General features: G+C 68.4%; 52 protein-coding genes, 3 pseudogenes and 2 other annotated features. Of the genes and pseudogenes, 45 read left to right on the forward strand and 10 right to left on the reverse strand.

The genetic code is table 11. The features are described 5' to 3' along the window. Positions 1-85: 85 nt before the first annotated feature. From JOD52_RS03445 to JOD52_RS03455, 3 genes are all read left to right on the forward strand, one after another. Complete coding sequence (locus JOD52_RS03445) at positions 86-319, forward strand: hypothetical protein (RefSeq protein WP_017822139.1); 234 nt, start codon at positions 86-88, stop codon at positions 317-319. Between the two features lie 312 nt (positions 320-631). Continuing rightward, entirely contained in the window at positions 632-7,324 is a 6,693-nt protein-coding gene (locus JOD52_RS03450) for a DNRLRE domain-containing protein (RefSeq protein ID WP_204408804.1), read from the forward strand. After that, positions 7,321-7,836, forward strand: coding sequence for a hypothetical protein (locus JOD52_RS03455; RefSeq protein ID WP_150108309.1), 516 nt, complete (start codon positions 7,321-7,323; stop codon positions 7,834-7,836). The genes JOD52_RS03450 and JOD52_RS03455 overlap by 4 nt, the downstream gene beginning before the upstream one ends. A 173-nt stretch (positions 7,837-8,009) precedes the next feature. Here the strand turns inward: JOD52_RS03455 and JOD52_RS03460 are convergent. The 5 genes and pseudogenes from JOD52_RS03460 to JOD52_RS03480 form a co-directional block, all read right to left on the reverse strand. Next, a pseudogene (locus JOD52_RS03460) lies at positions 8,010-8,318 on the reverse strand (transposase); the annotation flags it as partial. A 230-nt stretch (positions 8,319-8,548) separates the two neighbouring features. Continuing rightward, positions 8,549-9,097 (reverse strand): transposase, encoded by a 549-nt coding sequence (locus JOD52_RS03465; RefSeq protein WP_338124045.1) that lies wholly within the window; start codon positions 9,095-9,097, stop codon positions 8,549-8,551. Next, positions 9,094-9,840: an ATP-binding protein gene (locus JOD52_RS03470; RefSeq protein ID WP_338124028.1), complete on the reverse strand. Its 747-nt coding sequence runs from the start codon at positions 9,838-9,840 to the stop codon at positions 9,094-9,096. Before JOD52_RS03470 ends, JOD52_RS03465 begins: the two co-directional genes overlap by 4 nt. Next, positions 9,837-11,399 carry an IS21 family transposase gene (istA, locus tag JOD52_RS03475; RefSeq protein WP_204408388.1) on the reverse strand — a complete coding sequence of 521 codons (1,563 nt, stop codon included), beginning with the start codon at positions 11,397-11,399 and terminating at the stop codon, positions 9,837-9,839. The genes JOD52_RS03470 and istA (JOD52_RS03475) overlap by 4 nt, the downstream gene beginning before the upstream one ends. Before the next feature lie 163 nt (positions 11,400-11,562). Next, positions 11,563-12,525: pseudogene (locus tag JOD52_RS03480) on the reverse strand (IS1380 family transposase); the annotation flags it as partial. 605 nt (positions 12,526-13,130) lie between these two features. On the opposite strand from JOD52_RS03480, the gene JOD52_RS03485 reads away from it, so the two are divergent. Both JOD52_RS03485 and JOD52_RS03490 read left to right on the forward strand, forming a co-directional pair. Continuing rightward, complete coding sequence (locus tag JOD52_RS03485) at positions 13,131-13,364, forward strand: hypothetical protein (RefSeq protein WP_204408806.1); 234 nt, start codon at positions 13,131-13,133, stop codon at positions 13,362-13,364. A 170-nt stretch (positions 13,365-13,534) separates the two neighbouring features. Beyond that, positions 13,535-14,038 (forward strand): hypothetical protein, encoded by a 504-nt coding sequence (locus JOD52_RS03490; protein ID WP_204408807.1) that lies wholly within the window; start codon positions 13,535-13,537, stop codon positions 14,036-14,038. Positions 14,039-14,229: 191 nt separating this feature from the next. Here JOD52_RS03490 and JOD52_RS03495 read toward each other — a convergent pair whose 3' ends face one another. Then, positions 14,230-14,502: a 2Fe-2S iron-sulfur cluster-binding protein gene (locus JOD52_RS03495; RefSeq protein WP_193865429.1), complete on the reverse strand. Its 273-nt coding sequence runs from the start codon at positions 14,500-14,502 to the stop codon at positions 14,230-14,232. 133 nt (positions 14,503-14,635) lie between these two features. Between JOD52_RS03495 and JOD52_RS03500 the strand changes: the two genes are divergently transcribed. Further along, entirely contained in the window at positions 14,636-15,982 is a 1,347-nt protein-coding gene (locus tag JOD52_RS03500) for a hypothetical protein (RefSeq protein ID WP_204408808.1), read from the forward strand. Between the two features lie 299 nt (positions 15,983-16,281). Then, complete coding sequence (gene ileS / locus JOD52_RS03505; RefSeq protein ID WP_204408809.1) at positions 16,282-19,587, forward strand: isoleucine--tRNA ligase; 3,306 nt, start codon at positions 16,282-16,284, stop codon at positions 19,585-19,587. A gap of 129 nt (positions 19,588-19,716) precedes the next feature. On the opposite strand, the gene JOD52_RS03510 is transcribed toward ileS, so the two are convergent. Continuing rightward, positions 19,717-19,863 (reverse strand): ubiquitin family protein, encoded by a 147-nt coding sequence (locus JOD52_RS03510; RefSeq protein ID WP_190271808.1) that lies wholly within the window; start codon positions 19,861-19,863, stop codon positions 19,717-19,719. A 126-nt stretch (positions 19,864-19,989) separates the two neighbouring features. Between JOD52_RS03510 and JOD52_RS03515 the strand changes: the two genes are divergently transcribed. The 5 genes from JOD52_RS03515 (at position 19,990) to JOD52_RS03535 (ending at position 23,614) form a co-directional block, all read left to right on the forward strand. Further along, on the forward strand, positions 19,990-20,448 hold the full coding sequence (locus JOD52_RS03515; protein WP_150108307.1) for a hypothetical protein: 459 nt from the start codon (positions 19,990-19,992) through the stop codon (positions 20,446-20,448). 159 nt (positions 20,449-20,607) lie between these two features. Beyond that, on the forward strand, positions 20,608-22,170 hold the full coding sequence (gene istA, locus JOD52_RS03520) for an IS21 family transposase (RefSeq protein ID WP_204408388.1): 1,563 nt from the start codon (positions 20,608-20,610) through the stop codon (positions 22,168-22,170). Continuing rightward, positions 22,167-22,913 carry an ATP-binding protein gene (locus JOD52_RS03525; protein WP_338124028.1) on the forward strand — a complete coding sequence of 249 codons (747 nt, stop codon included), beginning with the start codon at positions 22,167-22,169 and terminating at the stop codon, positions 22,911-22,913. Before istA (JOD52_RS03520) ends, JOD52_RS03525 begins: the two co-directional genes overlap by 4 nt. 4 nt (positions 22,914-22,917) lie before the next feature. Continuing rightward, positions 22,918-23,067 carry a hypothetical protein gene (locus JOD52_RS03530; RefSeq protein WP_204408810.1) on the forward strand — a complete coding sequence of 50 codons (150 nt, stop codon included), beginning with the start codon at positions 22,918-22,920 and terminating at the stop codon, positions 23,065-23,067. 223 nt (positions 23,068-23,290) lie between these two features. Next, positions 23,291-23,614: a hypothetical protein gene (locus JOD52_RS03535; RefSeq protein WP_017822833.1), complete on the forward strand. Its 324-nt coding sequence runs from the start codon at positions 23,291-23,293 to the stop codon at positions 23,612-23,614. 49 nt (positions 23,615-23,663) lie between these two features. On the opposite strand, the gene JOD52_RS03540 is transcribed toward JOD52_RS03535, so the two are convergent. Together JOD52_RS03540 and JOD52_RS03545 are read right to left on the reverse strand one after the other, a co-directional pair. Then, positions 23,664-25,247: a WXG100 family type VII secretion target gene (locus tag JOD52_RS03540; RefSeq protein WP_204408811.1), complete on the reverse strand. Its 1,584-nt coding sequence runs from the start codon at positions 25,245-25,247 to the stop codon at positions 23,664-23,666. Next, positions 25,244-26,080 carry a hypothetical protein gene (locus tag JOD52_RS03545; protein WP_017822831.1) on the reverse strand — a complete coding sequence of 279 codons (837 nt, stop codon included), beginning with the start codon at positions 26,078-26,080 and terminating at the stop codon, positions 25,244-25,246. Before JOD52_RS03545 ends, JOD52_RS03540 begins: the two co-directional genes overlap by 4 nt. A gap of 260 nt (positions 26,081-26,340) precedes the next feature. On the opposite strand from JOD52_RS03545, the gene JOD52_RS03550 reads away from it, so the two are divergent. From JOD52_RS03550 to JOD52_RS03715, 33 genes and pseudogenes are all read left to right on the forward strand, one after another. After that, positions 26,341-27,690 carry a bifunctional folylpolyglutamate synthase/dihydrofolate synthase gene (locus tag JOD52_RS03550; protein WP_204411473.1) on the forward strand — a complete coding sequence of 450 codons (1,350 nt, stop codon included), beginning with the start codon at positions 26,341-26,343 and terminating at the stop codon, positions 27,688-27,690. 2 nt (positions 27,691-27,692) lie between these two features. Further along, on the forward strand, positions 27,693-28,109 hold the full coding sequence (locus JOD52_RS03555; protein WP_204408812.1) for a DUF4233 domain-containing protein: 417 nt from the start codon (positions 27,693-27,695) through the stop codon (positions 28,107-28,109). A 15-nt stretch (positions 28,110-28,124) separates the two neighbouring features. Continuing rightward, complete coding sequence (ndk, locus tag JOD52_RS03560; protein ID WP_017822828.1) at positions 28,125-28,550, forward strand: nucleoside-diphosphate kinase; 426 nt, start codon at positions 28,125-28,127, stop codon at positions 28,548-28,550. 140 nt (positions 28,551-28,690) lie between these two features. Then, positions 28,691-28,864: a hypothetical protein gene (locus JOD52_RS03565; RefSeq protein ID WP_017822827.1), complete on the forward strand. Its 174-nt coding sequence runs from the start codon at positions 28,691-28,693 to the stop codon at positions 28,862-28,864. A 137-nt stretch (positions 28,865-29,001) separates the two neighbouring features. Continuing rightward, complete coding sequence (ftsY, locus tag JOD52_RS03570) at positions 29,002-30,534, forward strand: signal recognition particle-docking protein FtsY (RefSeq protein ID WP_204408813.1); 1,533 nt, start codon at positions 29,002-29,004, stop codon at positions 30,532-30,534. Between the two features lie 164 nt (positions 30,535-30,698). Then, positions 30,699-32,024, forward strand: coding sequence for an ammonium transporter (locus tag JOD52_RS03575; RefSeq protein ID WP_204408814.1), 1,326 nt, complete (start codon positions 30,699-30,701; stop codon positions 32,022-32,024). After that, positions 32,021-32,359: a P-II family nitrogen regulator gene (locus JOD52_RS03580; RefSeq protein ID WP_017822824.1), complete on the forward strand. Its 339-nt coding sequence runs from the start codon at positions 32,021-32,023 to the stop codon at positions 32,357-32,359. Before JOD52_RS03575 ends, JOD52_RS03580 begins: the two co-directional genes overlap by 4 nt. Further along, the gene (locus JOD52_RS03585; protein WP_052326303.1) at positions 32,349-34,736 is read left to right on the forward strand and encodes a [protein-PII] uridylyltransferase; all 2,388 of its coding nucleotides are present in this window, start codon (positions 32,349-32,351) and stop codon (positions 34,734-34,736) included. The genes JOD52_RS03580 and JOD52_RS03585 overlap by 11 nt, the downstream gene beginning before the upstream one ends. Before the next feature lie 21 nt (positions 34,737-34,757). Then, positions 34,758-35,903, forward strand: coding sequence for an amidohydrolase family protein (locus JOD52_RS03590; protein WP_259850638.1), 1,146 nt, complete (start codon positions 34,758-34,760; stop codon positions 35,901-35,903). A gap of 99 nt (positions 35,904-36,002) precedes the next feature. After that, positions 36,003-37,616 (forward strand): signal recognition particle protein, encoded by a 1,614-nt coding sequence (gene ffh / locus JOD52_RS03595; protein ID WP_017822820.1) that lies wholly within the window; start codon positions 36,003-36,005, stop codon positions 37,614-37,616. Between the two features lie 305 nt (positions 37,617-37,921). After that, positions 37,922-38,098 (forward strand): hypothetical protein, encoded by a 177-nt coding sequence (locus tag JOD52_RS03600; protein WP_204408815.1) that lies wholly within the window; start codon positions 37,922-37,924, stop codon positions 38,096-38,098. A 133-nt stretch (positions 38,099-38,231) separates the two neighbouring features. After that, positions 38,232-39,794: an IS21 family transposase gene (gene istA / locus JOD52_RS03605; protein ID WP_204408388.1), complete on the forward strand. Its 1,563-nt coding sequence runs from the start codon at positions 38,232-38,234 to the stop codon at positions 39,792-39,794. Continuing rightward, a complete protein-coding gene (locus JOD52_RS03610) occupies positions 39,791-40,537 on the forward strand; it encodes an ATP-binding protein (protein ID WP_338124028.1) in 747 nt (248 codons plus the stop codon). Before istA (JOD52_RS03605) ends, JOD52_RS03610 begins: the two co-directional genes overlap by 4 nt. A gap of 4 nt (positions 40,538-40,541) precedes the next feature. Then, positions 40,542-40,853 (forward strand): transposase, encoded by a 312-nt coding sequence (locus tag JOD52_RS03615; protein WP_204408816.1) that lies wholly within the window; start codon positions 40,542-40,544, stop codon positions 40,851-40,853. Next, positions 40,814-40,945 (forward strand) — a sequence feature (AL1L pseudoknot). Its footprint overlaps the gene before it by 40 nt. Beyond that, entirely contained in the window at positions 40,850-41,776 is a 927-nt protein-coding gene (locus JOD52_RS03620; RefSeq protein WP_204408817.1) for an IS3 family transposase, read from the forward strand. It overlaps the preceding feature by 96 nt. The genes JOD52_RS03615 and JOD52_RS03620 overlap by 4 nt, the downstream gene beginning before the upstream one ends. Before the next feature lie 336 nt (positions 41,777-42,112). After that, complete coding sequence (locus JOD52_RS03625; protein WP_204408818.1) at positions 42,113-42,871, forward strand: DUF559 domain-containing protein; 759 nt, start codon at positions 42,113-42,115, stop codon at positions 42,869-42,871. 93 nt (positions 42,872-42,964) lie between these two features. Then, positions 42,965-44,119, forward strand: coding sequence for an amidohydrolase family protein (locus tag JOD52_RS03630; RefSeq protein WP_204408819.1), 1,155 nt, complete (start codon positions 42,965-42,967; stop codon positions 44,117-44,119). 32 nt (positions 44,120-44,151) lie between these two features. Then, entirely contained in the window at positions 44,152-44,772 is a 621-nt protein-coding gene (locus JOD52_RS03635) for a DivIVA domain-containing protein (RefSeq protein ID WP_204408820.1), read from the forward strand. 76 nt (positions 44,773-44,848) lie between these two features. Further along, positions 44,849-46,080: pseudogene (locus JOD52_RS03645) on the forward strand (IS3 family transposase). Further along, positions 45,118-45,249, forward strand: a sequence feature (AL1L pseudoknot). Its footprint overlaps the pseudogene before it by 132 nt. A gap of 230 nt (positions 46,081-46,310) precedes the next feature. Then, the gene (gene rpsP / locus JOD52_RS03650) at positions 46,311-46,838 is read left to right on the forward strand and encodes a 30S ribosomal protein S16 (RefSeq protein WP_017822816.1); all 528 of its coding nucleotides are present in this window, start codon (positions 46,311-46,313) and stop codon (positions 46,836-46,838) included. A 1-nt stretch (position 46,839) separates the two neighbouring features. Further along, positions 46,840-47,082: an RNA-binding protein gene (locus JOD52_RS03655; RefSeq protein WP_204408821.1), complete on the forward strand. Its 243-nt coding sequence runs from the start codon at positions 46,840-46,842 to the stop codon at positions 47,080-47,082. Positions 47,083-47,155: 73 nt separating this feature from the next. Next, positions 47,156-48,022, forward strand: a complete 867-nt coding sequence (locus JOD52_RS03660) for a hypothetical protein (RefSeq protein WP_259785429.1) — start codon at positions 47,156-47,158, stop codon at positions 48,020-48,022. Next, positions 48,019-48,609 (forward strand): ribosome maturation factor RimM, encoded by a 591-nt coding sequence (gene rimM, locus JOD52_RS03665; protein ID WP_204408822.1) that lies wholly within the window; start codon positions 48,019-48,021, stop codon positions 48,607-48,609. The genes JOD52_RS03660 and rimM overlap by 4 nt, the downstream gene beginning before the upstream one ends. Before the next feature lie 6 nt (positions 48,610-48,615). Beyond that, positions 48,616-49,338: a tRNA (guanosine(37)-N1)-methyltransferase TrmD gene (gene trmD, locus JOD52_RS03670; protein WP_204408823.1), complete on the forward strand. Its 723-nt coding sequence runs from the start codon at positions 48,616-48,618 to the stop codon at positions 49,336-49,338. A 310-nt stretch (positions 49,339-49,648) separates the two neighbouring features. After that, positions 49,649-49,999, forward strand: coding sequence for a 50S ribosomal protein L19 (gene rplS / locus JOD52_RS03675; RefSeq protein WP_204408824.1), 351 nt, complete (start codon positions 49,649-49,651; stop codon positions 49,997-49,999). Positions 50,000-50,062: 63 nt separating this feature from the next. Further along, a complete protein-coding gene (gene lepB, locus JOD52_RS03680; protein WP_017822810.1) occupies positions 50,063-50,602 on the forward strand; it encodes a signal peptidase I in 540 nt (179 codons plus the stop codon). Positions 50,603-50,629: 27 nt separating this feature from the next. Further along, on the forward strand, positions 50,630-51,496 hold the full coding sequence (gene lepB, locus JOD52_RS03685) for a signal peptidase I (protein ID WP_204408826.1): 867 nt from the start codon (positions 50,630-50,632) through the stop codon (positions 51,494-51,496). Beyond that, positions 51,493-52,233: a ribonuclease HII gene (locus JOD52_RS03690; protein WP_204408827.1), complete on the forward strand. Its 741-nt coding sequence runs from the start codon at positions 51,493-51,495 to the stop codon at positions 52,231-52,233. Before lepB (JOD52_RS03685) ends, JOD52_RS03690 begins: the two co-directional genes overlap by 4 nt. After that, positions 52,230-52,532 carry a DUF2469 domain-containing protein gene (locus JOD52_RS03695; protein WP_017822807.1) on the forward strand — a complete coding sequence of 101 codons (303 nt, stop codon included), beginning with the start codon at positions 52,230-52,232 and terminating at the stop codon, positions 52,530-52,532. The genes JOD52_RS03690 and JOD52_RS03695 overlap by 4 nt, the downstream gene beginning before the upstream one ends. Before the next feature lie 83 nt (positions 52,533-52,615). Beyond that, complete coding sequence (locus JOD52_RS03700; RefSeq protein WP_239551766.1) at positions 52,616-53,089, forward strand: YraN family protein; 474 nt, start codon at positions 52,616-52,618, stop codon at positions 53,087-53,089. After that, the gene (locus tag JOD52_RS03705) at positions 53,089-54,624 is read left to right on the forward strand and encodes a YifB family Mg chelatase-like AAA ATPase (protein WP_204408828.1); all 1,536 of its coding nucleotides are present in this window, start codon (positions 53,089-53,091) and stop codon (positions 54,622-54,624) included. The genes JOD52_RS03700 and JOD52_RS03705 overlap by 1 nt, the downstream gene beginning before the upstream one ends. Continuing rightward, positions 54,621-55,841, forward strand: a complete 1,221-nt coding sequence (gene dprA / locus JOD52_RS03710; RefSeq protein WP_204408829.1) for a DNA-processing protein DprA — start codon at positions 54,621-54,623, stop codon at positions 55,839-55,841. The genes JOD52_RS03705 and dprA overlap by 4 nt, the downstream gene beginning before the upstream one ends. Positions 55,842-55,929: 88 nt before the next feature. Further along, complete coding sequence (locus tag JOD52_RS03715) at positions 55,930-57,006, forward strand: tyrosine recombinase XerC (RefSeq protein ID WP_204408830.1); 1,077 nt, start codon at positions 55,930-55,932, stop codon at positions 57,004-57,006. Between the two features lie 40 nt (positions 57,007-57,046). Here JOD52_RS03715 and JOD52_RS03720 read toward each other — a convergent pair whose 3' ends face one another. Next, entirely contained in the window at positions 57,047-57,631 is a 585-nt protein-coding gene (locus tag JOD52_RS03720; protein ID WP_083871710.1) for a peptidoglycan DD-metalloendopeptidase family protein, read from the reverse strand. Positions 57,632-57,671 lie beyond the last annotated feature (40 nt).

Genomic DNA, 57,671 nt, shown 5'->3' on the forward strand with positions numbered 1-57,671 from the left:
GATGCAGTCACCTGGGATCCGCGACACGATGGAGTCATGCAGCGGCGATCCCTCGCCGCCCTGCACCATCGAGCAAGGAGCGGAGATGACGACGCTGACTCAGCATGATCAGGACTCTGCCCCCGCCCGCCGCATCTCCCGGAAGCCGGCCACGGGCCGCCCCGTGCTGTTCGCAGTGCTCCTGGGGCTCGCTGCACTGCTGCTGATGTGGGTGCTGATCGCCGGCCCGGCACTGCCGTTGCCGCTGATGATCATCGCCGCCGGCACCGCACTGGGCATCGTCGCCCTCAGCTGGACGGTGGCCGGGCCGCGGCTCTGAGCCCTGCTCACGCTTCCCCCTTGGCTTCTGCTGAACCCAGCGATCTGGGCCTGAGCAGATCGTGATCTGACTGTTATCTGGCGGGTGTCTGGGTGGTTGCTGGGTGGGCGCATACTGTGCTCAATCTCCGGCCTCGGAGGGGTGGAGCAGCGAGGGTGCTGCGAGTGGCTGGAGGTGCCCGATGGCGGGTGCTGTGTCTGTTGCGGGTGGTTGGTTCCGTCGGTACCTGGGGGGGTTGTCGCCTCGGGCCTGGTAGCGGCACTGGTGGTGACGGGGTTGCCTCCCCAGCGGGCGTGGGCGGAGGATCCGCCGGTGGATGATCCGGCCCCGGAGGTGTCGGTGCCGGTGGCGCCGTTGAGTGTGGATTTCCCGTCGGCGGTGGTGCAGGCGCGGGCTACGGGTGAGCGGGTGGAGGTGACGGGGGAGCGGACGGAGTCTTCGACGACGTGGGTGAATCCGGATGGGACGGTGACGACGACGCAGCATGCGGCGCCGGTGCGGTTCCAGGACGCCGAGGGGGCCTGGCAGGAGTTCGATACGACGCTCGAAGAGCGGGCGGATGGGTCGATCGCCCCGGTGGCGGTCCCGGATCCGGTGGTGCTGGCGGGTTCGGTGGAGGGGACCCCGGCGGTTCCTGCGCCGGTGGCGTCGATGGGCGCGGGCGAGGGTGCGCAGGTGGCGGTGGCGTGGGAGGGGGAGCTTTCGGAGCCGGTGCTTGCGGGGGATGCGGCGACGTATCGGGGGGCGTGGCCGGGGATTGATCTGGTGGTCCATGCGACGCGGGATGGGTTTGAGCAGTCGTTCGTGATTGCGGATCGGGAGGCCCTGCTGGGGTATACGGGTCAGGCCGCGCCGGGGGCGAGTGACGGGGGTGGGGATGCCAGCGACGGCGGTGGGGATGCTGGTGACGGCGGGGTTCCGGCGCCGGTGCCGGTGACGGGTGGGCGCGTGTCGTGGGATGTGCCGCTGGTGGTGTCGGAGGATCTGACGGCGAGGGAGGTGGCCGGGGAGCGCATCGAGTTCGTCAACGGCGCGGGTGAGGTGGTCTCGCGGTTCGAGGCGCCGCTTGCGTGGGATGCGCAGGTGGATGCGAAGTCTCGGGAGCATGTGAATCATGTTCCGGTCACGGTGGCGCTGGTGGGTCAGGACGCTGGGCGGGTGACGCTGCGGTTGAGTGTGGATGGTGGCTGGCTTTTGGATGAGGGCCGGGTGTTCCCGGTGACGGTGGATCCGGTGTATGCCTCGGCGACGGCGCGGCCGACGTTTGATGCGTTCGTGCAGTCGAACATCTCTACGGATCGTTCCAGTGAGCAGGAGTTGAAGGTCGGCACGTATGACGGGACGAACAAGGCTCGTTCGTTCCTGACGTTCTCGAACACGTCGTTCAAGAACGTGAAGATCATGTCGGCGACGTTGAACCTGTATGAGACGTGGTCGTACTCGTGTACGCCGCGGGCGGTGGAGGTGTGGAACTCGGGGAGCGTGTCCTCGGCGACCCGGTGGAGCAATCAGCCGGCGCTGGGGTCGCGGTTTGGGTCGGTGACGGTCGCGAAGGGCGCGAATTCGTCGTGTGCGGCGGGGTGGGTGAATATCCCGATCACCAGTTTGGCGCAGTCCTGGTCGGGCAACGCTGCGGCATCGGTGACGTTGGCGATCAAGGCTGCCTCGGAGACGGATGTGCTGGGGTGGAAGCGGTTCGGGTCGATGGAGTCGACCACGCCTCCGTCGATCACGTTCACCTATGACCGCAAGCCGAATCTGGCGACGGTGCCGGTGGTGGCCAGCACCGGCACTTACAACTCGCAGTCGTATGTGTGGAAGAAGCGGCCGGTGGTCTCGACCACGGCCACGGATCCCGATGGCAACCGGGTGAAGGCGAATATCGAGGTGCACACCTCGATGACCGCTACCGCGTCGACGTTGGTGACCGAGTGCGATACGCCGCTGGGGGCATCGGGGTCGACGCTGTCGTGCACGCTGCCGGCGGACCTTTCGGACAATCGGACCTTGTATGTGCGGGCCGCGGTCGCGGACGAGCTGGGTCTGTGGAACGGCGGCTGGTCGGGTTGGAAGAAGGTGCTGACGGCGCAGGTCGCGCCGGCGGCCCCTCAGGTCTCGTGCAATGTGGGCAACGGATCGTGGTCGCAGGTGAAGCCGGCGGCGTCGTTGTCGTGCCAGGTGGTGATCAGTCAGGCGTTGTCGAACAACTCACCGGTGACGGTGCGGTACATGGTTGATGGGGCCATGGTCGAGACGCTGATCCCGGTCGCGCCGGGGCCGCGCACCGTGTCCCTGCCTGCGATCTCGTTCACAGAGGGCACGCATCGAGTGCGGGTGCGGGTCTCGTCGGCCTCCACGATGGCGTCGGTACCGGTGGAGTTCACTGCGGGGTGGGGTGGCCCGTCGGTGACGCATCCGCTGCCGTTGGCGGCCAGCAATGGCACGTTCGCGGTCAAGGCTGGGGCACCGCCTGTCACCTCGTCCTCGCAGTCGGTGGTGGCGCAGCAGCAGTGGCGCCTGGCCGGCACCACTGACGCCTGGACGAACGCGGGGACAGCAGCGACCGTGAGCGGGACGGCGAGCAAACCCCTGGAGTACACGAGCACGTTCGATGCCGGTACGGCCCTGGCGGCGGCGGGGAACACCTCGCGGGGCCCGGTGCGGATGGAGTTCAGGGTGTGCTTCACGTACACGGGGATCACTCAGCCGTTGTGCACGGATGCGACCCGGCCGACGACGTTGGTGCGGGTGCCGCATGCGTTCGGCGGTGGGTATCCCACGGCGGATGTGGAGGCGGGGCAGGTCGCCCTGTACACGGGCGAGTTCCAGACCACAGCCACCGATGTGAGCGTCCCCGGTTACGGGTCCGATATCAGCATCTCCCGCTCCCACCTGTCCTACACCGGGACGGGGGATGTGAAGGCGTGGCCAGTGGATCCGGTCACGGGTGTGTTCGGGCCGGGGTTTGTCGCGAACCTCGAGGGTGATTCCGCGGTGGGCCTTGCGGGCCTGGACGTGATCGATCAGCGGATGAGTGATGGGTCGATCGCCCTGGTCGATGCGGAGGGCGAGCCGCTGGTGTTCGTCAACCCCACCGGCAAGACCGGCACACCCGTGCCCGCTGTCCTCCAGCCCGGTACGGAGGACACGGCGCTGTCTGGTGTGAGTGCGGAGCTCACCGGTACGGCGGCTGCGCCGACGCTGGTGGTGCGAGAGGACGACGGGACTGCGACCACGTTCGCCCCGGTCGCCGGGGGCAGTTCGAAGAACCTCCAGTGGCGGCCGTCCGCGATCGCCGAACCCGGTGAGGCAGGCCAGACGCGGTTCGGGCATGACCCGGCCACCGGTCTGGTCACCAGGATCGTTGCTCCTGCCCCGGACGGGCTGGATCAGGATGCGTGCGTACCCAGCGGTGCGTTGCCGGCGGGGTGCCGGGCGATCGACCTTGCCTACATCACTGTCACCGACCCGGACGGGAAGCAGGCCAAGCGACTGTCGAAGGTGAGCGCGGTCCTGTACAACGCGGCCACCAAGCAGATGGAGACGAGACCGGTCACCACCTACACCTACGACACCCTCTCCCGGCTCAGCACGGTCACGGATGCCCGGTCGAACCTCTCGACCACGTACACCTGGGATGGCACATCGACTCGGATCGCGTCGATCACCCCCTCGGGGCTTGCCCCGTACAAGGTCACCTACGCCGCGAACCCGGATACGAGCATCCCCACGATGGTGGTGAGGAACGTGAAGCGGGGTGGCCAGACCAGTGGCGCGGCGGATGTGCAGATCGCCTCGATCGTCTACGACGTGCCGGTCAGTGGAGCCGGGCTGCCGGACCTGTCGGACCAGGGCATCAGCTCGTGGGTGAAGGACGAGGCAGACACCCCTGAGTATGCCGCCCAGAAGCCCGTTGCCGGGTATGCGGTGTTCGACTCCGATCACCCCGTCCAGGTGCTGGTGGGCAGGGATCTGCCAGCAGCGGATCTGCAGTACGCGAGTGTGCAGTATGTGAACGCTGAGGCGTACACCATCAACACTGCCGCTTACGGCGCAGGGGACTGGCAGATCACCGCCACCCGCTACGACACGAAGGGCAATGTGGTCCGCGAGCTGGACGCCGGCGCCATCCAGACAGCGAAAACAGACCCCGCCCTGGGGGAAGGTCAGATCAATGATCTGTCCACCCAGACCTTCTACAACACCGAGCAGAAGAACGCGGACGGGGTCGTCATCCTGCCCGCAGGGTCGATCGTCACGGACACGTACGGGCCGGCCCGCACTGTGATGCTCGCCGACGGAGTGACCGAGCTGCGGGCCCGCCCCCATATGCAGACCCTGTATGACGAGGGTGCCCCCAACTCCGGCATCAACCCCGCAACTGGTGCCCCGTACTCGTTGGCGACCACCGTGGTCACCAGCGCTGTCGGTACAAACGCGGAGGGTACACAGGTGGTGGAGGAGATCGCCCGCACCACCAACGGTTACAACCCCATCGATCAGAAGCCTGCTACGGATCCGACCTCGGGCTGGGTTCTCGGTGTCCCCACGTCGGTGACGAACGCGGCCGGGCACACGGTGAAGCAGCGCTTCGATGCCCGGGGGAAGGTCATCGAGACCCGCCAACCATCCTCCAACGGGGCCGATGCGGGGACCACCCGGACGATCTACTACACCGCCACGGCGAACACCGAGGATGCCTCCTGCGGGGCCACCGACCAGGCCAAAGCGTGGGCCGGGGAGGTCTGCCGGGTCCTCCCTGCCGGGCAGCCGGCTGGGACACCGATGCCGTCAACGAAGGTCACCGGGTATGACTTCTGGCTCGCCCCCACCACCACCGTGGAGACCTCCGGTTCCGCGACCCGCACCAGCGAGGTGCGGTATGACCTCGCTGGCCGCGCGATCTGGACCAAGACCTCCACCGGCGGCGTCACCGGCTCAGTAGCGACCGACCCGATCTTCACGCAGTACAACCCGGTCACGGGCCTGGTGGATGCCGTCGGAGTCTCCAACCCGCTGAACACCGGGATCGGGACGGTGAAGGAGACGTTCACCTACGACTCCTGGGGCAAGCAGACCGCGTACACGAACCAGGCCGGGGAGAAGTCCACCACTACCTATGACACGGCGGCTCGGGTGGTCTCGGTGACCGATCCGAAGGGCACCACCGCCTTCACGTACAACGGCACCGACGCCAACGGCAAACCCGAACGCAGAGGCGTGGTCACCGGGCAGCAGGTCACCCGCACCGGCACCGAGCAACTCACCTATGCGGCGGCGTATGACGCCGACGGGGCGATGACCACGGAGAAACTGCCCGGCGGTATCACCACCACCCACTTCACCGACGAAGCGGGCGAAGAAATCGGCCTGGTGTACTCCGGGCAGATCACCGACCGCGATAGTGGGGCCGTGACGGCGGGTCCGTGGATCGCCTGGTCCCAGACCAATGATGTCCTTGGCCGGGTCCGCACCGACACCACCACGTTCGCGTCCGCGATCGCCACCACCGCCGGCCTCGAAGACCCCGGCACAGAAGAACCTATCGACGCAGCAGGAGGGAATCCGGTGGCGTTCGACCACCGGCACACCTACGACAAGGCCGGGCACCTGGCGAAGGTCGAAGACCTCACCGGCACCCCCCTCCCTGATAGCACCGTTTCCCCGTACACGACCCGGGAGTACACCTTCACCCCGAACGGGGCACGGAAGACCCTCATCGAGACGGTCCGCGCTGATGGCACCCCCACCGGTGCCACCATCGCCGGTACCAACCAGTCCCTCACCTACGATGCCGCGGACCGCCTCACCGGCGGGTACGTCTACGACCCGCTCGGGCGGCAGACCACGATCCCCGCCGCGCACGCCCCGAACCCCGACGGCGGGGCGATCACGCTGGGGTACTTCGACAACGACCTCCCCCAGAAAGTCACCCAAGCAGGCACCACCACGACCTTTACCCTGGATGTCGCGAAGCGTCGCCTGGCCCAGACCAGCGTCACGGGCGGGGATACGACCACGGTCACGAGGCACTACACGGACTCCTCCGACAACCCGTCGTGGATCGAGACCAAGCTCCCCGACGGGAGCGTGGAGACGCTGCGGTATACGGGCTCGATCAGCGGTGACCTCGGCGCGACCATCGCCACCGACGGCGGTGTCTCCCTCATGCTCCCCAACATCCACGGCGACATAACGACCACCATCCCCATCCCCGCCGGCACCCCCGCGGAAGCACCTGCCACGGGTATCACCGGATGGTCCAGCTACACCGAATACGGCACCCCCATCGACCCGGCCCAGACCACCACCGTTGCCACCAGTGCCGGCTACGGATGGCTCGGCGCCAAAGAACGCTCCACCACCCCTGAGACCGCGAACCTCACCCTCATGGGCGTACGGTTCTACAACCGAGCAATCGGAGCGTTCACCAGCATCGATCCCGAACCCGGTGGAAACGCCACCGCCTACAACTACCCCACCGACCCCATCAACTCCTCCGACATCGACGGAAGGAAAGGATGGTTGAAGAAAGCTGGGAAGTGGGCGTGGAAGAACAGATCAGCAATCGCGGGCGCCGCGGCGTTTGGGTTATGCGTCACCGCCGCCGCTTCTATCTGCCTCGCTGCGGCAGCCATTTCAGCGGGGATTAGCATTCACCGCAACTACGGAAGATATAAGCGGGGCGAACTATCGCGCAATCAGTTTGCTGTCGAATCTCTTATCGATGTGGCGTCCGTTGCCATACCGTCCCTCCGGGTGCCGCGCACGCACAGGGCGTTTAAGTTCGCTCGAATAAAGTTCAAAAAGTCAACCTTCTCCGGGCGGCGGGCTGGAGCGCGCCCGACGGGCATAAAAAGTAAAATTAGACTTTACGGTAGTAGGTACCAAAGATCATACAAGGAGAGGGGTAGAGCAAGAAATGCCAGCTACCTAGCACTAGGGGCCGCTGCGGCAGGCCGGTCAGTATCGGGAATTGATGTCTCAAGAAGATTTGCACGATGAATCTGAGTGATTTTGAGTTGATATTCCTTTGGTTACTGGCGTTTCTGGCTGTCGCCTACATTGCCTTGCTGTTCCTGCCGCGCTCAAACTATTTAAACCCCGTGGAGCAGGCTTTCCGTGCTTGGAGTGGACGCAAGGGGGAGCCTGCAAGTCGCGTCAGAAATGCTTTACTTATAGCCTTTGTAGAGGTTGTGCTGATGTACCAGGTTTTCCTGAGGATGTTTGACGAGGATGGGCGCTGGAGGCCTGCGGCTGGGTGGCGTTCTATAAAGAGTACTTTTAACGAGAAGGATTTACTCGTCTCGGTTCTCATCGTTTTAACCGTGTTGTGGTTGGCGTCCTTGCAGATCAGTAAGCCCGAAGAGGAGTCGATTGCTGTTAGGGAGCCATCTACGCAGCAGAAAAAGCGTTCGCGTAGGAGTGGAGTGTTTAACCCCCGAACGTTCGTCCTAGCGGGCCTCGCGATAATCCAGTACACGGTCCTAAGGGCAGGCTTGCTAGTTTGCATATAGCCTCGATGTTTCATGGGGGTTGTGAGCGGGGGCGGTGGGCGTCGTTGCCGGTGTTCAGCTGCTGATTCTGGCATCTGGGTGTGACGGATCGTCGCAGTGTCCATTGCGGGCGGCCCGGGTTCCACTCCCGAGGGGTGGTGCTGGGGGTTGTAGGGACGGGTGAAGCCGCGGGGTCATGTCTGCGCGACGGTGGTGCGGAGCCGGTTGACGCCGGTCAGGACGGTGAGCGCTTCCGGGGCGTGCTGGGCGAGGTGGAGGACCTTGTGCCGGGCGCGGCGGAGCAGGGTCGCAGGGATCTCGAATAGGCGTGCGCGGAGGCGTTTGGGCTCCCATTTCCTTGCATCAGTACTGGTCAGTGCGATGGTCTGCATCCAGGCGACGAGCTCGGAGGCGAGTTGGATGATCTGGCACCAGATCTGGTTCTGCGCGAAGCCCTGGAGGGGGAACGTCGCAAGACCCATGTCCTTGGCGGTGCGGATCCGGTGATGGCGCTCATCGATTTTCCCCAGAGTTGCTCGGTGAACTTCCCCAGGGTCGCGGGGCTAGCCTCGATCTTTCACGGTGCTGCTGAGCGGCAGCGTCGGGCGTCGAGGCCGATGTCCGTAGCTGATTCTGGCAAGAGGGTGTGACGGTCCGCCGCGTGTCGGTCGCGGTGGTCGGGCGTTCCGGTGCCAGGGTCCTTGGGGAGTGCGGTCAGCGACGGGGCCGGGAGCTATCCGGCGGGGGCGGGGAGGCCGGTGAGGCGGGCGTGGCCTGCCAGGACGATCCGGGCCCAGCGTGACCGGTCCGAGAGATGCAGGACCCGCTGCCGGGCATGCCTAGCGATGGTCGCGGGGACCTGGAACAAGCGGTGGCGCAAACGTTTGGGCTCCCACCGCCGGGCGGGCTGGTCGGCGTAGCCGAGCAGCCCCATCCAGGCAGTGATCTCGCTGGCCAGTGCAACGATCTGGCACCAGATCCGGTTCTGGGCGAAGGTCTTCAGTGGCAGGTTCCGTAAGCCTGCGTCTTTCGCGGCCCGGATCCGGTCCTCGCAGCGGGCACGGCGACGGTGACGGATCTCGAGGTCCGCGAGCTGGCCCGTGGTGGTGTTGGTGGCGAACGCGGTGAGCCGGTAGCCGTCGATGTCATCGAACCGCAGCTGCGCTGAGTATTCGTAGTCGTGGGAGCCACCGAATCTTGCTCTTGGGGACCGCCGATCGTGCCGACGGGGGCCAGTAGCCGCCGCGGTGGGGACCACTGGCTCCCGCCGGCATCGGGTCACTGGGGCAGTGCGGTGTGTTCTCGCATGTTCCTGTCGCCGGTGTCGATCCAGATTGTGTTGTGCACGATGCGGTCCATGATCGCATCGGCGTGGACTGCTCCACCGAGCCGGGCGTGCCAGTCCTTCTTCGGGTACTGGGTGCAGAACACGGTCGAGCCGGTGTCATAGCGGCGCTCGAGCAGTTCCAGCAGCATCGAACGCATTCCCTCGTCAGGATGGTCCAGCAGCCACTCGTCGATCACCAGCAGCGAGAACGTGGAGTACTTCCGCAGGAACTTCGTCTGGCCCTGCGGCTTGTCCTTTGCCAGGGCCCAGGCCTCTTCGAGGTCGGGCATTCGGATGTAGTGGGCTCGGAGCCGGTGCTGGCAGGCCTGCTTCGCCAGCGCGCAGCCGAGGTAGGACTTCCCTGAGCCGGTGAAGCCCTGGAAGACCACGTTCTGTTGCCGCTGGATGAAGGAGCAGGTTGCCAGTTGCGCGATCACGTTCCGGTTCAGTCCCCGTTCCTCGACCAGATCCAGCCGCCGCAGGTCCGCTCCGGGATAACGCAGCCCCGCCCGGCGGATCAGACCCTCGACCTTTCCATGATTGAAGATGGAATGCGCCTCGTCCACGATCAGCTGGAGCCGTTCCTGGAACGACATCCCCAGCACGTGAGCCTCATCCTGGGCATCGATCGCGTCCAGCAGCGCGGTCGCGCCCATCTCGCGCAGCTTCCGCTTCGTGTCGTTATCGATCACGCTCACCGGACACCTCCGGCGTAGTAGTCGGCGCCACGGACGTATCCGCCGTCTTCCGCGGGTTCCTCGCGGGGTGGACGCAGGGCGGCGACCTTGTCCTGCCCGGTGGCCAAGATCGGGTGCAGATGCGCATAGCGCGGTGAACGGACCCGTCCCGTCAGCGCGAGTGCGCAGGCCGCCTCGACCCGATCTACGGAGAAGCGGCGAGAGAGCCGTAGCACCGCCAACGCGGGATCCAGGCCCTGTTCCACGATCGGCACGGACTCGAAGATCCGCTGGATCACGATCACCGTGGCCGGCCCGACCCGATCTGCCCACGCCCGCACCCTCTGCGCGTCCCAGGCCTGGAAACGCTCGCCCGCAGGTAGGTCCGCGTCGTTGGTGCGGTACTCATTGCTCGCGGTCTCCGGGAGCAGCAGGTGACTGGTCAGTCGCTGGCTGCCCTGATAGATCTCCAGCGTCCGGGCCGTGATGCGCAGATCGACCTTCGCGCCGATGTGCGCGAACGGCGCGGAGTAGAAGTTCCGCGCGAACGTGACGTGCCCGTTCCTGCCCACTCGTCGTCCGTAGTGCCATGTCGAGATCTCGTAGGGCACCGCCGGCAGCGGCGTCAGCAGCGGCCGCTCCTCCGCGTCGAACACGCTGGCGCGGGATCCGGGCCGCTTCTGGAACGGCTCCGCGTTATAGGCCTCCATCCGCTGCCCGATGGCGGCTGCAAGTTCGGGCAGGGACGTGAATCGCTGATCCCGCAGCCCGGCGATGACCCAGGTCGCGACGTGCGCGACGGTGTTCTCCACGCTCGCCTTGTCTTTCGGTTTCCGCACCCTCCCCGGGAGCACCGCCGCCGAGTAATGCGCTGCCATCTCGCGATACGCATCGTTCAGGACGATCTCGCCCTCGCGGGGGTGCTTCACCACACCGGTCTTGAGGTTGTCCGGAACGATCCTCGGGACCGTCCCGCCCAGCGCCTCGAACATCGCTACGTGCGCTCGCAGCCAGGACTCCTGGCGCATATCCAGCGCCGGGAAGCAGAACGCGTAACGAGAAAAAGGCAGGCAGGCAACGAACAAGAACACCTTCGAGACCTCGCCGGTGACCGGATCGGCCAGCTCCATCGTGGGGCCGGACCAGTCGACCTCCACGCTCTGGCCGGCCTTGTGACCGACTCTCGAAGCGGCACCGGTGACCATGACGTGGTGCTGGTAGGTGCGGCAAAACCGGTCATACCCCATCGCCGGATCCCCAGCCGCCGTGGTCGCGTCGAAGTACTCGCCGTGCAACAGCTTCAGCGTCACGCCGACCCTGGCCATCTCTCGATGGACCTGTTCCCAGTCCGGCTGTGCGAACACGCTCTCGTGCTCGCCCCGGCCCGGGAACAACCGGGCATACACCTGCTCATCGGCGACGTCCGCGATATCGCCCCACCCGATCCCTGCAGCGTCAGCGGCCTCGAACACCGCCCTCACGGACTTGCGGGACATGCCCTGCGAGGACGAAATCGCTCGCCCCGACAGACCTTCTGCGCGCAGCTGGAGCACCAGCTTCGCCCTGATCTTCCGTACCATTCCAGATTGCTCCTTCCGCCGCGTGCCCTATACACACGGCGGAAGGAGCGTAGACAGAGCGGCCCCAACGACACCACTGGTGGTCCCGAACGACGCCACCGCTACGGCAGCGACGTGGCACCCGAACCCTCGATCAGCGGACCCCAGCGAGGCGAATATTCAGCGCCCCGGGATGGGGACGTTCGCGGCGGACGATGACGCGCATCCCCTTTGGCCAGTCCTCGTCGAGGTCGAGCAGCCCGGTCAGTTCGGCGACATCCGCGCCGCCCCGGACGTCGCCGTCGGAGTTGTAGGCAGGCTCCCAGACGTGCTTGGGGATCAAGCGGAACAGCTCCGGCGTGTTCGCGGGCAGGGTGAATCCGACCGAGTACGAGACCCGCCGCTTCACCAATTCCTGCAGCGTCTTCTTCGTGCCGCCGGCTCCGTCGATCCGGACCAGCACCTTCTTCCCCGGCCGGGATCCCATCCCGACCTGGGCCAGCGCGTCGGCGATCACCTGCTTGTGATCGGCTGCGGTGTTCGAGCCAGCATTCCCGGGACGCAAGAGGCAGGTCAGCATCTCCCCGGACCCGCCCGCGCCGTGGTCAACGAACGCGAGCAGCGGGTGGAATCCGAAGCCCTTCTTGAACGTTGGCCTCGCGAACTCTTTCTCGCTATGGGACGTCACCAGCGATGCGTCCAGGTCGATGACCAGTGGGTTCTTCGCCGTTGCGTTCGCATTGGGGGCGTGATGCCCGGCCTCAGCCCAGGCGTTCTTGCGGGCTTTCCGGCGGGCCGTGCTGATCGCGCTCTCGGCCTTGTCGACGTCAGCCGCCAAGGCGGTGAGCAGGCGGGAGATCGTCGGATCCGAGGCCACAGGCCCATACACCGCCGGTTCCGCCCGCAGCGTCGCGACGTCAGCCAAGCAGTCCCCACCGACCGCCAACATGAGCGCAAGATCGGTGAGGATCTTTCCTGGGTCGTGCCGCGCGAACTGCTTCCTCCACGGCACCAGCGCTCTGGACAGCTCGGTGGTCAGGCCCGTCGCCCGCAGCGTCTGAGTCAGCAGGATCCCGCCTGCTTGACCGACGGCGGGCACCGGTGCGACATCAACCTGAGGACGTGGATACAACCCGGTAGTATTCACCCTGAAGGTGCTCCTTGGACTGCGATGAACTGGACTCTAGACAAGCCCTATTCTTCCAGCTCAGGAGCACCTTCACCCATCACGACCCGCCCCTCGGACACCTCAACTATGAAAGCCCGAGGCTAACCCGGCGAGACCACCCGCCCCTACGACCAGCAGCTCCTCTTCTCGGGAGTGGAACCCGACCGCCCGCAACGGACACTGCGACGATCTGTCATACCCGAATGCCAGAATCAGCAACTCAACACTGGCAACGACGCCGACCGTCCCCGCTCACCAGCCCGATGAAACATCGAGGGTAGGGTGGGACACCTGAAAGGTGCTCCTTCCGGCCAGGGATTACGAGACTCAACACCCCGTATCATCCCAGGCCAGGAGCACCTTTCTTTATGCCGTCCGTCGGGCGAGACCACACCCCCGTGAAATCTCGAGGCTAAAGGTGATTTGACCGGGCTTTGCCGTATGGGGAAGCCATGGGCCCACCCCATACCAAAGTCAGGGACGACTACACCCAGGGCGGGATGCAGTCGCCGGGGATCCGCGACACGATGGAGTCATGCAGCGGCGATCCCTCGCCGCCCTGCACCATCGAGCAAGGAGCGGAGATGACGACGCTGACTCAGCATGATCAGGACTCTGCCCCCGCCCGCCGCATCTCTCGGAAGCCGGCCACGGGCCGCCCCGTGCTGTTCGCGGTGCTCCTGGGGCTCGCTGCCCTGCTGCTGATGTGGGTGCTGATCGCCGGCCCGGCACTGCCGTTGCCGCTGTTGATCATCGCCGCTGGCACCGCACTGGGCATCGTCGCCCTCAGCTGGACGGTGGCCGGGCCGCGGCTCTGAGCCCTGCTCACGCTTTCCCCTTGGCTTCTGCTGAACCCAGCGATCTGGGCCTGAGCAGATCGTGATCTCACTGTTATATGGCGGGAGTCTGGGTGGGCGCATACTGTGCTCAATCTCCGGCCTCGGAGGGGTGGAGCAGCGAGGGTGCTGCGAGTGGCTGGAGGTGCCCGATGGCGGTGCTGTGTCTGGGGAATCCTTGGGGCGAAATGATACTAAGAAATATTGCCAGTCTAGTTCACGTTCTATTCTCCATGGCGGTGTTATTCCTTTCTGGTTGTGTGCCCATCGGGGTGCAGCCCGTTGATGTAGCTGCTTATGCGGAGAGGGGTGTAATCTACATGGTCAATCCCATATGTCTGCCCCCGAGAGTGTCGTTTTCGGTCTACTTGGAGGGCGGGGATGAAGTATGGAGTGGAACCCATCCGGTCGATACTTCCGCTCCAGTGATTGCACTCGCAGCATATAATTTTGAGTCGTCGCAAGGGGTTTATGACGTGGGTCAGGAATTGCAGATCTTTGCCCAGGGCGACGAAGATGGAGTGACCTTCCGGGTGGAGTGGGTTCCCGACCGCCTACCAGCACTCACATCAAACGAGGCATACATCTTTGAGACCGGTGAGATCGTGAATATTCAGGAATATCGCAATGATCCCGAGGCGTGTGTGTCTATCTGACTCGTGGTCCACTACTGGCAAGCCAGATCAGCTCTCACCCATCCATGCACCAGTCCCATCGGGACTGATACACGATCATGTGCCACGTTGGCCTGACAGGCCCGGTGACCACGCGAACCGACGAGCAGGCGCGAGGGAGAACGCCCCGACTAGCATCGGCGGGTGCGCACCGAACGGTGTCACCCTCGAACTCAGACGTCGATCTCGATCTCGCCCTCGCCGCGGGAGACGCACGTGATCATGTTGGAGTCCTTCTCGTCGTCCATGAGGAACTCGTCCAGGTGCTCCACCTCACCGCTGACCAGCGGGACCATGCAGGTGCCGCACACGCCGCCCTCGCAGGAGTAGTCCATCGAGATGCCGGCGTCCAACAGGGCCTGCAGCAGCGATTGGCCCTCTGCGACCTCGACCGTGATGCCGGACTTCAGGCACTTGGCGGTGAACGGTTCTCCGAACAGGGACATGCTCGCTCCTCGGTGGATCAACAGCACGGGCCAACGGTTCGGGCCCGGCGCATCCCCCAGGATGTCACGCCCGCCCGGCGCGGTGACAGGACCCCTCTCGCCCCGTGAGCGCCGTTACACCTGCTCTGGGTGCATGAGCACGCCCGAGCCGCGCCTGCCTCCCCAGGTGGCCCGCCAAATATGCGACCTCCGCCGTGCAGACCTCACCCCTGCGCTGGTCCACGCGCTGCGTGCATCGCCCACGGCAACAGCCGCAGTGCTTCGCGAGGTGTGCGAGGCCGCCCCCATGTCGCCTGCAGGAACCCTTTTCCCCGGTTCCATCCCCTTCGAGGAGGACACCGCGCGAACACGCGCCGCCGGGGCCGCTGCGCTGCTCGCGGCCCTGTTCGACGATCACGAGGCACTGGAGCGGCTGCCGTACGAGGACCTGGCGCAGATCGCCACGTCCATCAACGACGACCACCTCGCGCTCCTTGCCCGACTGGGTCCCTCCCTCGCCCCGCGCCTCAGCGCCGGCCTGCGCCGCCACACCCAGCAGGACACCACGCGCACCCGGCCCCCGTACGGACTCCTGGATACCGCCGTCCTGGTGCACGCGGCGGATACCGCCCCCGCCATCGAAGCGACCCTCTCCTACTACCGGGCCCGCCGCATCATCGTGAAGATGGTCATCGGGCCCGAGACCGACGAGAGGGACGTCGCGACCAGGAAGCGCTACCGCCAGTGGGCGAAGCAGGCCCTCGAGGCGCTCCGGGCACCCCTATCGCAGCCCGCTCTCCTTGGTGACGGGACAGATGGCGCACCAGGTGCGGGCGCCGCAACCGCCAGCCCCGACGGAGCAGACCGCCCGGATGAACGCGCCGAGGTCGTGAGGGCCCCGTGGGTGGCGATGGAGCAGTCAGGGCTGCTCACCGGCCGCAGGCCTCGCACACTCACGCCCGATCTGATCCTGGCAGATCCGAAGCTGCGCATCGCCGCAGACGAACCCCTCGGCTTCGCCCGCGACGTGCTGCATGCCGAAGGGCTGTGCGACTGGATCCCCGCCGAGGGCGAGGTCCTGCCGCCGTACGACCAGTTCCTGCTGCTGGGACAGAAGCTGAGCGACGGCGCCGCCGGCATCGAGGACGTGGTGCTCCAGGAGCTCGTGGACGAGGACGGGCACCTGGTACCCCGCGCCGACCACCACCAGTGCACGGACCTGTTCCGGCTGCACTGGACCGAGCACGGGACCCCCGCAGCAGCGGTCAGTACGTCGAGCTCACCCCGTGGATGGACCTCACCCGGCTCGATCAGCTCCTTGCGGACTGGACCGATCCGGAGGGGCGCCGCCTGCAGGTCGACCCGCTCGCCGAGGACAGCGCCGGTGTGGTCCTGGCCGTTCCCGGCGCCTGGGAGCGCTACCGGGAACTTGTGGCCTGGCGGGGGAGAACCGCCCAGGAATGCCCCCGCCAATGAGGCCGATCCCACTGCCGTGCGCTGACCGCACCGGTTCCGCCTGCCGCCGGTGGCTGACTACACTGGCCGCATCGGCATCGACCCGGCCATCACCGGAGAGCCGCGGGAAGAACAGCCAGCACCTCCGTCGGCCCTGAGCCGCAGCGGGGACGTCGGCTCAGTAGAACCCGCCGGGACCAGCCCGTCACAGCTGAGGAACAAGGGGATCCCCCGCACCGGCTGGCCGGCACGAGGGTCAACCGAGGTGGTACCGCGCATGTCGCCCCCGGGCGCCGGCGTCCTCGGACAGCACAGCCGCAGTCCGCCACCACTCGGAGGTCCCCCATGGTCTACCCGGTCACCTCAGACGCCCTTGTCCCCTCACCGAACCTGCCCGAGCTCGAGGAGCGCATCCTCGCCTTCTGGCGCGGCGACGACACCTTCCGGGCCTCCATTGCCCAGCGCGAGGGCGCCGACGAGTACGTGTTCTACGACGGCCCGCCCTTCGCCAACGGCCTGCCGCACTACGGGCACCTGCTCACCGGGTTCGTCAAGGACGTGGTGCCGCGCTTCCGCACCATGTGCGGGCAGAAGGTGGACCGCCGCTTCGGCTGGGACACCCACGGGCTGCCCGCCGAGCTGGAGGCCATGCGGGAGCTGGGCATGACCGAGAAGCACGAGATCGAGCAGATGGGCATCGGCCAGTTCAACGCCGCCGCCCAGGGCTCGGTGCTGAAGTACACCAAGGACTGGGAGGAGTACGTCGAGCGGCAGGCCCGCTGGGTGGACTTCGAGAACGACTACAAGACCCTGGACCCCACCTTCATGGAGTCCGTGCTGTGGGCCTTCAAGACCCTGTACGACAAGGACCGCGCCTACGAGGGCTACTCGGTGCTGCCGTACTGCTGGAAGGACCAGACCCCGCTGAGCTCCCACGAGCTGCGGATGGACGACGACGTCTACCAGATGCGCCAGGACCCCTCGGTGACCGTCACCTTCCCCTTCACCGGGGACAAGGCCACCGAACTGGGCATCGAGGGTGTGCGGGCGGTGGCCTGGACCACCACCCCGTGGACCCTGCCCACCAACTTCTCCCTGGCCGTCGGCCCCGAGGTCACCTACGTGGTGGTCCCGGCCGGGCCCGAGGGCGCGGCCGACGGCGCCGCTGCCGGCGAGGCCCGCTACCTCCTGGCCGCCGAACTGCTGGGCGCCCACGCCGCTCTGCTGGGCTACGCGGATGCCGAGGCCGCCCAGGCCGCCGTCGAGCAGCGCACCTTCACCGGTGCCGAGCTGGAGTACGTCACCTACCAGCCGCTGTGGGACGTGTACTCCGCCGACCGCGAGCGCTGGGGCACCCAGAACGCGTGGATCGTGACGGTGGCGGACTACGTCTCCACCGAGGACGGCACGGGCGTGGTCCACCAGGCCACCGCCTACGGTGAGGAGGACCAGAAGGTCAACGCCTCCTACGGGATCCCGGTGATCGTCTCGGTGGACGAGGGCGCCCAGTTCCTGGACCTGTTCCGCGGCACCGCCCTGGACGCCATCGCCGGGCTGCAGGTGTTCGAGGCCAACCGCCCCATCATCCGCACCCTGAAGGCCGACGGGCGCCTGCTGCGCGAGGCCAGCTACGAACACTCCTACCCGCACTGCTGGCGCTGCCGGAACCCGCTGATCTACAAGGCGGTGGGCTCGTGGTTCATCAAGGTCGCCGACATGCACGATGACCTGCTGCGCCTGAACGAGCAGATCACCTGGGTGCCGGGCAACGTCAAGCACGGCCAGTTCGGCAAGTGGCTGGAGGGCTCGCGGGACTGGGCGATCTCCCGCAACCGCTTCTGGGGCTCCCCGATCCCGGTGTGGAAGAGCGATGACCCCAACCACCCGCGCATCGACGTGTACGGGTCCCTCGCCGAGCTGGAGGAAGCCTTCGGGCGCCTCCCGCTGGACGAGAACGGCGAGGTGAACCTGCACCGCCCCTACATCGACGAGCTCACCCGCCCCAACCCCGACGACCCGACCGGGAAATCCACCATGCGCCGCGTCACCGACGTGTTCGACGTGTGGTTCGACTCCGGCTCCATGCCGTTCGCGCAGGTGCACTACCCCTTCGAGAACACCGAGTGGTTCGAGAGCCACAACCCGGCCGACTTCATCGTGGAGTACATCGGGCAGACCCGCGGCTGGTTCTACGTGATGCACGTGCTGGCCACGTCCCTCTTCGACAGGCCCGCGTTCTCCAGCGTGATCTGCCACGGCATCGTGCTGGGCGATGACGGCGAGAAGATGTCGAAGTCCCGCCGCAACTACCCCGACGTGCGCGAGATGTTCGACAAGTACGGCGCCGACGCGATGCGCTGGTACCTGATGAGCTCGCCGATCCTGCGCGGCGGCAACCTGATCGTGGCCGAGCCGCAGATCCGCGACGCCGTGCGGCAGACGGTGCTGCCGCTGTGGAACGTCTGGTACTTCCTGGGCATGTACGCCAACGCCGCCGGCGCGAAGGACGAGAACGGCCGCCCCACCGGCTATCGGGGGCAGGCGCGCTACGAGTCCGACGACGTGATGGACCGCTACCTGCTGGCCCGCACCAGTCGCCTGGTGCGCGAGGTGCGTGAGCAGATGACGGACCTGGCGATCGCCGATGCCGCGGCCTCGATCCAGTCCTACCTGGACATGCTCACCAACTGGTACGTGCGCCGCTCCCGCGACCGCTTCTGGGAGGGCGACGAGACAGCGATCGACGTGCTCTCCACCTGCCTGGAGACGCTGTGCCGGGTGGCGGCCCCGCTGCTGCCGATGGTCTCCGAGGAGATCTGGAAGCAGCTCACCGGTGGCCGTTCCGTGCACCTGGAGGACTGGCCGGATGCCTCGCAGTTCCCGGCGGGGGAGCAGGCCGATGCGCTGATCGCCTTCATGGACGATGTGCGTGAGGTGGCCAGCGCCGGCAACGCGCTGCGGAAGAAGGAGGGCCTGCGGGCCCGCCTGCCGCTGGCGGAGCTGACCGTGGTCCACGCCGAGCCGGGCGCCCTGGAGCCCTTCGTCTCGATCCTGCGCGACGAGCTGAACGTCAAGGCCGTGCGCCTGCTGGACGTCACCAGCGAGGAGGCGCAGGGCATGGGCGTGGAGCAGCGGCTGTCCGTCAACGCCCGCGCCGCCGGCCCGCGCCTGGGCAAGCAGGTGCAGCAGGCCATCAAGGGCGCGAAGTCCGGTGACTGGTCCGTGGCCGAGGACGGCACCGTCACTGCCGGTGGCCTGGAGCTGGCCGAGGGCGAGTACACCCTGGACCTGGTGGCAGGGGAGTCCGCGGCGCTGGAGGGCCGGGCCGTCGGTGTGCTGCGCGGCGGTGACTTCCTGGTGCTGGACACCCGGGTCACCCCGGCGCTGGAGGCCGAGGGCACCGCCCGCGACGTGGTGCGCGCCATCCAGGCGGCCCGCCGCGACGCGGGGCTGGACGTCTCGGACCGCATCCGCCTCACCGTGGACGGTGACGCGCAGGTGGTGGAGGCAGTGGCCGCGCACCGCGAGCTGGTGGCCGGCGAGGTGCTGGCCACCGAGGTGCAGGTCCCCGCTGCTCCTGCCGAGGGCGCGCACGCGGCGGCCGAGAAGGTCGCCGGAGGGTCGGTGACGGTGTCGGTCGCGAAGGCCTGACGGGACCCTCGCACGACGGCGGGCCGGTGGTGACCCACCGGCCCGCCGTTCGTCGTTGTCCCGTGCTTCCCGCGGGCTGCCGGTTCCCGGCGTCGGTGTTCCCCACACCGAGTGGTCGTTGGCCGGTGCTCAGATGATCCCGTAGTGCTCGTAGTAGTGGGACATCGTCGTCGGCATGGGTTCCTCGTGTCCGAGCAGTTCGTAGGCGGGGATCTCTGTGCCATCGGAGATGACGCCTCTGACTGCGACATCGATGGCCCGTCCGGGATCGAACATCTCGTGAATCACCTCGGTGTCATCGCCGCTCCTCCTGTCGTGTCACTCCTTGTGTGCGAGTAGGCGGTCCGAACCAGCTCGCACTCACCTGGGGACGTGCACGGTCACCGTGGCATGCTGGCCCTGGTGACTATCGGACTGGGGGAGAGCACGGTGATGAGCAGACGAGGAATGCTCGGCGGCGTGGGGGCGCTGGCCGCAGCGGCACTCACGGGATGCTCCGTGCTCCGCAAGGATCGCGCCGAGCTGATCACCGAGGAAGTGTCAAGCATCGATGGCGTGAGTGGCGCGAAGCTCAAGACGGGGAGGGACAATCGCTTTCACACCTACGTCGTGGGAATGGTCGACATCGACGCGGCATCCTCCGCTGAGCGCTTCCGGGTGTGCGACGAGGTAATGCGCACCGCCGTCCCGGTGTTACATGAACGCGACGAACCTGAGGTCAAGGTAGGCGGGCTCAACGGGCGCCTGCCGGACGGTACCGAGATCACTGCGGTTGAGTTGGACCCTGATATGCCCACCGAAGATTTCCCACTCGAACTGGTCAGCGCTGAATCCCTCTTTCCTCGCTACGGACTGGACTGAATATTCGCCTCGCTGGGGTCCGCTGATCGAGGGTTCGGGTGCCACGTCGCTGCCGTAGCGGTGGCGTCGTTCGGGACCACCAGTGGTGTCGTTGGGGCCGCTCTGTCTACGCTCCTTCCGCCGTGTGTATAGGGCACGCGGCGGAAGGAGCAATCTGGAATGGTACGGAAGATCAGGGCGAAGCTGGTGCTCCAGCTGCGCGCAGAAGGTCTGTCGGGGCGAGCGATTTCGTCCTCGCAGGGCATGTCCCGCAAGTCCGTGAGGGCGGTGTTCGAGGCCGCTGACGCTGCAGGGATCGGGTGGGGCGATATCGCGGACGTCGCCGATGAGCAGGTGTATGCCCGGTTGTTCCCGGGCCGGGGCGAGCACGAGAGCGTGTTCGCACAGCCGGACTGGGAACAGGTCCATCGAGAGATGGCCAGGGTCGGCGTGACGCTGAAGCTGTTGCACGGCGAGTACTTCGACGCGACCACGGCGGCTGGGGATCCGGCGATGGGGTATGACCGGTTTTGCCGCACCTACCAGCACCACGTCATGGTCACCGGTGCCGCTTCGAGAGTCGGTCACAAGGCCGGCCAGAGCGTGGAGGTCGACTGGTCCGGCCCCACGATGGAGCTGGCCGATCCGGTCACCGGCGAGGTCTCGAAGGTGTTCTTGTTCGTTGCCTGCCTGCCTTTTTCTCGTTACGCGTTCTGCTTCCCGGCGCTGGATATGCGCCAGGAGTCCTGGCTGCGAGCGCACGTAGCGATGTTCGAGGCGCTGGGCGGGACGGTCCCGAGGATCGTTCCGGACAACCTCAAGACCGGTGTGGTGAAGCACCCCCGCGAGGGCGAGATCGTCCTGAACGATGCGTATCGCGAGATGGCAGCGCATTACTCGGCGGCGGTGCTCCCGGGGAGGGTGCGGAAACCGAAAGACAAGGCGAGCGTGGAGAACACCGTCGCGCACGTCGCGACCTGGGTCATCGCCGGGCTGCGGGATCAGCGATTCACGTCCCTGCCCGAACTTGCAGCCGCCATCGGGCAGCGGATGGAGGCCTATAACGCGGAGCCGTTCCAGAAGCGGCCCGGATCCCGCGCCAGCGTGTTCGACGCGGAGGAGCGGCCGCTGCTGACGCCGCTGCCGGCGGTGCCCTACGAGATCTCGACATGGCACTACGGACGACGAGTGGGCAGGAACGGGCACGTCACGTTCGCGCGGAACTTCTACTCCGCGCCGTTCGCGCACATCGGCGCGAAGGTCGATCTGCGCATCACGGCCCGGACGCTGGAGATCTATCAGGGCAGCCAGCGACTGACCAGTCACCTGCTGCTCCCGGAGACCGCGAGCAATGAGTACCGCACCAACGACGCGGACCTACCTGCGGGCGAGCGTTTCCAGGCCTGGGACGCGCAGAGGGTGCGGGCGTGGGCAGATCGGGTCGGGCCGGCCACGGTGATCGTGATCCAGCGGATCTTCGAGTCCGTGCCGATCGTGGAACAGGGCCTGGATCCCGCGTTGGCGGTGCTACGGCTCTCTCGCCGCTTCTCCGTAGATCGGGTCGAGGCGGCCTGCGCACTCGCGCTGACGGGACGGGTCCGTTCACCGCGCTATGCGCATCTGCACCCGATCTTGGCCACCGGGCAGGACAAGGTCGCCGCCCTGCGTCCACCCCGCGAGGAACCCGCGGAAGACGGCGGATACGTCCGTGGCGCCGACTACTACGCCGGAGGTGTCCGGTGAGCGTGATCGATAACGACACGAAGCGGAAGCTGCGCGAGATGGGCGCGACCGCGCTGCTGGACGCGATCGATGCCCAGGATGAGGCTCACGTGCTGGGGATGTCGTTCCAGGAACGGCTCCAGCTGATCGTGGACGAGGCGCATTCCATCTTCAATCATGGAAAGGTCGAGGGTCTGATCCGCCGGGCGGGGCTGCGTTATCCCGGAGCGGACCTGCGGCGGCTGGATCTGGTCGAGGAACGGGGACTGAACCGGAACGTGATCGCGCAACTGGCAACCTGCTCCTTCATCCAGCGGCAACAGAACGTGGTCTTCCAGGGCTTCACCGGCTCAGGGAAGTCCTACCTCGGCTGCGCGCTGGCGAAGCAGGCCTGCCAGCACCGGCTCCGAGCCCACTACATCCGAATGCCCGACCTCGAAGAGGCCTGGGCCCTGGCAAAGGACAAGCCGCAGGGCCAGACGAAGTTCCTGCGGAAGTACTCCACGTTCTCGCTGCTGGTGATCGACGAGTGGCTGCTGGACCATCCTGACGAGGGAATGCGTTCGATGCTGCTGGAACTGCTCGAGCGCCGCTATGACACCGGCTCGACCGTGTTCTGCACCCAGTACCCGAAGAAGGACTGGCACGCCCGGCTCGGTGGAGCAGTCCACGCCGATGCGATCATGGACCGCATCGTGCACAACACAATCTGGATCGACACCGGCGACAGGAACATGCGAGAACACACCGCACTGCCCCAGTGACCCGATGCCGGCGGGAGCCAGTGGTCCCCACCGCGGCGGCTACTGGCCCCCGTCGGCACGATCGGCGGTCCCCAAGAGCAAGATTCGGTGGCTCCCACGACTACGAATACTCACTGGACTGACCGGATCCGTCTGTTCAGCGGGTCTGGGTTGAGCTTCTGCCCCAAGTTTTGAGCTTGTGCCCCAAGTTTCATGACTGATGCTCTGGACAGCCAGAAGGCGCGTGGCATGCTGGCCCTCAAAGCCATCGGGGCAGGGAGGCAAGCGCGGTGATGAGCAGAAGAGGAATCCTCGGCGGGGCGACAGCACTGGCAGTCGCCGCGCTGACCGGGTGCTCAGTTCTTCGGAAGGACCGTGCCGAGCTGATCACGGACGCAGTGCTCGACGTCGATGGTGTGACCGGTGCGGATCTGACCACGGGCACGAGCAGCAGCTTCTCGAAGTTCGTGGCCGGAACGGTGGACTGCGAAGCTGAGTCGAGCGCTGCTGGTCTGGCTGTGTACGACGAGGCAATGCGGGAGGCGGTCACGCTCCTGCATGGGCTCGACGAGAGCAACACGGTCATCGGCGGCATCACCGGACGGATGCCCGACGGCACCGAGTTCACGCCGCTGGAGCTGGACCCGGCGTTCCCTACTGACGACCATCGACTCGACTACGTCGTCGCAGCCAGCCTGTACCCGCGCTACGGTTTGGCCTGATTTGCCTTGCACTCCCGCTGGTTCAGCGCCTGTGCTTGGGTTCGCCGGATCAGGACCGGTGCTCACGCCCGACGGTCACCACATGTGACTCGGCGACGTAGGTGCCGTCACCCAGATAGACCCCGGTCAGATCATTCTGCAACGAACTGAGCACAGGGTCCGTCTCACTGTGCCGTGCGACGGTTCCTGCATATCCGAGATCGGGTTCGCCACGTACCCCGACGGAATTATGGTTCTGCTCGAGTATCGCAACCGGATGGATCGAAGGGGTCTCGTAGCCCGGTAATGACACCTCGTGCCGGTTGGGTGCCTGCAAATGACTGCCGCCTGGTTGCAATCCGCCCAGATCCGTCATGGCGATGCCGTCACCGCTGACGCCACTCCATCCGATGCCGGCCTGGTGGGAGACATTCACCGATTGTGTGGTCGACTGCGCCGGGACGACGGTCTGCACCGGAGAGCCGGCGGAGAAGGCGTGGGTGACGTTGTACGTCCCGGGATCGCCAGAAGTGTTGTTGAACATCGGGTCGGCTGCGAGATCGTTGCCCACGATTCCTCCCTGTGAATGACCCACCAGCATCACGTTCGAACCAGGCGGGATACCTGCTGCATCCATGGCCGCTTGGATATCGTCCATCGCCGCAGGGTGCTGCCCGGATACCAGACGCAGGTTCGATGCCCAGTCCCTGGAGTTCCCTTGGCTTCCCCATGCGTCCCACGTCTCCAGCTTTGCGCCCTCAGTCGGAGGTATTTGCACGATGTAGACAGGATCCCCGCCCCGGGAGTTGTGGACCTCCTGGATGCCGACCTGTCCGGACTCCAGCGGCGCTTGTCCGGGGTTGGGTAGTCGAAGTTGGTTGTTCTCCAGGATCAGATCCTGGAGAGTCTGTGGACCTTGCACGGGACCGGTGGTGGTCTCGACGCCGTGCACGATCCCACCGGGCCTGTCGTCGAGGAATGCGGTGTCGTTACCGGTGAGCGCCTCGTAGACGGCCACTCCACCGGATCCCGCGGTGAGGACGGTGCTCGCCAGCACCTCAGAGATCGTGGGGACACGTTCACCGGTGGCCCAGTCGGTCATGACGTCCCGCAGGTGCTCGCCGTCACGGCGGAACTGGTCGAAGCCGTCCATGTTCAGACCCAGCCGGTCACCGATAGTGCTGATGCCGTCCATCAGGAGGTCGCTGCCCCAGCCGATGCCATCGCTGATCAGCCCGGCCGTATCGGAGAACAGCTGCTCGGCCGGGTTCTGCAACCAGTTCGGGATCCACGGGTTGTCCTCGTGGAGGTAGCCGCGGTCCATCCGGTCCGTGGGGGCGTCAGGGATGGTGCTGGGGCGGGTGCCGGGACCAGATTCGGTGCCGTCGCGGTCAGAGACCACGTCCTGCTGATCGGCCTCGCCCTCCAGCTGGGAGGCCTGGCCCTCGAGCTCGGCGAGCAGGCCGCTGATCCGCCCACTGGAGAGCTGGAGCCACTGGTCCCGGAAGCTGTCCGCGTCCGGTCCCTCCCAGGTCACGGACGTGACAGCGCTGTCGAGTGCGCCGCGAAGCTCCTCGATGCGGTTCATCCCGGTGCGGCAGGCGGCGCTGTGGTCGCGCACCTGCTGGGTGTCCATCCCGTAGAAGCCGCTCATGACCGGGCCCCCTCACCGCTCGTACCTGCGGGGTCCTCGTCCCCGGGCGTCGGTGGCAGGCCGGAGGCGAAGCGGATCGACTCCTCCAGCAGCGGGATCACGGTGCCCAGGACGTCACCGGGCTCCACCGCCACCACCTCGATCTGCGGGCGTTCCGGGGTGTCGGTGCGGTAGATCCCCAGCTGCCCGCAGTTCCACAGCCGTGCGATGGTCACCGGCTGTGCCAGGCGGGCCGGATCGGGGGAGTGGAGGGTGAGGCTGAGGGAAGCGCGGTCCCCGCGGGCGGTGAGGGCGTCCTGCAGGCGAGGGTCCAGCCCATCGAGGCGGGAGAAAGCGGTCTCGGCGTCGGCCCCGGTGATGAGCAGCTCTCGCAGGTGCGTGAGCTGGGCGGCATCCAAGCGAAGGGTGTCGGGCCTGTTCTGCACCGTCAGACGGGGCGGCGCCCCTAGAGCGCTGCCGTCAGGCAGCACGTCGGCGAACAGCCGCGGGAGGTCCTCGAGAGCGCACTCCGACCACCGCGAAGCGCCGGGATCCCCGTCAGAGGGCCCCTCGGAGTGCTCCACCGTGGCGACGTCGGCATGGATGCCCACGCGCACCCGGTGTGCGAGACCGCCTGCCTCCACTGCCAGCACCATCACCGCCGGGGCAGTCATCTGGCGCACCAGGAGGTCCAGTTCCGCGCCCTCCACTGCGCCGTCCATCGCCTCGGCTGTGGAACCACTCGTCTTGCCGACCAGCAGGGCCCGGTAGATCGGGTTCAGCGTGCGCTCGGGTGTGCCGGCGGCGCGGACGGCGCCGATCGCCCCGGGCAGGTCCAGGGTCAGCGTGGTCATCTCGAACCTCCCGTGAGCGTTCCTCCCTGTGCAGCCCGATGGCGTACAGAGCATTGGTATGGCGTGGCATTGGTGCGGCCTGGTCCGTTCACCGTATGTGCACCTTGCAGCGATGACCATGGGTAGAACTGCCCATGTGGACCACCGGCAGCTGGGGAGGAACCTCCCTGTGCCGCCGACCAGCGCGTGCTCCGTAGACTGGCCAGCGCCCCATCACCGTGCCCGTAGGAGTTGCTGTGCCCCGTCCGTCCCGTCCGGCCATGTCGCCGCAGCTGCGCGAGGTGTACGCCGCCCTCCTCGAGCGCGCGCCGGAGAACCGCATCGAACCGGACCTGTCGCGGATCCGCCGGGTGATGGAGCTGATGGGCGACCCGCAGCGCTCCTACCGCTCCATCCGCATCGCCGGCACCAACGGCAAGACCACCACCGCCCGCATTCTGGAGCGGATCCTGCGCGAGGCGGGCCTGCGCACCGGACGCACCACCAGTCCCCACCTGCACTCGCCGGTGGAGCGCATCGCGATCGACGGCTCCCCGATCGACGAGGACGGCTTCGTCCAGGCGTACCGCGACGTCGAGCCGTTCGCCCGGATCGTCGATGAGGAGTCCCTGGCGGCCGGGGGAGTGCGGCTCACCTACTTCGAGTACCTCACCGCCATGGCCTACCAGGCCTTCGCCTCCGCCCCCGTGGACGTTGCGGTGGTGGAGACCGGCCTGGGCGGCACCTGGGACGCCACCGGTGTGGTCGATCCGGACGTCGCCGTGGTTACCTCGATCGGCCTGGACCACCAGGAGTACCTGGGAGAGACCATCGCCGAGATCGCCGGGGAGAAGGCAGGGATCCTCACCACGACGGCCACCGCCGTGCTCGCCGCGCAACCGGAGGGCGATGCGGCCGACGTGCTGAGAGAGCGCATCATCGACCTCGGTGCCGAGGCCGCCTTCGAGGACGAGCAGATCGGGGTGCTGGCCCGCACCCCCGGCGTGGGCGGGCAGATGATCACCCTGCAGGGCATCGCCGGGCGCTACGAGGACCTGTTCCTGTCGCTGCTGGGCGAGCACCAGGCCCACAACGCCCTGCTCGCCGTGGCCGCAGCCGAGGCCCTCCTGGGCGACGGCTCCACACCCCTGGACACCGACCTGCTCACCGCCGCCCTCAGCACCGTCACCTCCCCGGGCCGGGCCGAGGTGGTGCGCCAGTCGCCCACGATCCTGCTGGATGCCGCCCACAACCCCTCCGGCGCCGAGACACTGGTGGCCACGGTGCGGGAGAACTTCCGCTTCACCCGCACCATCGGCCTGGTGGGAGTCCTGCAGGAGAAGGATGCCGAACAGATCCTCGCCACCCTCGAGCCGCTGCTGGACTCCGTGGTGATCACCGAGTCCTCCTCCCCGCGGGCGATCCCCGCCCACGAGCTTGCCGACATCGCCCGCGACGTGTTCGACGACGAGGACCGGGTGCTGGAGAGCACCTCCCTGCCCGATGCGATCCAGCAGGCCGTGGACCTCGCCGAGGCCGAGGGCGACATGTTCGGCGGAGTGGTGGTCGCGGGCTCGGTGACCCTCGCCGCCGAGGTGCGGGACCTGCTGGGCCTGCCGGAGGAGGAGTGAGGATGGCGCGCTCGTTGCAACCCTCTGCCCGCCCCCACGGTGCCCAGCGGATCCTCGGCGCGACCGTGCTGGTGGTCGAGGCCTTCATCGTGTTCTTCGCACTGCTGGTGGCCCACCAGCTGGTGCCCGACCAACGGGCCCTCACCTGGACCTGGGGACTAGTGACTGCTGTCGCCCTGATCATCTGCTCGGGGATGCTGAAGCGGGGCGCTGGGCCGTACTACGTGGGCATGGTGCTGCAGATCCCGGTGATCCTGCTGGGCCTGCAGGTCAGCGCCATGTGGGCGGTCGGTCCGGCCTTCGCAGCGCTGTACGTGTTCAGTGTGCTGAAGGGCAATCAGCTGGACCGGGAGAAGGATGCGGTGGACGCCGCCCATTGGCGTGCACAGGAGGCCGAAGGGGCCGACGGAGCCGCCTGAGCTAGGCTCCCCACCATGACTTCACAGCGCACTCTCGTCCTGCTCAAGCCCGACGCCGTCAAGCGCGGCCTGCGCGGGGAGATCATCCGCCGCATCGAGGCCAAGGGCTACACCATCTCCGCCCTGGCCCAGCGCACCGCCACCGATGACGAGCTGTCCGCCCACTACGCCGAGCACGAGGGCAAGCCCTTCTACCCCGGCCTGGTGGAGTACATGGGTGCCGCACCCCTGGTCGCCCTGGTGCTCGAAGGTGAGGGCGTCATCGCCGGTTTCCGCTCCCTGGCCGGCGCCACCAACCCCACCGAGGCCGCCCCCGGCACCATCCGCGGTGATCTGGCCCGCGAGTGGGACCTGCCGGTGATCCAGAACCTGGTGCACGGCTCCGACTCGGTCGAGTCCGCCGCCCGCGAGATCAGCATCTGGTTCCCCGAGCTGGGCTGAGCTCCCTGCCGGGCCGCCCTCATCCGCCGCACACGCAGGAATGTGGCGCGCTGCAGGAACGTGGCGCACTGCGGGAACGTGGCGCGCCGCACAGTGAGCGATGCGAGATCGGGACAAATCCGCAGGGCACAATGGACCCCATGGGTACTGGTGTCGTCACGGTCGGGTTCCTGCTTCTCGCGCTGCTCGCGGCTGTCGCGATCCTCGCGGCAGTCGCCATGCCCAACATCCGCCGCTCCCGTGAGTCCGGTTCCGCGCCGACTGCATCGCTGCGCACCGATCGCCACACCTCGCGCACCGGCCGCGGCGCCTGATTCCCGCGCCGTTCGCTCGAACCAGCCGACCGGCCACCCTGCGTCGATCGGCAGACCGCGCCGTGGTCCAGCCCTGCCACCTAGACTGATCGATGGCCCTGCCGCATCGCCGGCTCCAGCGACCTCGGAGGTGACCCGTGGATCCCAATGACATCCTCGCCCTAGTAGCCGGTGCAGGCGGTGGCGTGCTCGTGCTCGGCGCCGGCGCCTGGGCATACGTGCGCAGCCGCGGCAAGACCCCGACGGACCGCGGTGATCAGCCCAAGGACGGGCAGGATCGCCCCGGCAGCACCGGTACCCGCACCGGGACCGCCGTCAAGGAGCGCCCTGCCGCTCCCACCTGGGCCGATACTCTCTCGGCACCCTCCAAGCCCGCGGCGCCGAAGCCCGCGGACGATGAGCCCTTCGACCAGGACGCGAGCGACCCGAAGCCCGTCACCGACCAGAAGCCCGTCACCGGCGAGCCGGAGGCCGGGCCGGATGCGCAGGACGCAGAGGCACCCGCCTCTGTCGCCGTCCCCACGGACCAGCCCCCGGTCGATGCGGCCCCTGCAGAGGCGGCAACACCCGATGCCACCACCGCACCCGCACCCACGGAGCCCGAGCAGACGGCGACAGCTCCAGCACCCGAAGCCCCGGCTGCTGAACCCACCGCCGCAGAGGTACCGGTTAACGAGGCCACCACCACTGACGAGGCCACCAGCCGGGTCATCGACACCCCGGAGGCCCCGGCCGACCGGATGCTGCGCCTGCGCGAGCGACTGTCCCGCTCCGGCTCCATCGGCCGCGGCATCCTCACCCTGCTCACCCGCGGCACCGTGGACGAGGACACCTGGGACGAGATCGAGGAGACGCTGCTGCTGGCGGACCTCGGCCCTGACGCCACCGACGAGCTGCTGGAGGGCCTGCGTCGCCGCATCCAGGTGCTCGGCACCGACGACCCCCTGGCCGTGCGCGAGGTGCTCCGTGAAGAGCTCGTGACGCTGGTGAACCCCGAGCTGGACCGTCGCCTGGCCGCCACCACCCGCACCGCCCCCGACGGCACCGAGGTGCCCTCGGTGATCCTGATGGTCGGTGTCAACGGCACCGGCAAGACCACCACCGTCGGCAAGCTGGCCCGCGTGCTGGTGGCCGCTGAGCGCACCGTGGTGCTCGGCGCGGCCGACACCTTCCGTGCCGCCGCCGCCGACCAGCTCGCCACCTGGGGCTCCCGCGTGGGCGTGGACACCGTGCGCTCGGACCGCGACGGGGCCGACCCCGCCGCCGTCGCCTTCGACGCCGTCAAGGAGGGCATCTCCCAGGGCGTGGACGTGGTCATCATCGACACCGCCGGCCGCCTGCAGAACAAGAAGGGCCTGATGGACGAGCTCGGCAAGGTGCGCCGGGTCGCCGAGAAGGGCCTGCACGGCGACACCGTCGCTGAGGTGCTGCTGGTCATCGACGCCACCACCGGCCAGAACGGCATGCAGCAGGCCCGCGTGTTCTCCGAGGCCGTGCAGATCACCGGCATCGTGCTCACCAAGCTCGACGGCACCGCCAAGGGCGGCATCGTCGTCAACGTCCAGCGCGAGCTGGGCGTGCCGGTGAAGATGGTGGGCCTGGGCGAGGGGATGGATGACCTCACCCCCTTCGACGCCTACGGCTTCGTGGACGCCCTGCTGGGGGACTGAGCGCCTGCTCCCACTGTTCCGCTCCGTGAACGCGGAGATCACGGAAAGGTCACGGCGGCACGCTGACCTGGTAGGTCGATGGGAGCCCGCGCACGATGGCGGCACGGTCCACCGCGGACCGTGCCGGCCCGATCGGGCGGGCACCACCCATCCCAGGAACCCCCATGGACCCCTTCACCCTCGACACGGGGGCGACCGCCTGGATCCTCGTCAGTGCCTCACTGGTGCTGCTGATGACCCCCGGTCTGTCCCTCTTCTACGGAGGCATGGTGCGCGCGCGCACCGTGCTGAACATGATGCTGATGTCCTTCAGCGCCATGGCCGTCGTGGCCCTGGCCTGGACGGTGGCCGGATACTCGATCGCCTTCGGCGACGACATCGGCGGGCTGCTGGGCTCGCCCTTCCAGTTCGCGGGCCTGGTCGGCACCGACGAGCAGTCCCTGCTGGTCGGATCCGGCGTCCCCTTCCTGGTGGCGGCCGGCTTCCAGATGACCTTCGCGATCATCACCGTGGCCCTCATCTCCGGTGCCATCGCCGACCGGGTGCGCTTCGGCACCTGGATGGCCTTCAGTGCCCTGTGGGTGCTGGTCTGCTACGCCCCCATGGCCCACATGGTGTGGGGCGGCGGCCTGCTCTCCGCTGACGGGCCCTTCGCCGCGATCGCCGAACCGGTCGACTTCGCCGGCGGCACCGTGGTCCACATCAACGCCGGTATCGCCGGGCTGGTGCTCGCGATCATCGTCGGCCCCCGCCTGGGCTTCGGCAAGGACCCGATGAAGCCGCACAACCTGCCGCTGGTGATGCTGGGCGCGGCCCTGCTGTGGTTCGGCTGGTTCGGGTTCAACGCCGGATCCGCCGGCACCGCCGACGGCACCGCGGGCCTGGCCTGGGTGAACACCACCGTCGCCACCGCCGGCGCGATGCTGGGCTGGATGCTGGTGGAGAGGATCCGCGACAAGCACGTCACCTCCCTCGGCGCCGCCTCCGGCATCGTTGCGGGCCTCGTCGCGATCACCCCTGCCGCTGCCGCCGTCAACCCTCTCGGCGCGATCGCGCTCGGTGCCGTGGCCGGCATCTGCTGCGCCCTGGCCGTGAGCCTCAAGCACCGCATCGGCCTGGACGACTCCCTGGACGTGGTGGGAGTGCACCTGGTGGGCGGCCTGGTGGGCACCGTGCTGATCGGCCTGTTCGCCGTCGAGGGCGGCCTGCTGTTCGGCGGAGGCCTCTCCCTGCTGGCCGTCCAGGCACTGGTGGCACTGGCCGCCATGGGCTTCTCCGGCATCGTCACCCTCGTCATCGCCCTGCTGCTCAAGCACACCCTGGGATGGCGCCTCGATCCCGAGGACGAGCAGACCGGGATCGACATCGTCCAGCACGCCGAGGCCGGATACGATCTCGTCGGCGCTTCCGTGCGCCGCAGGTCACCGGTGCCCGTCGACCTCCCAGCCGCGCCCGCCACGGCCACCGCCACCCCAGGAGAGCACCGATGAAGCTCGTCACCGCCGTCATCCAGCCCCACGCCCGCGAGGACGTCATCGAGTCGCTGCGCGAGTACGGCGTCACCGGCATCACCCTCACCGAGGTCGCCGGCTACGGCCGCCAGGGCGGCCACACCGAGGTGTACCGCGGAGCCGAGTACCGCATCGACACCATCCCCAAGGTCAAGCTCGAGATCCTGGTGGACGACGCCGCCGAGGCCGACGTCGTGGACCTCATCGTCGCCGCAGCCCACACCGGCCGCATCGGCGACGGCAAGGTCTGGACCAGCACCGTCGACTCCGTGGTGCGGGTGCGCACCTCCGAACGGGACGTCGATGCCCTCTGAGCACCCCTCCCGCAGGAGCCCGTCGGCCACCCCGGCCGACGGGCTCCCGGTGCGCCGCCTCGACCACGCCCTCGACTCCGGCATCGGCGACCCCGCCCAGGGACCCGCCCGCCGCGCCGAGCACACCGCACTGATCGAGGACTGGCTGCGCGAGCAGTGGGAGGCCGCCGTACCGCCGACCAGGGGAGTAGCCCTCGCGGCCGTCGGCTCCGTGGGTCGGCGTGATGCCGGCCCCGCCAGCGACCTGGACCTCGTGCTGCTGCTGGACCGCGAACAGGTGGAGCCCGAGGAGGCCTCCCGCCTCGCCTCCGCGCTGTGGTACCCGGTGTGGGACTCCGGCACGTCGCTGGACCACTCCGTGCGCACCCCCGCCGAGTGCGAGCAGGTGGCCGCAGAGGACCTCCGCGCCGCCCTCTCCCTGCTGGACCTGCGCCTGGTGGCGGGGGAGGAGCGCCTCGCCTCCGACACCTCCGCCCGGGTACGGCGTGCCTGGCGCAGTGGGGCCCGCACCCGCATCGACGAGCTCGAGGAACTGGTCGAGGACCGCACCGGCCGCTACGGCATCCTCGCCCACTCCACCGAACCCAATCTCAAGTCCGACCGCGGAGGCCTGCGCGACGTCACCCTGGTGCGCGCCATCGCCGAGTCATGGCTGGCCGACCACGACCACGTGGTGGTGGACCGCGCAGCGGACGTGCTGCTGGAGGCGCGCGACGCCCTGCAGCTGGTCACCGGCCGCTCCGGCACCCGCCTGGGCCGCGCCGACCAGGACGCCGTGGCAGGGCTGTGCGGCTACGGCGAGGCCGACGACCTGCTGGCCGCCCTCGCCGACGCCTCCCGCGCGATCGCCTGGCAGCTGCGCCGCTCCCTGACCGCCGCCCGCTCCGGCGTGGCACCCGGAGGGCATGCCACCTACGGAAGCGGCGCCTCCCGCAGGCCCGCCCTTGCCCGCCTGGACCACGGCGTGATCGTGCAGGCCGGTGAGATCTCCGTGGACCCCACCCACACCGGCGCACTGCGCGACATCGCCGCTCTCCGCCACGCTGCCACCACCGGCCTGCCGCTCTCGGCCGCCACCCTGGCCCGCCTGGCCGGAGGATGGTGCCCCCGCTTCACCCCGGAGCAGCGCGACGTGCTGGTGGATGCCCTGTCCGGTGAGCATCTCGCCGAGCTGTACGAGGCGCTGGACGTGCACGGGGTGGTGGCCCGCGTGGTGCCCGGCTGGGAGGGCATCCGCAACCGGCCCCAGCGCTCACCTGTGCACCGCTACACCGTGGACCGCCACCAGATCGAGACCGTGCTGGAGGCCCAGAAGCTGCTGGGCAGCGTGGACCGGCCCGACCTGCTGCTGGTCACCGCCCTGCTGCACGACATCGGCAAGACCCCGGGCGCCGAGGACCACAGCCGGACCGGTGCACCGCTGGCCCGTGAGGCCGCCAGGGCACTCGGCTTCGATGAGGCCGATGCCGAGGTGACCGCTGCCCTGGTGCGCGAGCACCTCACCTTGGTGGACCTGGCCACCGGTCGTGACCATGCCGATCCCGCCACCGTCGAGGCGCTGCTGACGGCGGTGGACCACGATCCCTCCCGCCTGGACCTGCTGCGTGCCCTCACCGAGGCCGATGCCCGCGCCGCCGGACCCGCCGCCTGGACCACCTGGCGGGCCGAGCTGGTGGATCATCTCGCGGGCCTTGCTCGCGATGCCCTGACCGGGGTGACCAGGCCGCCCCGCGAACTGCTGGCCCCGCAGCGCTCCGCTCAGCTGACCGTGCTGGATGCCGTGCGCGATTCCGGAGGCTGCGCGGTGCTGTACCCGGCACCGAGCGAGAGCGCCCCGATCACCGAGATCTGCATGGGCGCGCCTGACGGGCCCGGCGTGTTCGCCGCCTTCGCCCGGGTGCTCACCAGGCTGCGCTTCCAGGTGCGCTCGGCGGTGATCACCACGGTGGACGGTGTGGCGGTGGATACCTGGTGGGTGACCGGCCGCGCCGGGGACCTGCCCCACCCCACCACCGTGCGCACCGCCATGGAGCGGGAACTGGCCAGGCGGGACGACCCCGCCGCCCGCGTGCTGGAGACAGAACCGGCCGCGCCCCTGCGCCGCAGTGAGGACACCCCGGTGGTGACGCTGATGCCCACCGAGCCGGGCCGGCCCACCGCCCTGCAGATCAACGCCCGCAACCGCTCCAGCCTGCTGGCTGACATCGCTGAGACCCTCACCGGGCACCGGCTGCTGGTCAGCAGCGCCCACGTGATGACCCTCGGACGCCGCGCGGTGGACGTGCTGTACCTGACCGACATCCGGGGAAGGCCCCTGGACGAGGCCACCGCCGCCCGGGTGGTCACTGCCGTCGCCGATGCCGCCGCCGGGTCCTGAGCATCGGCCCATAATGGGACGGTGACCACCACTGCCATCCTCTCCGACGTCCGCCTCGGTCTCGCCGGCGCCGACGCCACCGTCGACCTCAGCCTCCGCGACGGCGAGATCATCGCCGTCACCCCGCATGCCGATGGGCAGACGGGTGCCCAGCCGGAGGCCCCGTCGGATGACGAGCGCATCGACGGCCGCGGACTGCTGGCCATCCCGGGCCTGATCAACACCCACGCGCACGTGGACAAGTCCTGGTGGGGTCGTCCCTGGCAGTCCTTCGGCGGCCCGCCCGGGCTGGAGGGCCGCATCAGCCACGAGCGCGCCCGCCGCGACGAGCTGGGCATCCCCGGTGTGGACGTGACCGGCGAGGTGCTGCGCCAGTTCCTGCGCCACGGCACCACCGCCATCCGCACCCACGTGGACGTGGACCTCGGCGTGGGCCTGCGCGGCATCGATGTGGTGCGCGAGGCCGTCGAACAGACCTGTCCGACCATGCGCTGCACGATCGTGGCGTTCCCGCAGGACGGCGCACTGCGCCGCCCGGGCGTGGTGGACCTGCTGCGGCGCGCCGCCGAGAACGGAGTGGAGCACGTGGGCGGTCTGGACCCCGCCGGCATCGACCGTGACCCCGCCGGGCAGCTCGACGCCCTGTTCGACATCGCCGATGCCACCGGCTGCGGCATCGACATCCACCTGCACGACCCCGGTGACCTGGGCGCTTTCGAGTTCGAGCTGATCATCGAGCGCACGCGCGCCCTGGACCTGAAGGGCCGGGTGAACATCGCCCACGGTTTCGCGCTGGCCGACGTCCCCGCCGCCCGCGCCCGCGACCTGTGGAGCCCCTACGGCCCCGGCGACATGATGGAGATCGCCCGCCAGCACGCCCGCATGACCGGCGCCCGCTACGACGAGGAACTGCTGCACGTGCTGGCCCAGACCTCCACCGCCGCCGAGTGGTTCGTCGGTGGCACCGGCGAGGGCGACCGCGACTCGGGCGTCACCGGCTGGGCCGGTGGCACCGACGATCCCGCCGCGGCCGTCGGCCTCGGGGTCGGCTCCCGCGCCGACATCGTGCTGCTGGATGCAGAGAACCCGATGGATGCCCTGGTGCGCGCCCCCGCCCGGCAGCTGGTGCTCGTCGGCGGAGAGATCGCCCACGACGAGAGCCGCTGAATCGCCCCGCCCCTGCCCGTGCACCCCGGTGCCCGGTAGTCTGGCCTGCGCCGAGGACTGCCGTCACCGCCCCGGACCGACCTGAAGGACCAACGCCCCGTGTTCAACAACCTGTCCGATCGCATCACAGCGTCGCTGAAGGGCCTGCGCGGCCATGGCCGCCTCACCGAGGCCGACGTCGACAAGACGATCCGCGAGATCCGCCGCGCCCTGCTGGACGCCGACGTCGCGGTCTCCGTGGTGCGCGAGTTCACCGGGCGCGTACGCGAACGGGCCCTGGGCGAGGAGGTCTCCAAGGCCCTCAACCCCGCCCAGCAGGTCGTCAAGATCGTCCATTCCGAGCTGGTCGAGGTACTCGGCGGCGCCACCGGGGAGTTCACCTGGGCCAAGCACCCGCCCACGGTGATCATGCTGGCCGGCCTGCAGGGTGCTGGCAAGACCACCCTGGCCGGCAAGCTCGCCAAGTGGATGAAGGGGCAGGGCCACACCCCGATGCTGGTCGCCGCCGACCTCCAGCGCCCCAACGCCGTCAACCAGTTGCAGATCGTCGGTGAGCGCGCCGGAGTGCCGGTGTTCGCCCCCGAGCCCGGCAACGGTGTGGGCAATCCCGTGCTGGTGGCGATGAACGGTGTGTCCACCGCGCAGTTCCAGCAGCATGACGTGGTCATCGTCGATACCGCCGGCCGCCTCGGCATCGACGAGGAGATGATGCAGCAGGCCCGCGAGATCCGCGACGCCGTGAACCCGCACGAGACCCTGTTCGTGGTCGACGCGATGATCGGTCAGGACGCGGCCCGCGTGGCCGAGGCGTTCCGCGACGGCGTGGGCTTCACCGGTGTGGTGCTCTCCAAGCTCGACGGCGACGCCCGCGGTGGTGCGGCCCTGTCCATCACCGGCGTCACCGAGCGGCCCATCCTGTTCGCCTCCACCGGTGAGAGCCTCGATGACTTCGAGCGCTTCCACCCCGATCGGATGGCCAACCGCATTCTCGACATGGGTGACGTGCTCACCCTGATCGAGCAGGCGGAGAAGGCCTTCGACCAGAAGGAGGCCGAGAAGGCCGCTCAGAAGCTGGCCTCCGGTGAGGACTTCACCCTCGACGACTTCCTGGCCCAGATGCAGCAGCTCAAGAACATGGGCTCCATCAAGAAGATGCTGGGCATGCTGCCCAACATGGGCCAGTACCGCGAGCAGCTGGAGAACTTCGACGAGAGCGAGCTCGGTCGCGTCGAGGCGATCATCCGCTCGATGACCCCGGCCGAGCGGCAGGACCCGAAGCTGCTCAACGGATCGCGCCGCAACCGCATCGCCAAGGGCTCCGGCACCACGGTGCAGCAGGTCAACCAGCTGATGGAGCGGTTCAAGCAGGCCCAGACCATGATGCGTCAGATGGGTCGTGGCATGGCCGGCGGTGGCATGCCGGGCATGCCCGGTGGGCCCGGCATGGGCATGGGGAAGAAGTCGCGCGGCAAGGCGCAGCAGCAGCCCCGCACCAAGAAGGCCAAGTCCAAGAACCCCGCCAAGGCCGCTCGCGAGCAGGCCGAGGCCGCCAAGCGCGCAGCCGAGGGTGGTGGCACGGGTGGCTCCGCCTTCGGTGCCGGCGCTGCAGGTCAGGGCGGTGCCGGTGGCCAGGGTGGCATGCCGGATCTCTCCGACTTCGACCCCAGCCAGCTCCCGCCGGACATGCAGAAGCTCTTCGGCCAGGGCCGCTGACGCGTCTCGCCGTCGCGGTCGCCCTCCCCCTTGCGTGCTACCTCCTGACCGGCGCCAGCCCCCTTGCGTGCTACCTCCTGACCGGCGCCAGCCCCGCCCCACCGGGGTGCATCAGCCACGTCCCGTAGGTGGGGGCGGTGCAACACCCCGGTTACGGGTGGGTACGTTCCAGATTCTGGAAGCTGGCCACACGAAACTCGGTGATGCGGGGTCTGTGTTCGGCGATGTGGGGTCTGTGACGGCACGCAGCACAGGTGACTCGGACAGTCCAGTCACGGTCTGAATCGTCCGGGGTTTGATAGAGGGTGAGCCAGACATCCTGGAAGGACCCCCTGATCACCATGGCCAACTACAAGTACCCCGTCGAGCTGCGGGAGCGAGCGACCCGCCTGGCCGTCGAGGCCCGCCGCGACCCGGCGACACGCATCGGCGCGATCGCGCGGATCGCGAAGCTGAATATTCGCCTCGCTGGGGTCCGCTGATCGAGGGTTCGGGTGCCACGTCGCTGCCGTAGCGGTGGCGTCGTTCGGGACCACCAGTGGTGTCGTTGGGGCCGCTCTGTCTACGCTCCTTCCGCCGTGTGTATAGGGCACGCGGCGGAAGGAGCAATCTGGAATGGTACGGAAGATCAGGGCGAAGCTGGTGCTCCAGCTGCGCGCAGAAGGTCTGTCGGGGCGAGCGATTTCGTCCTCGCAGGGCATGTCCCGCAAGTCCGTGAGGGCGGTGTTCGAGGCCGCTGACGCTGCAGGGATCGGGTGGGGCGATATCGCGGACGTCGCCGATGAGCAGGTGTATGCCCGGTTGTTCCCGGGCCGGGGCGAGCACGAGAGCGTGTTCGCACAGCCGGACTGGGAACAGGTCCATCGAGAGATGGCCAGGGTCGGCGTGACGCTGAAGCTGTTGCACGGCGAGTACTTCGACGCGACCACGGCGGCTGGGGATCCGGCGATGGGGTATGACCGGTTTTGCCGCACCTACCAGCACCACGTCATGGTCACCGGTGCCGCTTCGAGAGTCGGTCACAAGGCCGGCCAGAGCGTGGAGGTCGACTGGTCCGGCCCCACGATGGAGCTGGCCGATCCGGTCACCGGCGAGGTCTCGAAGGTGTTCTTGTTCGTTGCCTGCCTGCCTTTTTCTCGTTACGCGTTCTGCTTCCCGGCGCTGGATATGCGCCAGGAGTCCTGGCTGCGAGCGCACGTAGCGATGTTCGAGGCGCTGGGCGGGACGGTCCCGAGGATCGTTCCGGACAACCTCAAGACCGGTGTGGTGAAGCACCCCCGCGAGGGCGAGATCGTCCTGAACGATGCGTATCGCGAGATGGCAGCGCATTACTCGGCGGCGGTGCTCCCGGGGAGGGTGCGGAAACCGAAAGACAAGGCGAGCGTGGAGAACACCGTCGCGCACGTCGCGACCTGGGTCATCGCCGGGCTGCGGGATCAGCGATTCACGTCCCTGCCCGAACTTGCAGCCGCCATCGGGCAGCGGATGGAGGCCTATAACGCGGAGCCGTTCCAGAAGCGGCCCGGATCCCGCGCCAGCGTGTTCGACGCGGAGGAGCGGCCGCTGCTGACGCCGCTGCCGGCGGTGCCCTACGAGATCTCGACATGGCACTACGGACGACGAGTGGGCAGGAACGGGCACGTCACGTTCGCGCGGAACTTCTACTCCGCGCCGTTCGCGCACATCGGCGCGAAGGTCGATCTGCGCATCACGGCCCGGACGCTGGAGATCTATCAGGGCAGCCAGCGACTGACCAGTCACCTGCTGCTCCCGGAGACCGCGAGCAATGAGTACCGCACCAACGACGCGGACCTACCTGCGGGCGAGCGTTTCCAGGCCTGGGACGCGCAGAGGGTGCGGGCGTGGGCAGATCGGGTCGGGCCGGCCACGGTGATCGTGATCCAGCGGATCTTCGAGTCCGTGCCGATCGTGGAACAGGGCCTGGATCCCGCGTTGGCGGTGCTACGGCTCTCTCGCCGCTTCTCCGTAGATCGGGTCGAGGCGGCCTGCGCACTCGCGCTGACGGGACGGGTCCGTTCACCGCGCTATGCGCATCTGCACCCGATCTTGGCCACCGGGCAGGACAAGGTCGCCGCCCTGCGTCCACCCCGCGAGGAACCCGCGGAAGACGGCGGATACGTCCGTGGCGCCGACTACTACGCCGGAGGTGTCCGGTGAGCGTGATCGATAACGACACGAAGCGGAAGCTGCGCGAGATGGGCGCGACCGCGCTGCTGGACGCGATCGATGCCCAGGATGAGGCTCACGTGCTGGGGATGTCGTTCCAGGAACGGCTCCAGCTGATCGTGGACGAGGCGCATTCCATCTTCAATCATGGAAAGGTCGAGGGTCTGATCCGCCGGGCGGGGCTGCGTTATCCCGGAGCGGACCTGCGGCGGCTGGATCTGGTCGAGGAACGGGGACTGAACCGGAACGTGATCGCGCAACTGGCAACCTGCTCCTTCATCCAGCGGCAACAGAACGTGGTCTTCCAGGGCTTCACCGGCTCAGGGAAGTCCTACCTCGGCTGCGCGCTGGCGAAGCAGGCCTGCCAGCACCGGCTCCGAGCCCACTACATCCGAATGCCCGACCTCGAAGAGGCCTGGGCCCTGGCAAAGGACAAGCCGCAGGGCCAGACGAAGTTCCTGCGGAAGTACTCCACGTTCTCGCTGCTGGTGATCGACGAGTGGCTGCTGGACCATCCTGACGAGGGAATGCGTTCGATGCTGCTGGAACTGCTCGAGCGCCGCTATGACACCGGCTCGACCGTGTTCTGCACCCAGTACCCGAAGAAGGACTGGCACGCCCGGCTCGGTGGAGCAGTCCACGCCGATGCGATCATGGACCGCATCGTGCACAACACAATCTGGATCGACACCGGCGACAGGAACATGCGAGAACACACCGCACTGCCCCAGTGACCCGATGCCGGCGGGAGCCAGTGGTCCCCACCGCGGCGGCTACTGGCCCCCGTCGGCACGATCGGCGGTCCCCAAGAGCAAGATTCGGTGGCTCCCACGACTACGAATACTCACGAAGCAGACGAACGTGCACAAGGAAGCGCTGCGGAACTGGGTCAGCAAGGCAGAAGCCGCAGACATCCCGACCGAGGCGGTGGACGCCGAAACGCGGATTCGTCAGTTGGAGGCGGAGAACCGTGAGCTGCGCCGCTCGAACGAGATCCTGAAGTCCGCGACGGCTTTTTTCGCGGCGGAGTTCGACCGCCCACAGAAGTGATCGTCGCCTACATCGACGAACAAAAAGACACGTGGGGGATCGAACCGATCTGCCGAGTTCTCACCAAAGAGCTCGATGTGAAGATCGCCCCGCAGACCTACTATGCGGCCCGCAGCCGACCTCCCTCGGCTCGCAGTGTTCGTGATGCCGAATTATCGAAGGAGATTATGCGCATTCATTTTCATCCACGAATGCGGGTCTACGGGATCCGGAAGATTCATGCGCAGCTCGTCCGCGAGGGCATCGCGGTCGGCAAGGGCAGAGTCGAGCGACTGTGCCGTTCCCTCGGCATCCGCGGCACCGTACGGGGCAAGTGCCCGCGCACCACGAAGCCGGCCCCGGAGACCGGCCGCCCCTTGGACCTCGTCCAGCGGGAATTCACCGCGACCGCCCCGAATCAGCTATGGGTAGCGGACATCACCTATGTGCCCACCAGGTCGGGATGGGTATACGTCGCCTTCGTGCTCGACGTGTTCTCACGAATGATCGTCGGCTGGCAAACCTCGACGCGGCTCTATACCGATCTGGCCCTCGACGCGCTTAACATGGGATTCTGGAACCGTCGGAAAGCTGGCCAAGACGTGAGTGGATTGATACATCATAGCGACCGCGGAGTTCAATACCGCGCCATCAAATACTCGCAGGCGCTGGAGGAAGCCGAAGTTGTCGCTTCTGTCGGCTCGAAGGGAGATTCGTACGATAACGCGATGGCCGAGGCACTGAACTCACTCTACAAGCACGAACTGATCTTTCTCGATGGGCCCTGGAACGGCATCGAGGACGTCGAGCCGGCCACCGCCGACTGGGTCCACTGGTTCAATACCGACCGCCTCCACGGCAAGCTCGACCACCGCACCCCCACCGAGATCGAGACGGACCACCGGGTCCGTCAGCACGCCCCTCAGACCGCCACCGCGGCCTGAGCAACCATCACCCGCACACCCTCAACGAAACCCGGGACTTGACAGTCCAGTCCCCGCACCTGGATTTACAGCAGCCCTGCCTCCGTCCAGCAGCCCCCGCACCAGGTTCCTCCCCATGGGGTCCATGTCCACCATCGGGCCTCACTGCCTGGGGAACCGACCACCGCGCCCTAGCGTCGGGCTATGGCACGGCGTTTCAGAAGACCAGACGATCTCATGCCGGGGAGGCTCTACTCCCGGCCTGCGCTCATCGATGCAGGCATGCACCCTCGCGTGCTCTCATCACCAGCCATCGTCGCGCCGTTGCCCGGCTACTGCGCGAGAGCGGACGCACCTGTGCCGCTGATCGCTGTGGCACAGGTGCTGCAGAACGAGGTGCGCCCCGGCGCCGTGATCAGCCATACCACTGCTCTCGAACTGCTCGGCCTACCGTTGCCGCAGCGGTGCGAGTGGAGTGCAGGGGAACCGCTCCACTGCAGGGCATCCAGCGAGCGGCAGAGGAGCGTGACCAGCCGAATCATCGTGCATGCCCCCAGGGCCTCAGCGGCGTTCCGCTGGAAAGGCATCGTCCTGTCCCACCCGCTGGTCGCTCTTCAGGACAGTGCGCAGTTCCTCGGCGACGATGACCTCGTGGTGTGCCTCGACGCACTGGCGGGTACGAAAGCAGAGCTGACGATCCCGCTCCGGGGAATCAGGGCTTTCTCCGGTCAGCTGCGCGGACGTGGAGCCGCATCGGTCAGGCGCGCAGCCGAGCTGGCAGCGGAGAACGTCTGGTCACCGATGGAGACGAGGACGCGGCTGCTCCTGTCGCGGTGGGGATACCCGTTGCCCGTAGCGAACCTGCGAATCGATGACCCTGACACGACATGGTTCGGGTTCATCGACCTGGCGTACCCGCAGTGGAAGATCGCGATCGAGTACGACAGCGAGGGGCACCGTCTGGATCGTCGGAGATGGCAGAAGGATCTGCACAAGAACGAAGTGCTGCACGGCCACGGCTGGACAGTGCTTCGCATCAGCATTGTCGACATCGCGAAGCCGGAAGCTTTCCTCCTGCGCCTTGCCGCCGCGGTCAGTCGCGCTGAAGCCGCTTGACGGCATCGGACGCCGCTCCGACCGCCCGGACTGAGGAGGCCATCATCTCGATCATGGAATGCCCGCGCGCAACGAGGCCATTAGGGTCAAAGCATGATCAGCGCTGACACCGACGCCGCAACTGCAAGCGGTGCCCCTTCGCCCCACGCCGCCGCCCCTGTCCTGCACCTCACCGGCCCCATCCTGCTGGGCCCGGAGCTGGAGGTCAGTGAGGCATGGGTGCACCAGGGCCGCATCCACCACGAGCGCCCCGACATCCCCGCAGGCACCGAGATCCGCACCATCGACGGCTACGTCGTCCCCGGACTGGCAGACCTGCACTGCCACCTCGGCATCAGTGACGAGGGCACCGGCACCACCCTGGAGCAGGCCCGCACCCAGGCCCTCACCGATCGCGACACCGGGGTGCTGCTGATCCGCGACGCCGGATCGATCATCGACAACTCCCCTCTCCAGCAGCAGGCGGATCTGCCGCGCCTGATCCGCTGCGGCCGCCACCTGGCCCGCACGCGCCGCTACCTCATCGGCTACGCCGACGAGCTCGAACCCGAGGCTCTGCCCGATGCCGTGACCCGCGAGGCCGGCCGTGGCGACGACTGGGTGAAGCTGGTGGGGGACTGGATCGACCGCACCGCAGGGGACCTCACCCCCTGCTGGGATGCGGAGACCTTCCGCGCTGCGGCCGACGCCGCCCACGCCGCCGGGGCCCGCATCACCGCACACACCTTCGCCGAGGACACCCTGCCGATGCTGCTGGACGCCGGCTTCGACTGCCTCGAGCACGCCACCGGCCTGACCGACGAAACCATCGCCCGCGCTGCGGAGACCCGCACCCCGGTGGTGACCACCCTGGTCAACGTGGGGGAGTTCGAGCAGTACGCCTCCCAGGGGGAGAAGAAGTTCCCCGCCTACGCAGCGCACATGCGTCGTCTGCGCGAGGGTCGCTACGACCGCACCCGCGACGCCCTGGACGCCGGGGTGCCGCTGCTGGTGGGCACCGATGCCGGGGGAGTGCTGGGGCACGGGATCATCCACGACGAGCTCGACGAGCTGGCCCGCGCCGGGCTCACCGGGACCCAGATCCTGCAGGCCGCCGCCTGGGGGCCGCGGGAGTTCCTCGGCGTCCCGGGCCTCGAGGACGGTTCCCCGGCCGACCTGCTCGTGGCCCAGCACGATCCCCGCACCGACCACCGGACCCTGCGGGACCTCACCGCTGTGGTCCTGGCCGGTCAGGTGGTGAAGGCATGAACGAGGCCAGAGGTCCCCATGGGCGTGACGAGATGAGTAGCGTCGACCCCGTCGTCGGGCTGATCGATGCGGCCCGGTTCGCGACGGTGAAGTTCCGTGCCGGCTACCGGACGGATGCGGTCGACGACTTCCTCGACCAGATCGTCACCCTGGTGAAGGACCCCATGGATCCGCAGCGTGCTCACCGAGAAGCGGTCGAGCGCGTGCAGGGTGCCGCGTTCCCCACCGTGACGTTCCGCGATGGCTATGACATGCAGGACGTGGACGTCTTTCTCGATGAGGTGCTGGTCCCTGCGCTCCAGGACGCCCCGGCCCCGCCGCCGCCTCCTGTCACGGACCCGCCACCACCGCGCCCGTCACCATCCGCCGCTCCGGATGCACCCGAGGACCCCCTGGTCGCGCACCTTCTCCAGGCGAGGTTCCCTCAGGCCGCCAGCAGCGCCGTCAACTACGCCGCGGACGACGTCGACCTCCTCCTGGACGAGATGATCGCGGCACTGAGCGCAAGCCCGGATCAGGGGAGCGGTCGCCACCGGGCACGCCAGCTGCTGGAGGGTGCGGCGATGGACCGCAGTACGACCAGGCGTGATGGCTACAGCGCGGAGCACGTCGATGCGTTCCTGATGGACGTCCTTGCCCGCTTGGGCAGCTGATCGAGGGGCTCGCTGTGAATCGTCCGGGGTTTGATAGAGGGTGAGCCAGACATCCTGGAAGGACCCCCTGATCACCATGGCCAACTACAAGTACCCCGTCGAGCTGCGGGAGCGAGCGACCCGCCTGGCCGTCGAGGCCCGCCGCGACCCGGCGACACGCATCGGCGCGATCGCGCGGATCGCGAAGCAGACGAACGTGCACAAGGAAGCGCTGCGGAACTGGGTCAGCAAGGCAGAAGCCGCAGACATCCCGACCGAGGCGGTGGACGCCGAAACGCGGATTCGTCAGTTGGAGGCGGAGAACCGTGAGCTGCGCCGCTCGAACGAGATCCTGAAGTCCGCGACGGCTTTTTTCGCGGCGGAGTTCGACCGCCCACAGAAGTGATCGTCGCCTACATCGACGAACAAAAAGACACGTGGGGGATCGAACCGATCTGCCGGGTTCTCACCAAAGAGCTCGATGTGAAGATCGCCCCGCAGACCTACTATGCGGCCCGCAGCCGACCTCCCTCGGCTCGCAGTGTTCGTGATGCCGAATTATCGAAGGAGATTATGCGCATTCATTTTCATCCACGAATGCGGGTCTACGGGATCCGGAAGATTCATGCGCAGCTCGTCCGCGAGGGCATCGCGGTCGGCAAGGGCAGAGTCGAGCGACTGTGCCGTTCCCTCGGCATCCGCGGCACCGTACGGGGCAAGTACCCGCGCACCACGAAGCCGGCCCCGGAGACCGGCCGCCCCTTGGACCTCGTCCAGCGGGAATTCACCGCGACCGCCCCGAATCAGCTATGGGTAGCGGACATCACCTATGTGCCCACCAGGTCGGGATGGGTATACGTCGCCTTCGTGCTCGACGTGTTCTCACGAATGATCGTCGGCTGGCAAACCTCGACGCGGCTCTATACCGATCTGGCCCTCGACGCGCTTAACATGGGATTCTGGAACCGTCGGAAAGCTGGCCAAGACGTGAGTGGATTGATACATCATAGCGACCGCGGAGTTCAATACCGCGCCATCAAATACTCGCAGGCGCTGGAGGAAGCCGAAGTTGTCGCTTCTGTCGGCTCGAAGGGAGATTCGTACGATAACGCGATGGCCGAGGCACTGAACTCACTCTACAAGCACGAACTGATCTTTCTCGATGGGCCCTGGAACGGCATCGAGGACGTCGAGCCGGCCACCGCCGACTGGGTCCACTGGTTCAATACCGACCGCCTCCACGGCAAGCTCGACCACCGCACCCCCACCGAGATCGAGACGGACCACCGGGTCCGTCAGCACGCCCCTCAGACCGCCACCGCGGCCTGAGCAACCATCACCCGCACACCCTCAACGAAACCCGGGACTTGACACTGTGCCACTCGGCACACATCCAGCGGTGGAAACCAGGTGGCCCGGGCTGGCATACTCGTTCCTTGTATGTGTCCTGGCCGGCCCTCTACCCGCCAGGCATGACACCCCGAGGACCGTCTGCGCCCGCATCACCCCACAGGCTGCGGCGGGACTCACCCGAACATCCTGAAGGAGAGTCCACCCACGTGGCTGTCAAGATCCGTCTGAAGCGCATGGGCAAGATCCGTGCACCGTTCTACCGCGTCGTCGTGGCCGATTCGCGCAAGAAGCGCGATGGCGCCGTGATCGAGGAGATCGGCAAGTACCACCCCACCGAGGACCCCTCGGTCATCGAGATCATCTCCGAGCGCGCCCAGTACTGGCTCAGCGTGGGCGCACAGCCCACCGAGCAGGTCGCCGCGCTGCTGAAGGTCACCGGTGACTGGCAGAAGTTCAAGGGTGAGGGCGACTCCGCCGGCTCCCTGAAGACCGCCGAGGAGAAGAAGTCCGCCGAGGAGCTCATCGCCGAGGCCGACAAGGCCGCCGCGGAGTCCCGCGAGGGCGCCAAGAAGTCCAAGGCCGAGAACGAGTCCGAGGAGGGCGACGTGCCTGCAGAGTCCGACGAGTCCACCAAGTCCGAGGAGACCGCTGCTGAGGCGGAGCCGGGTTCGGAGTCCACCGCCGAGGGCGAGTCCACTGAGGACGCCGAGGCGCAGACCTCCGACGAGGCCTGAGATGAGCGCTCGCGCCGAAGCTCTGGACCACCTGGTCCGCGGCATCGTGGACGATCCTGACGCTGTGCGCGTCACGGAGAAGTCGACCCGCCGCGGCCCGCTGCTCGAGGTGCGGGTCAGCCCCGCCGACCTCGGCCGCGTGATCGGTCGCTCCGGCCGCACCGCCCGTGCCCTGCGCACGGTCACCGCGGCCCTGTCCGACGACGACGTGCGGGTCGACATCGTCGACGTCGACCGGCGCTGAGGTGCCTGGCAGCATCGAACATCCCGAGAGCGGCACTGCGCGGCAGTGCCGCTCTCGGCGTACCCGCACCCTGGTGACCGCGGCTGCGGCTGTGCTGCTGGCCGCCTGCACCGGGACCGGGACGGGTCCGGGGAAGGACCCCGAGGCCACGACCACGGCAGATACCGGCGCAGGCACGACGACCAGCCCTGCCGCCTCCGCAGATCCCGCTCTGGCGGCTGCCTGCGGCGAGTTCTGGGGCGACCCCGACTACACCGCGCCCCTGTCGCGCGTGGTGCTGGACCGAGCCGCCACCGCCCCCGAGGTCGGCCCGTCGGACCCCTTCTTCTACGCGATGACCGGCGACGACGTCGACGCGACGTTCGTCGATGCGCCCGAGGGTGCGCGCACCGCGGCGACCGGACTGGCCGAGTGGTTCCGCACCCAGCCCGAGCAGGGCCAGGACGCCGACCTGGAGTCCTTCCGGACTGCCTGGCAGGGCGTGGCCTCGGAATGCGCGGAGGTCTCTGCCGCGGCAGCCTTCGCCGCCCAGCCGGGCCAGGACGCACCCAAGCCCGCATCCCTGGTGTGCGCTGATGTCTTCGACACCCCCGGCACCCTCACCCACTTCCGCAACGCCAACGTGCTGACCTCGAACATGTTCAAGCTGGTGGGCCTCAGTGCCCAACAGGTTCCCGGGGACCGCCTCGACGACGTCCAGGCCACAGCCGACCTCCTGACCAGGGAGATCGACCGGGTCGACGACGATGCGGTGCGCTCCGGCCTGGAACAGGTGCGGGCCCCGTTCCAGCAGGCCCTCGAAGGTGACATGTGGTCCGAGGGGCTCAGCGGACCGCTCGATGAACTCGGCGCGGCCTGCGACGCCGCCGGGTACGACTCCCCGGACAGCGGCGAACTGGACGACGAACCCACCGATGACGACGACGGAGGACTGGTATGACCCGCTTCGAGGTGATCGTGGCGACCATCGGCAAGGCGCACGGGCTGCGCGGCGAGGTGGCGCTGAACCTGCGCACCGATCAGCCGGCGGAGCGACTGCTGAGCGGCACCGTGTTCGACGTCGCCCCCGGGAAGCCTCAGGGAACCGGTGTCGCCCCCGGGCCCCTGCCGCGGCAGCTCACCCTGGTCTCCACCCGCACCCAGCAGGACCGCTGGTACGCGCGCTTCGAGGAGATCCCGGACCGCACTGCCGCCGAGTCCCTGCGCGGCGTCGAGCTCTCCCTGGAGCTGGATGCCGAACAGGAGAGCGAGGAGGACCCCGACGCCTGGTACGCCTCCCAACTGGAGGGCCTCCCAGTGCGGCACGTCGACGGCCGTGAGCTGGGCGTGGTCACGGGACTCCAGCACTACCCGGCGCAGGACCTGCTGCTGGTGCGCACCCCGGACGGCCGTCGCGTGCAGCTGCCGCTGGTGGAGCAGCTGGTCCCCGAGATCGACCTGGAGCGCGGCGAGATCCTCGCCGATCCCCCCGGTGGCCTGTTCGAGGACCTCCCGGACGAGGGCGACATCGCCGACGAGGAGCGCTGAGGGCGCGTGCGCATCGACGTCCTGACCATCTTTCCGGAGTACCTGGCGCCACTGGAGCTGTCCCTGATCGGCAAGGCCCGCCGCGAGGGCCTGCTGGACCTGCACCTGCATCACCTGCGGGACTGGACCCATGACCGCCACCGCACCGTGGACGACACCCCGCTGGGCGGTGGCGCCGGCATGGTGATGAAGCCGGAGCCATGGGCCGAGGCCTTCGCTGCCGTGCGTGAGCAGGGCAGGGCGCAGCTGGGTGCCGACGCCCAGCCGCTGATCGTGTTCCCCAATCCTGCAGGTGTCCCCTTCACGCAGGCCACCGCCCGGGAATGGTCGGAGCGCGAATGGATCGTGTTCGCCTGCGGCCGCTACGAGGGCATCGACGAACGGGTGTACGAGCATCTGGCCGACGAGGGCTACGAGGTGGCCTTGGCCTCGCTGGGGGACTACGTGCTCAACGGCGGCGAGGTCGCGGTGCTCGCGATCACCGAGGCCGTGGTGCGCCTGGTCCCGGGAGTGGTGGGCAATGCCGAGTCCCTGGTCGAGGAATCCCACTCCGACGGGATGCTGGAATACCCGCTATACACCCGGCCGGCGCGCTGGACGGACCCGGCCGGCACCGTGCGGGAGGCTCCCGAGATCCTGCTGTCCGGGGACCACGGGCGCATCGCCGCCTGGCGGCGCGAGCAGTCGCAGCTGCGCACACAGCAGCGTCGACCGGACCTGCTGGCCTGAGCGCGCCCGCCGCGTGACGGATCCGACACCGGCGAAGCCGCGTGACCAGCGGATCCGCCGACCGAAGGGCTTGCCGTGACGCGTGCAGCGCTGGCAGAATGAGCGGCTGTGCATGCCGCGCGCCCCTCTGCCTCAGGGGAGGGGCGCATGACGCGGCCGGGCAGGTCCGTGGCGATGGGAGTCGCCGCCAGAGGCCCAGCACACCGGCACGAGGAGCTCGCTCCTCGCCGGATCGACGGTTCATGACCGGCCCCACGCGGGGCCGAACGAACACGCTGTCCGACCTGAGGCGGAGAGCTGGAGAGAGAACATGCAGAAGCTCGACGAGCTCGACAAGGCATCCCTGCGCGAGGACATCCCCGCGTTCCGTCCCGGTGACAACGTGAAGGTGCACGTGAAGGTCATCGAGGGCAACCGCTCCCGTATCCAGGTCTTCCAGGGCCACGTCATCGCCCGCCAGGGCCACGGCGTGGGTGAGACCTTCCGCGTCCGCAAGATCTCCTTCGGCGTCGGCGTGGAGCGCGTGTTCCCCGTGCACGCCCCCACCATCGACAAGATCGAGATCGTCACCCGCGGTGACGTGCGTCGCGCCAAGCTGTACTACCTGCGCGGCCTGACCGGCAAGAAGGCCCGCATCCGCGAGAAGCGCGACCACTCCTGATCAGCGCCTGACACGCCACGCGTGGACAGCCCTGTGGCTTCCGGACGGCGGCGACCATCCCTCGTGGTGGTCGCCGCCGTCTGCGTCGTGGTGCTGCTGTTGGCCGCCGTGGCGGTGCGTCAGTTCGTGGTCCAGCCGTTCCGGGTGCCGTCGGCCTCGATGGAACCGGTGCTGCAGGCGGGCGATGTGATCCTCGCCGACCGTGCGGACCGCGGCACTGCTCGGCGCGGCGATCTGGTGGTGTTCGACGGCTCCGGCTACTTCGCCCCCTCCGGCTCGGGCAGTGGGCGCTACTGGGTCAAGCGGGTGGTCGCCGTGGGCGGTGACCGCGTCACCTGCTGCACCGATGACGGTGCCATCACGATCGATGGGCAGGTGCTCGAGGAGCCCTACCTGGCGCCGGGCACCGAACCCAGCTCGATCGAGTTCGACCTGCGCGTCCCCGAGGGACGCATGTTCGTGCTCGGTGACAACCGCGATGACTCCACCGATTCGCGCTCCATGCTCGGTGCACCCGGCGGCGGCATGGTCCCGGTGGATCGCGTGGTGGGAACGGTGGACCGGATCGTGTGGCCTCTCACGCGCGCCGGAGCCGTCCGATGACCAGGAAGGGTCGATAGGATCACCGCGATGAACCAGTCCGTCCCGCCCAGCAGCGCAGTGCCCCAGAACGGCCGCACCCTGCGCGGCGACGACCACCCCGATGTCGCCTCGGCGGACGCTGAACCGACGACCTCCGGTCCGGAACACACCTCCGATCCGGAACAGGCTGTCCGTGCGGATGATCCTCGGACCACCGCTACGACGGGCCGCCGACGCGGAGCGAGCAAGCAGCGCCTCCCGCTGTGGCTGGACACGGTGCTCACGATGGTCGTGGCGCTGGTGATCGCGGTGCTGGTGAAGACCTTCCTGATCCAGCCGTTCTTCATCCCCTCGGCGTCGATGAACCCCACCCTGCTGCAGGACGACAAGATCCTGGTCTCCAAGCTGTCCCCGGGCGTGTTCGATCTCGAGCGCGGTGACGTGATCGTCTTCGAGGACCCGGGGGAGTGGATCCCCGGCGACGCCACCGAGAACCCCACCCCGCGGGTGCGACTGATGATGGTGCTGAGCCTAGTGGGCCTGGCTCCGGATCCTTCACAGGACCACCTGGTCAAGCGCCTGGTCGGGATGCCCGGCGATCGTGTGGTGTGCGAGAGCGAAGGGTCTGCGCTGCAGGTCAACGGGGTCCAGGTCGACGAGCCGTACATCAACCCCGAGACCTCGGCCTGCCAGACGGCCTTCGACGTCACCGTGCCGTCCGGCAAGGTGTGGGTGATGGGCGACAACCGTTACGCCTCGGCGGATTCCGCCTGGCATCACACCCATGGCGGCGACGGCTTCGTGGCCGAGTCCGACATCACCGGCCGCGCCGAGGTCGTCTTCTGGCCTGCGAGCCGGTGGTCCGGCCTGGGCGGGGGCGACGAGGCCTTCGCCGACGTGCCCGAGAAGCCGTGACCGCACCCAGCCTCACGCGCGCCGTCCCCACGCTGGATCTCGAGCTCGCTCTGGCTACCCGGTGCGGTCCGGGGCCCCGGATCGTGGTGGGCATCGACGAGGTGGGCCGCGGAGCATTGGCCGGTCCCGTCGCCGTCGGCGCCTGTGCGATCGAGGTCGTCGAGGGTCGCGCCCTCGCACTTCCCGACGGGGTGCGTGACTCCAAGGCACTCACCGCCCGCCGGCGGGAACAGCTGGTCGAGCCGATCCGATCCGCTGCTCGCAGCACCGCCGTGGGCTGGTCCGAACCTGCCGAGATCGATGAACTGGGCATCATGCGCGCCCTCACGCTGGCCGCGCTGCGAGCGATCGACGCCCTCGAGGTCGCAGCCGATGCGATCATCCTGGACGGCTCCGTGGATGTCCTCACCCCTGACCTCTCCCGCCGCCCCGGCAGGTGCCCCAGAGTCGAGCTGCGGGTGAAGGCGGACCGGGACTGCGCCAGCACCGCCGCCGCCAGCATCATCGCCAAGGTGGCCCGCGACCGGCGGATGCAGGAACTGGACGCTGTCGCCCCCGCCTACGGATGGGCAGCGAACAAGGGGTACGGCTCGGCCACGCACCGCACCGCGATCCTCGAGCACGGCCCCAGCGATCAGCACCGGCGCAGCTGGAACCTCGGGGGCAGGGAACCGGTGCTTCCTGGCGTACTGTGGGACGACCAGTCGAGCCCGCAGCCCGGGAAGGAGCGCCGGTGAACGTGCAGGATCTCGAGAACTACGAGTCCGACCTCGAGCTTCAGCTCTTCCGCGAGTACCGCGACGTGGTGAGCCTGTTCACCTATGTGGTGGAGACGGAGCGCCGCTTCTACCTCGCCAACCAGGTCGACCTGCAGGTGCGCTCCGCCGGGGGAGAGGTCTTCTACGAGCTGCGTCTGGCCGACGTGTGGGTGTGGGACATCTACCGCTCCAACCGCTTCGTGCGATCCGTGCGCGTGGTGACGTTCAAGGACGTCAACATCGAGGAGCTCAACAAGCAGGACATCTCCCTGCCCTGATCGAGGTTCCTCCCCAAGGCCACGTCGTGCACATTCCGGGGTGACCGGGTGCGACCGGATCCGAGGCTCGCAACGCTGGGGACATGAGCGATCACACCTCCACCCGCCCCCGCCGCACTGCCCGCACCTCCGATCCCACGATCCGGCGCGACCGGGCGGCACCGCCGCCTCCCAGCGATGATCGGCCGGCAGACCCCTCGCGCATGAGCGCGGCAGAACTGGGACACGCCGGCGAGCAGCTCGCCGCCACCTACCTGGAACGCTGCGGGTTCATGGTGCTGGAGCGCAACGTCCACCTGCGCACCGGCGAGATCGACATCGTGGCGCTGGAGGGCTCCACCCTCACCTTCATCGAGGTGAAGACCCGCCGCACCCTGGTCACCGGAGTGCCCCAGGCCGCCGTCACCCCGACCAAGCTGCGGCGCCTGCGCACCCTGGTGGGCACCTACCTGATGGACTCGTCCCCACCGCACCGGGACATCCGCATCGACGTGGTCGCCGTGCTCGCTCATGCCGACGGCACCTACGCGATCGAGCATCTGCGCGGAGTGGGCTGATGGGCCACGCACGCACCCTCTCGATCGGGCTCAGCGGCCTGCAGGGAACCCTGGTCGAGGTGGAGAGCGACGTCTCCAACGGCCTGCCCGCCTTCGCCGTCGTGGGCCTGCCCGACTCCTCCACCCTGCAGGCCCGTGACCGGGTGAGGGCGGCCTCCGCCCGCAGCGGCGTGCACCTGGCGCAGCGCCGCATCACCACGAACCTCAGCCCGGCTTTCGTCCAGAAGCACGGCTCCGGCTTCGACCTGGCCATCGCGGTCTCCGTGATCGCGGCCCAAGGGGACATCGATCCCTCGGGGCCTTCCCGCACCGTGCACCTGGGGGAGCTGGGCCTGGACGGGCGGATCCGCCCCATCCCCGGCGTGCTGCCCGCCCTCATGGCCGCCCGCGACAGCGGCATCCGCAGGGCCGTGGTGCCGGAGGAGAACCTCGACGAGGCCGGCCTCATCGCCGGTATCGAGGTCACCGGGGCCGGCCACCTGTCCACCGTCCTGCACCGGTGGGGCGCGAAGATCGCCGTGCAGTCCCGGCACCCGGTCCTGGCCATCGCCCCCGAACCGGAGCAGCCGGATCCCGCCCTCACCGCCGACTTCAGCGATGTGATCGGCCAGCAGCAGGCACGCCGTGCCGCTGAGGTCGCCGCAGCCGGCGGGCACCACCTGCTGATGGTGGGGCCACCCGGCGCGGGGAAGACCATGATCGCCTCCCGCATCCCCACCATCCTCCCCGACCTCGAGGACGCAGAGGCCCTGGCCGTCTCGGCGATCCACTCCGTGGCCGGCCGCTTCGACGCCCGGCAGGGTCTGCGTCGCCGTCCGCCCTTCGAGAACCCTCACCACACCGCCAGCACCGCCGCCGTGGTGGGTGGGGGAGCGGGCATCGCCGGCCCGGGAGCCATCTCCCGAGCCCACTGCGGGGTGCTGTTCCTGGACGAGGCGCCGGAGTTCTCCTCACGCGTGCTCGAAGCGCTTCGAGAGCCCCTGGAGACAGGCGACATCACACTGCACCGCTCCCGCGGCGTGACGCGCTACCCGGCACGGTTCCAACTGGTGCTGGCCGCCAACCCCTGCCCCTGCGGCAAGGCATGGGGCAAGGGAACGGACTGCACCTGCAGCCCGCAGCAACGGCGCCGCTACCTCACGCGCCTGTCCGGGCCGGTCCTGGACCGGGTGGACATGCGCCTCGGGGTGGGGCCGGTGGACGTGAACAGGGTCGATGCCGACCCCGCAGAGTCCAGCGCCCAGATCGCCGAACGCGTCCAGGCCGCCCGCGACCGCCAGCGAGAGCGGTATGCAGACCACTCCTTCAGCATCAACGCCCAGCTGCCCGGCCCCCTGCTGCGCACCCGATTCGCCCCCACCCCACAGGACCGCAGGCTGCTGGACCACGCCCTGTCCCAGGACCGGCTCACCCTGCGCGGTCATGACCGCGTGCTGCGCCTGGCCTGGACACTCGCCGATCTCGACGGCGCGGACCGCCCCACCGCCGAGCACATCGGCACTGCCCTCACCCTCCGCGAAGGAGACCACCGATGACCTCCCTCGACCATCCGACCGGCCCCGCCGCCTCCACCATCGAGACCGCCCGCATCACGTGGTCCCTCATCGCCGAACCCACCGATGGGGCCGCTCTCGCGGTCCGCGCCGCCATGGGCAGCGAGGACGCCCTCGACCTGGCCCGCCACGGCACCGTCGAGGATCTGATGCGGCACCTGAAGGGCAAGGTCCCGATCGACGACTCGGATCCGGCCCCTGCACGGAAGGACCCCCGGTTGCGCGCCGAGCGGGCACTGGCCCGGTGGAGGCAGCGTCTCGCGACGGTCCGGGTGGAGGAGGTGCTCGATCATGCGGCGGCCCGCGGTATCCGGGTGCTCACCCCGGAACACCCGCAGTGGCCCCGGCAGCTGGAGGATCTGGAGGCCACCACCCCGCACTGCCTGTGGGTGCACGGCCCCGGGGACCTCGCCGAACTGGTCGGCAGCAGGTCGGTCGCGATGGTCGGTTCTCGTGCCTCCACCCCCTACGGGGAGGACACGGCCTCATCGTTGGCCGCGTCCTTCGCCCGCTCCGGAGGGACCGTGGTCTCCGGCGGTGCCTACGGCATCGACGCCGCCGCCCACCGGGGAGCCCTCGCCGCCGGGCAGGGAGCGACGATCGCGGTCCTTGCCGGTGGCCTGGATTCCCTGTACCCCCGCAGCAACACCCGCCTGCTGGAGGCGATCCGCGAGCGTCACCTGCTGGTCACCGAGGCCCCGCCCGGCACGGCCCCCACCCGCTGGCGATTCCTGGCCCGCAACCGGCTGATCGCGGCTCTGTCCCAGGCAGTGGTGGTGGTCGAGGCATCCTGGCGGTCAGGCGCCCTGTCCACGGCGCGCCACGCCAACGGCCTGTCCCGCCATGTCGGTGCCGTTCCCGGACCGATCACCTCCGCTGCGAGCGCCGGGTGCCACCGGCTGATCCGGGACGAGGGGGCTGTGCTCGTCACCGAGCATTCCGAGGTGCTGGACCTGCTGCCCGGGGGCGAACCCTCCGGCGACGGTCGCTACGCCAGGCAGGACGAGCTGGACCTGCTCTCCTCCTCGGATCGTCGGGTGCTGGATGCGGTCCCGCCGCGTTCCAGTGCCGCAGTGGCCACCATCGGCCAGGAGATCGGGATCGGGCAGGACGAGGCGCGCTCGGCCCTTGCACGGCTCGAGCTGCTGGGCCTGGTCGAGGTGCGGGAGGGGCGAGTGCGACGCGCACGACCGCGCTGACCGCGTGTCACGCCCACCCAGAGCTGATCCGGCGCGCCGCGGAGAGCCTTCCTGCCCGTTCCGGGCCGAGCGGGGTCAGACTAGGAGCATGACCACGTCGCCGCGCCCGGACATCGAGGATCCTCGCGATCGCGCGCTGCTGGACGCCTACACCGAGCATCTGCAACTGGAGCGCGGCCGGTCCGTGCACACCGTGCGGGCCTACGTGCGCGAAGCCGGCAGCCTGCTCGAGCACCTGCATCACGCCGAACGCATCACGGTGGACGAGATCGACGTGAACGCCCTGCGGTCCTGGCTGGCCGCTCGCGCCGAGACCGGTGCCTCGGCCAGCACCCTGGCCAGATCCGCTGCCGCCGCACGCACCTTCACCACCTGGCTGGCCGCGACCGAGCGCATCCCCCATGACGTGGGTGGGCGTCTGCGCGCCCCCAAACGTGGCCGCCATCTGCCCACCGTCCTCTCCGCAGAGCAGACGGCCGATCTGCTCGACGTCGCCGAGCACACCGCGGATGCACGTACGGACGTGCCCGGCTCCTCCGGGAGCGAGGAGCCCGCATCCCACGATCTCGCCCCGGGCACCGCACCCGATGACCCCACCTCCCATGCCGTCGCCCTTCGTGATGCGGCCGTGCTCGAACTGCTCTACTCCTCCGGCCTTCGCGTCTCCGAGCTGGTCGCTCTGGACCGCACGGGCATCGACCACACCCAGGGAACGGTCCGAGTGCGCGGCAAGGGGGACAAGGAACGCATCGTGCCGGTGGGAGCACCTGCCCTGGAGGCGATCCGCCGCTGGGAGCGCGAAGGGCGCCCCGTGCTCGCCAAGGACGACGGGCGAGGAAGGGAATCCTCTGAGCGCTCGGTGACCGCAGGGAAGGCTTCTGGACCTGGTGACGCCCTCTTCCTCGGTGTCCGGGGCGGCAGGCTGGGGGACAGGGCCGTGCGCACCCTGTTGGAACGGGCCTCGGCCCGAGCCGGGATCCCGCGCCATCTCAGCCCCCATTCCCTGCGGCACAGCGCCGCCACGCACCTGGTCGAAGGCGGGGCGGACCTCCGCACCGTCCAGGACTTCCTGGGGCACTCGTCCCTCGCCACCACACAGATCTACACCCACGTGAGCACGGAGCGGCTGCGCCGCACCGTCGAGCAGGCCCACCCCCGAGCCTGAGGCTGAGCCCTCCGCGCACCGGGCACCCGAGGCCGCACAGTCAGTCCGCAAGAACCCACCGCGTACCGTGCAGAGGGGTACGCGCTGCCGGGACGGATGCCGGGGGCCTGTCCGCGTTCGAAGGGCGCACCGACCCCGGCCCGGAGCCCGCCGGGACGCTGCCCGAGCCCCCGCTGCCGCCCAGGGGCAGCAGCACGCTGGGCCCGCGTGCGCCCAGCAGCAGCATCGGGTCGAGGTAGTCCTCCCCACGGCGCGCTCCCAGGTGCAGGCACGGACCCTCCGGGCAGTGGGGAGCCCCCACCCGCACCTGTGCGACATGGCCCAGCAGCGATCCCTCAGCGACATGCTCGCCGGCCGCCACCACCGCAGCGACGGGTTCGTACGTGGACAGCAGTCCGTCGGCGTGCAGCACGGAGACCACGCCCCGGCCCGCCACTTCACCGGCGAAGCGCACGGTGCCGGCCTCGACCGCCCTCACTGGTGTCCCGACCCCGCCCGGGGCGCTGATGTCCACCCCGCGATGTCCCGCCGCGTAGCGGTGCTCCGGCTGCTCGAAGCCGTGCAGCACATGGTGGGGCGGGTCCATCGGCCACCGCCAGCGCCCCTGGCCCGGGTCCGCTGCCACCGGCGACGCCACCATCACCAGCAACCAGGCGAGCACCGAC

The sequence above is a fragment of the Brachybacterium muris genome, assembly GCF_016907455.1.
Classification (GTDB): Bacteria; Actinomycetota; Actinomycetes; order Actinomycetales; family Dermabacteraceae; genus Brachybacterium; species Brachybacterium muris.

What these genes read in the sequence shown, in the direction of transcription:
- JOD52_RS03630 (WP_204408819.1), top strand. Translation starts at nt 42,965, where the DNA reads ATGATCAGCGCTGACACCGACGCCGCAACTGCAAGCGGTGCCCCTTCG.
- rimM (WP_204408822.1), top strand. Translation starts at nt 48,019, where the DNA reads ATGACCCGCTTCGAGGTGATCGTGGCGACCATCGGCAAGGCGCACGGG.
- JOD52_RS03545 (WP_017822831.1), bottom strand. Translation starts at nt 26,080, where the DNA reads ATGACCACGCTGACCCTGGACCTGCCCGGGGCGATCGGCGCCGTCCGC.
- rplS (WP_204408824.1), top strand. Translation starts at nt 49,649, where the DNA reads ATGCAGAAGCTCGACGAGCTCGACAAGGCATCCCTGCGCGAGGACATC.
- istA (WP_204408388.1), top strand. Translation starts at nt 38,232, where the DNA reads ATGGTACGGAAGATCAGGGCGAAGCTGGTGCTCCAGCTGCGCGCAGAA.
- JOD52_RS03500 (WP_204408808.1), top strand. Translation starts at nt 14,636, where the DNA reads ATGAGCACGCCCGAGCCGCGCCTGCCTCCCCAGGTGGCCCGCCAAATA.
- JOD52_RS03635 (WP_204408820.1), top strand. Translation starts at nt 44,152, where the DNA reads ATGAGTAGCGTCGACCCCGTCGTCGGGCTGATCGATGCGGCCCGGTTC.
- JOD52_RS03455 (WP_150108309.1), top strand. Translation starts at nt 7,321, where the DNA reads ATGAATCTGAGTGATTTTGAGTTGATATTCCTTTGGTTACTGGCGTTT.
- JOD52_RS03585 (WP_052326303.1), top strand. Translation starts at nt 32,349, where the DNA reads ATGCCCTCTGAGCACCCCTCCCGCAGGAGCCCGTCGGCCACCCCGGCC.
- ileS (WP_204408809.1), top strand. Translation starts at nt 16,282, where the DNA reads ATGGTCTACCCGGTCACCTCAGACGCCCTTGTCCCCTCACCGAACCTG.
- istA (WP_204408388.1), bottom strand. Translation starts at nt 11,399, where the DNA reads ATGGTACGGAAGATCAGGGCGAAGCTGGTGCTCCAGCTGCGCGCAGAA.
- JOD52_RS03540 (WP_204408811.1), bottom strand. Translation starts at nt 25,247, where the DNA reads ATGAGCGGCTTCTACGGGATGGACACCCAGCAGGTGCGCGACCACAGC.
- ndk (WP_017822828.1), top strand. Translation starts at nt 28,125, where the DNA reads ATGACTTCACAGCGCACTCTCGTCCTGCTCAAGCCCGACGCCGTCAAG.
- JOD52_RS03565 (WP_017822827.1), top strand. Translation starts at nt 28,691, where the DNA reads ATGGGTACTGGTGTCGTCACGGTCGGGTTCCTGCTTCTCGCGCTGCTC.
- JOD52_RS03485 (WP_204408806.1), top strand. Translation starts at nt 13,131, where the DNA reads ATGACGACGCTGACTCAGCATGATCAGGACTCTGCCCCCGCCCGCCGC.
- JOD52_RS03550 (WP_204411473.1), top strand. Translation starts at nt 26,341, where the DNA reads ATGTCGCCGCAGCTGCGCGAGGTGTACGCCGCCCTCCTCGAGCGCGCG.
- JOD52_RS03655 (WP_204408821.1), top strand. Translation starts at nt 46,840, where the DNA reads ATGAGCGCTCGCGCCGAAGCTCTGGACCACCTGGTCCGCGGCATCGTG.
- JOD52_RS03530 (WP_204408810.1), top strand. Translation starts at nt 22,918, where the DNA reads ATGCCGGCGGGAGCCAGTGGTCCCCACCGCGGCGGCTACTGGCCCCCG.
- dprA (WP_204408829.1), top strand. Translation starts at nt 54,621, where the DNA reads ATGACCTCCCTCGACCATCCGACCGGCCCCGCCGCCTCCACCATCGAG.
- JOD52_RS03700 (WP_239551766.1), top strand. Translation starts at nt 52,616, where the DNA reads ATGAGCGATCACACCTCCACCCGCCCCCGCCGCACTGCCCGCACCTCC.
- JOD52_RS03615 (WP_204408816.1), top strand. Translation starts at nt 40,542, where the DNA reads ATGCCGGCGGGAGCCAGTGGTCCCCACCGCGGCGGCTACTGGCCCCCG.
- JOD52_RS03445 (WP_017822139.1), top strand. Translation starts at nt 86, where the DNA reads ATGACGACGCTGACTCAGCATGATCAGGACTCTGCCCCCGCCCGCCGC.
- JOD52_RS03490 (WP_204408807.1), top strand. Translation starts at nt 13,535, where the DNA reads ATGGCGGTGCTGTGTCTGGGGAATCCTTGGGGCGAAATGATACTAAGA.
- istA (WP_204408388.1), top strand. Translation starts at nt 20,608, where the DNA reads ATGGTACGGAAGATCAGGGCGAAGCTGGTGCTCCAGCTGCGCGCAGAA.
- JOD52_RS03510 (WP_190271808.1), bottom strand. Translation starts at nt 19,863, where the DNA reads ATGTTCGATCCCGGACGGGCCATCGATGTCGCAGTCAGAGGCGTCATC.
- JOD52_RS03575 (WP_204408814.1), top strand. Translation starts at nt 30,699, where the DNA reads ATGGACCCCTTCACCCTCGACACGGGGGCGACCGCCTGGATCCTCGTC.
- JOD52_RS03705 (WP_204408828.1), top strand. Translation starts at nt 53,089, where the DNA reads ATGGGCCACGCACGCACCCTCTCGATCGGGCTCAGCGGCCTGCAGGGA.
- JOD52_RS03580 (WP_017822824.1), top strand. Translation starts at nt 32,021, where the DNA reads ATGAAGCTCGTCACCGCCGTCATCCAGCCCCACGCCCGCGAGGACGTC.
- JOD52_RS03495 (WP_193865429.1), bottom strand. Translation starts at nt 14,502, where the DNA reads ATGTCCCTGTTCGGAGAACCGTTCACCGCCAAGTGCCTGAAGTCCGGC.
- lepB (WP_204408826.1), top strand. Translation starts at nt 50,630, where the DNA reads ATGAACCAGTCCGTCCCGCCCAGCAGCGCAGTGCCCCAGAACGGCCGC.
- JOD52_RS03715 (WP_204408830.1), top strand. Translation starts at nt 55,930, where the DNA reads ATGACCACGTCGCCGCGCCCGGACATCGAGGATCCTCGCGATCGCGCG.
- JOD52_RS03555 (WP_204408812.1), top strand. Translation starts at nt 27,693, where the DNA reads ATGGCGCGCTCGTTGCAACCCTCTGCCCGCCCCCACGGTGCCCAGCGG.